At 62.1% G+C, this 57671-nt stretch carries 48 protein-coding genes and 1 tRNA gene (1 of these 49 running past the window's edge); 29 read left to right on the top strand and 20 right to left on the bottom strand.

The genetic code is table 11. The features are described from left to right. From PVZ78_RS08300 to PVZ78_RS08285, 4 genes are all read left to right on the top strand, one after another. Positions 1–335, top strand: partial view of a PrkA family serine protein kinase gene (locus tag PVZ78_RS08300; protein WP_007926124.1) — the 3' portion only. The gene continues 1588 nt to the left of window position 1, outside the view; 335 of the gene's 1923 nt are visible here — the last part of the coding sequence; its start codon lies beyond the left edge, outside the window; its stop codon occupies positions 333–335. Positions 336–523: 188 nt separating this feature from the next. Beyond that, a complete protein-coding gene (locus PVZ78_RS08295; RefSeq protein ID WP_009051164.1) occupies positions 524–1795 on the top strand; it encodes a YeaH/YhbH family protein in 1272 nt (423 codons plus the stop codon). Next, complete coding sequence (locus tag PVZ78_RS08290; RefSeq protein ID WP_009051165.1) at positions 1792–3354, top strand: SpoVR family protein; 1563 nt, start codon at positions 1792–1794, stop codon at positions 3352–3354. The genes PVZ78_RS08295 and PVZ78_RS08290 overlap by 4 nt, the downstream gene beginning before the upstream one ends. Positions 3355–3418: 64 nt before the next feature. Beyond that, positions 3419–4648 carry a multifunctional CCA addition/repair protein gene (locus PVZ78_RS08285; RefSeq protein WP_009051166.1) on the top strand — a complete coding sequence of 410 codons (1230 nt, stop codon included), beginning with the start codon at positions 3419–3421 and terminating at the stop codon, positions 4646–4648. 82 nt (positions 4649–4730) lie between these two features. On the opposite strand, the gene folK is transcribed toward PVZ78_RS08285, so the two are convergent. Continuing rightward, positions 4731–5249 carry a 2-amino-4-hydroxy-6-hydroxymethyldihydropteridine diphosphokinase gene (gene folK, locus PVZ78_RS08280; RefSeq protein ID WP_009051167.1) on the bottom strand — a complete coding sequence of 173 codons (519 nt, stop codon included), beginning with the start codon at positions 5247–5249 and terminating at the stop codon, positions 4731–4733. Next, positions 5240–5593, bottom strand: a complete 354-nt coding sequence (folB, locus tag PVZ78_RS08275; protein ID WP_007926118.1) for a dihydroneopterin aldolase — start codon at positions 5591–5593, stop codon at positions 5240–5242. The genes folK and folB overlap by 10 nt, the downstream gene beginning before the upstream one ends. A gap of 74 nt (positions 5594–5667) precedes the next feature. On the opposite strand from folB, the gene plsY reads away from it, so the two are divergent. Continuing rightward, positions 5668–6237 (top strand): glycerol-3-phosphate 1-O-acyltransferase PlsY, encoded by a 570-nt coding sequence (gene plsY / locus PVZ78_RS08270; RefSeq protein WP_009051169.1) that lies wholly within the window; start codon positions 5668–5670, stop codon positions 6235–6237. Between the two features lie 41 nt (positions 6238–6278). Here the strand turns inward: plsY and tsaD are convergent, their stop codons facing one another. Next, entirely contained in the window at positions 6279–7304 is a 1026-nt protein-coding gene (gene tsaD / locus PVZ78_RS08265) for a tRNA (adenosine(37)-N6)-threonylcarbamoyltransferase complex transferase subunit TsaD (protein ID WP_124315442.1), read from the bottom strand. A 200-nt stretch (positions 7305–7504) separates the two neighbouring features. On the opposite strand from tsaD, the gene rpsU reads away from it, so the two are divergent. From rpsU to PVZ78_RS08235, 6 genes are all read left to right on the top strand, one after another. Continuing rightward, positions 7505–7720 (top strand): 30S ribosomal protein S21, encoded by a 216-nt coding sequence (gene rpsU / locus PVZ78_RS08260; protein WP_002551877.1) that lies wholly within the window; start codon positions 7505–7507, stop codon positions 7718–7720. A gap of 469 nt (positions 7721–8189) precedes the next feature. Then, entirely contained in the window at positions 8190–10154 is a 1965-nt protein-coding gene (gene dnaG / locus PVZ78_RS08255) for a DNA primase (protein WP_009051170.1), read from the top strand. Positions 10155–10221: 67 nt separating this feature from the next. Further along, a complete protein-coding gene (gene rpoD / locus PVZ78_RS08250) occupies positions 10222–12069 on the top strand; it encodes an RNA polymerase sigma factor RpoD (RefSeq protein ID WP_007926106.1) in 1848 nt (615 codons plus the stop codon). A 122-nt stretch (positions 12070–12191) separates the two neighbouring features. Then, positions 12192–15935: a bifunctional diguanylate cyclase/phosphodiesterase gene (locus PVZ78_RS08245; RefSeq protein WP_016704065.1), complete on the top strand. Its 3744-nt coding sequence runs from the start codon at positions 12192–12194 to the stop codon at positions 15933–15935. A gap of 15 nt (positions 15936–15950) precedes the next feature. After that, positions 15951–16027: transfer RNA gene (locus PVZ78_RS08240), tRNA-Ile, on the top strand. Between the two features lie 291 nt (positions 16028–16318). Further along, positions 16319–17104 (top strand): lipopolysaccharide biosynthesis protein, encoded by a 786-nt coding sequence (locus PVZ78_RS08235; RefSeq protein ID WP_273828550.1) that lies wholly within the window; start codon positions 16319–16321, stop codon positions 17102–17104. Between the two features lie 85 nt (positions 17105–17189). On the opposite strand, the gene PVZ78_RS08230 is transcribed toward PVZ78_RS08235, so the two are convergent. Then, positions 17190–19556 (bottom strand): glucose/quinate/shikimate family membrane-bound PQQ-dependent dehydrogenase, encoded by a 2367-nt coding sequence (locus PVZ78_RS08230; RefSeq protein WP_053270079.1) that lies wholly within the window; start codon positions 19554–19556, stop codon positions 17190–17192. A 214-nt stretch (positions 19557–19770) separates the two neighbouring features. Here PVZ78_RS08230 and PVZ78_RS08225 point away from each other — a divergent pair, with 214 nt between their 5' ends. The 10 genes from PVZ78_RS08225 to PVZ78_RS08180 all read left to right on the top strand — a co-directional run bounded on the left by PVZ78_RS08225 (position 19771) and on the right by PVZ78_RS08180 (position 30851). Beyond that, the gene (locus PVZ78_RS08225; RefSeq protein WP_009051175.1) at positions 19771–20232 is read left to right on the top strand and encodes an Lrp/AsnC family transcriptional regulator; all 462 of its coding nucleotides are present in this window, start codon (positions 19771–19773) and stop codon (positions 20230–20232) included. Between the two features lie 182 nt (positions 20233–20414). Further along, entirely contained in the window at positions 20415–22112 is a 1698-nt protein-coding gene (locus PVZ78_RS08220) for a flavin monoamine oxidase family protein (protein ID WP_009051176.1), read from the top strand. Positions 22113–22216: 104 nt separating this feature from the next. Next, positions 22217–23011 (top strand): carbon-nitrogen hydrolase family protein, encoded by a 795-nt coding sequence (locus PVZ78_RS08215; RefSeq protein ID WP_009051177.1) that lies wholly within the window; start codon positions 22217–22219, stop codon positions 23009–23011. 48 nt (positions 23012–23059) lie between these two features. Then, the gene (pqqF, locus tag PVZ78_RS08210; RefSeq protein WP_273828549.1) at positions 23060–25525 is read left to right on the top strand and encodes a pyrroloquinoline quinone biosynthesis protein PqqF; all 2466 of its coding nucleotides are present in this window, start codon (positions 23060–23062) and stop codon (positions 25523–25525) included. Between the two features lie 156 nt (positions 25526–25681). After that, on the top strand, positions 25682–25756 hold the full coding sequence (pqqA, locus tag PVZ78_RS08205; RefSeq protein ID WP_009045898.1) for a pyrroloquinoline quinone precursor peptide PqqA: 75 nt from the start codon (positions 25682–25684) through the stop codon (positions 25754–25756). Between the two features lie 71 nt (positions 25757–25827). Then, on the top strand, positions 25828–26739 hold the full coding sequence (gene pqqB, locus PVZ78_RS08200) for a pyrroloquinoline quinone biosynthesis protein PqqB (protein WP_009051179.1): 912 nt from the start codon (positions 25828–25830) through the stop codon (positions 26737–26739). Positions 26740–26875: 136 nt separating this feature from the next. Continuing rightward, positions 26876–27628, top strand: coding sequence for a pyrroloquinoline-quinone synthase PqqC (pqqC, locus tag PVZ78_RS08195; protein WP_016704071.1), 753 nt, complete (start codon positions 26876–26878; stop codon positions 27626–27628). Next, positions 27625–27900 (top strand): pyrroloquinoline quinone biosynthesis peptide chaperone PqqD, encoded by a 276-nt coding sequence (gene pqqD, locus PVZ78_RS08190; protein ID WP_028684206.1) that lies wholly within the window; start codon positions 27625–27627, stop codon positions 27898–27900. Before pqqC ends, pqqD begins: the two co-directional genes overlap by 4 nt. After that, positions 27872–29044, top strand: coding sequence for a pyrroloquinoline quinone biosynthesis protein PqqE (gene pqqE / locus PVZ78_RS08185; protein WP_009051182.1), 1173 nt, complete (start codon positions 27872–27874; stop codon positions 29042–29044). Before pqqD ends, pqqE begins: the two co-directional genes overlap by 29 nt. Then, positions 29010–30851 (top strand): S9 family peptidase, encoded by a 1842-nt coding sequence (locus tag PVZ78_RS08180; RefSeq protein ID WP_009051183.1) that lies wholly within the window; start codon positions 29010–29012, stop codon positions 30849–30851. The genes pqqE and PVZ78_RS08180 overlap by 35 nt, the downstream gene beginning before the upstream one ends. Before the next feature lie 50 nt (positions 30852–30901). Here PVZ78_RS08180 and PVZ78_RS08175 read toward each other — a convergent pair whose 3' ends face one another. The 5 genes from PVZ78_RS08175 to PVZ78_RS08155 all read right to left on the bottom strand — a co-directional run bounded on the left by PVZ78_RS08175 (position 30902) and on the right by PVZ78_RS08155 (position 34116). Continuing rightward, the gene (locus PVZ78_RS08175; RefSeq protein WP_003228885.1) at positions 30902–31060 is read right to left on the bottom strand and encodes a YqaE/Pmp3 family membrane protein; all 159 of its coding nucleotides are present in this window, start codon (positions 31058–31060) and stop codon (positions 30902–30904) included. Positions 31061–31190: 130 nt separating this feature from the next. Then, entirely contained in the window at positions 31191–31511 is a 321-nt protein-coding gene (locus PVZ78_RS08170; RefSeq protein WP_009051184.1) for a helix-turn-helix domain-containing protein, read from the bottom strand. After that, positions 31489–31860, bottom strand: coding sequence for a type II toxin-antitoxin system RelE/ParE family toxin (locus PVZ78_RS08165; protein WP_009051185.1), 372 nt, complete (start codon positions 31858–31860; stop codon positions 31489–31491). The genes PVZ78_RS08170 and PVZ78_RS08165 overlap by 23 nt, the downstream gene beginning before the upstream one ends. Positions 31861–32137: 277 nt before the next feature. Next, positions 32138–33421, bottom strand: coding sequence for an aspartate aminotransferase family protein (locus tag PVZ78_RS08160; RefSeq protein ID WP_009051186.1), 1284 nt, complete (start codon positions 33419–33421; stop codon positions 32138–32140). Beyond that, positions 33418–34116 (bottom strand): MOSC domain-containing protein, encoded by a 699-nt coding sequence (locus PVZ78_RS08155; protein ID WP_041984805.1) that lies wholly within the window; start codon positions 34114–34116, stop codon positions 33418–33420. Before PVZ78_RS08155 ends, PVZ78_RS08160 begins: the two co-directional genes overlap by 4 nt. A gap of 102 nt (positions 34117–34218) precedes the next feature. Here PVZ78_RS08155 and PVZ78_RS08150 point away from each other — a divergent pair, with 102 nt between their 5' ends. Next, a complete protein-coding gene (locus PVZ78_RS08150) occupies positions 34219–35127 on the top strand; it encodes a LysR family transcriptional regulator (RefSeq protein ID WP_038636329.1) in 909 nt (302 codons plus the stop codon). Between the two features lie 237 nt (positions 35128–35364). Here the strand turns inward: PVZ78_RS08150 and PVZ78_RS08145 are convergent, their stop codons facing one another. The 10 genes from PVZ78_RS08145 to bioB all read right to left on the bottom strand — a co-directional run bounded on the left by PVZ78_RS08145 (position 35365) and on the right by bioB (position 47829). Then, positions 35365–37143: an acyl-CoA dehydrogenase C-terminal domain-containing protein gene (locus PVZ78_RS08145; protein ID WP_023969156.1), complete on the bottom strand. Its 1779-nt coding sequence runs from the start codon at positions 37141–37143 to the stop codon at positions 35365–35367. A 201-nt stretch (positions 37144–37344) separates the two neighbouring features. Further along, complete coding sequence (locus PVZ78_RS08140) at positions 37345–39141, bottom strand: acyl-CoA dehydrogenase C-terminal domain-containing protein (protein WP_273828548.1); 1797 nt, start codon at positions 39139–39141, stop codon at positions 37345–37347. Positions 39142–39231: 90 nt separating this feature from the next. Beyond that, entirely contained in the window at positions 39232–40524 is a 1293-nt protein-coding gene (locus tag PVZ78_RS08135; protein ID WP_009051191.1) for a GGDEF domain-containing protein, read from the bottom strand. Between the two features lie 218 nt (positions 40525–40742). Then, positions 40743–42548: a phenylacyl-CoA dehydrogenase gene (locus tag PVZ78_RS08130; RefSeq protein WP_009051192.1), complete on the bottom strand. Its 1806-nt coding sequence runs from the start codon at positions 42546–42548 to the stop codon at positions 40743–40745. A gap of 302 nt (positions 42549–42850) precedes the next feature. After that, positions 42851–43147 carry a hypothetical protein gene (locus tag PVZ78_RS08125; RefSeq protein ID WP_009051193.1) on the bottom strand — a complete coding sequence of 99 codons (297 nt, stop codon included), beginning with the start codon at positions 43145–43147 and terminating at the stop codon, positions 42851–42853. A 107-nt stretch (positions 43148–43254) separates the two neighbouring features. Beyond that, positions 43255–43935 carry a dethiobiotin synthase gene (bioD, locus tag PVZ78_RS08120; protein ID WP_124302209.1) on the bottom strand — a complete coding sequence of 227 codons (681 nt, stop codon included), beginning with the start codon at positions 43933–43935 and terminating at the stop codon, positions 43255–43257. Beyond that, on the bottom strand, positions 43932–44744 hold the full coding sequence (gene bioC, locus PVZ78_RS08115; RefSeq protein ID WP_273828547.1) for a malonyl-ACP O-methyltransferase BioC: 813 nt from the start codon (positions 44742–44744) through the stop codon (positions 43932–43934). Before bioC ends, bioD begins: the two co-directional genes overlap by 4 nt. Beyond that, the gene (locus tag PVZ78_RS08110; protein ID WP_009051196.1) at positions 44737–45468 is read right to left on the bottom strand and encodes an alpha/beta fold hydrolase; all 732 of its coding nucleotides are present in this window, start codon (positions 45466–45468) and stop codon (positions 44737–44739) included. Before PVZ78_RS08110 ends, bioC begins: the two co-directional genes overlap by 8 nt. After that, positions 45461–46639 (bottom strand): 8-amino-7-oxononanoate synthase, encoded by a 1179-nt coding sequence (bioF, locus tag PVZ78_RS08105; protein WP_038636315.1) that lies wholly within the window; start codon positions 46637–46639, stop codon positions 45461–45463. Before bioF ends, PVZ78_RS08110 begins: the two co-directional genes overlap by 8 nt. 134 nt (positions 46640–46773) lie before the next feature. After that, on the bottom strand, positions 46774–47829 hold the full coding sequence (bioB, locus tag PVZ78_RS08100; protein ID WP_007926062.1) for a biotin synthase BioB: 1056 nt from the start codon (positions 47827–47829) through the stop codon (positions 46774–46776). Positions 47830–47920: 91 nt separating this feature from the next. Here bioB and PVZ78_RS08095 point away from each other — a divergent pair, with 91 nt between their 5' ends. The 5 genes from PVZ78_RS08095 (at position 47921) to rarD (ending at position 53827) form a co-directional block, all read left to right on the top strand. Further along, positions 47921–48661, top strand: coding sequence for a ComF family protein (locus tag PVZ78_RS08095; protein WP_273828546.1), 741 nt, complete (start codon positions 47921–47923; stop codon positions 48659–48661). A 64-nt stretch (positions 48662–48725) separates the two neighbouring features. After that, positions 48726–49490, top strand: a complete 765-nt coding sequence (locus PVZ78_RS08090; protein WP_041984825.1) for a TOBE domain-containing protein — start codon at positions 48726–48728, stop codon at positions 49488–49490. A gap of 204 nt (positions 49491–49694) precedes the next feature. Further along, a complete protein-coding gene (locus tag PVZ78_RS08085; RefSeq protein ID WP_273828545.1) occupies positions 49695–51596 on the top strand; it encodes a PhoX family protein in 1902 nt (633 codons plus the stop codon). Positions 51597–51744: 148 nt separating this feature from the next. Continuing rightward, positions 51745–52719, top strand: a complete 975-nt coding sequence (locus PVZ78_RS08080; protein ID WP_009051201.1) for a serine/threonine protein kinase — start codon at positions 51745–51747, stop codon at positions 52717–52719. 220 nt (positions 52720–52939) lie between these two features. Next, positions 52940–53827 (top strand): EamA family transporter RarD, encoded by an 888-nt coding sequence (rarD, locus tag PVZ78_RS08075; protein WP_009051202.1) that lies wholly within the window; start codon positions 52940–52942, stop codon positions 53825–53827. Positions 53828–54051: 224 nt separating this feature from the next. On the opposite strand, the gene PVZ78_RS08070 is transcribed toward rarD, so the two are convergent. Continuing rightward, positions 54052–54570: a glycine cleavage system protein R gene (locus tag PVZ78_RS08070; RefSeq protein WP_009051203.1), complete on the bottom strand. Its 519-nt coding sequence runs from the start codon at positions 54568–54570 to the stop codon at positions 54052–54054. Positions 54571–55065: 495 nt separating this feature from the next. Between PVZ78_RS08070 and PVZ78_RS08065 the strand changes: the two genes are divergently transcribed. Further along, complete coding sequence (locus PVZ78_RS08065; RefSeq protein ID WP_009051204.1) at positions 55066–57255, top strand: malate synthase G; 2190 nt, start codon at positions 55066–55068, stop codon at positions 57253–57255. A 153-nt stretch (positions 57256–57408) separates the two neighbouring features. Further along, the coding region (locus tag PVZ78_RS08060) for a transposase family protein (protein WP_273828319.1) at positions 57409–57671 on the top strand (263 nt) is incomplete at its 3' end.

The raw sequence follows: 57671 nt of genomic DNA, 5'->3' as shown, positions 1-57671 counted from the left end.
ACGAAGAACTGGAGAAAATCGAGAAACCGGCCGGCATCAGCAATCCGAAGGACTTCCGCAACGAGATCGTCAATTTCGTACTGCGAGCCCGAGCCAACAACAACGGCAAGAACCCAACCTGGCTCAGCTACGAAAAACTGCGTGTGGTCATCGAGAAGAAAATGTTCTCCAACACCGAGGATCTGCTCCCGGTCATCAGCTTCAATGCCAAGGCCAGCAAAGAGGATCAACAGAAACACAACGACTTCGTTACTCGAATGGTCGAGCGCGGCTACACCGACAAACAGGTACGACTGCTGTCCGAGTGGTATCTGCGGGTCAGAAAATCGCAGTAACCCGCCGGTTGCACCGGTTGTCGTTAGCCAGGAGCCTGTCTTAGCGATTTCTGCTACACAGGCTTCAGGAAGCGCGTTTGAACGTTCGCAGCGAGGCTCGGGCAGAGTACCGGCGGCAAGGCACCTTACCCGCCCCTCTCCCCGTCCGGGCCGCTTGCGAGCTTCAAGACCGCTTCTAAGGAGCAGTCATGAGTTATGTGATCGACCGACGTCTCAATGGCAAGAACAAGAGCACGGTAAACCGCCAGCGGTTTCTGCGGCGTTATCGTGATCACATCAAGAAGGCCGTCGAAGAGGCGGTCAGCCGCCGTTCCATCACAGACATGGAGCATGGCGAACAAATCAGCATCCCAGGCCGGGATATCGATGAACCCGTGCTCCATCATGGGCGCGGCGGCAAACAGACCGTGGTGCACCCGGGAAACAAGGAGTTCACGGCCGGAGAGCACATCGCACGCCCTCAAGGCGGGGGTGGCGGAGGCGGCCGGGGCAAGGCGGGCAATTCCGGCGAAGGCATGGACGAGTTCGTTTTCCAGATTACCCAGGAGGAGTTTCTCGAGTTCATGTTCGAGGATCTGGAACTGCCGAACCTAGTCAAGCGCAACCTGACCGGGACCGACACCTTCAAGACTGTCCGGGCCGGGATCAGCAACGAGGGCAATCCCTCGCGCATCAACATCATTCGGACGCTGCGCTCGGCCCATGCCCGGCGCATCGCCCTGTCCGGCAGCAGCCGGGCAAAACTGCGCGAAGTCAAAGAAGAGCTTGAACGCCTGAAACGCGAAGAACCGGACAACTTCGGCGATATTCAGGAAATGGAAGCGGAAATCGAGCGTCTCAGCGCCCGCATTCATCGGGTGCCATTCCTCGACACCTTCGACCTCAAGTACAACCTGCTGGTCAAACAGCCTAACCCCAGCTCCAAGGCCGTGATGTTTTGCCTGATGGACGTTTCCGGCTCCATGACCCAGGCCACCAAGGACATCGCCAAGCGTTTCTTCATCCTTCTATACCTGTTTCTCAAGCGTAACTACGACAAGATCGACGTAGTGTTCATCCGCCACCACACCAGCGCACGCGAGGTGGACGAGGAGGAGTTCTTCTACTCCCGGGAAACCGGCGGCACCATCGTCTCCAGCGCCTTGAAACTGATGCAGGAGATCATGGCCGAGCGTTATCCGAGCAACGAGTGGAACATCTACGCCGCCCAGGCTTCCGACGGCGATAACTGGAACGACGACTCGCCGATCTGCCGCGACATCCTGATCAACCAGATCATGCCCTTCGTGCAGTACTACACTTACGTGGAGATTACCCCGCGCGAACATCAGGCCCTGTGGTTCGAATACGAGCGCATTGCCGAAGCCTTTTCCGATACTTTCGCCCAGCAGCAACTGGTCTCGGCCGGAGATATCTATCCGGTCTTCCGTGAACTCTTCCAGCGCAGGTTAGTGACATGACCGCCAGAGAGCAGAAACGCCAGCCTATCTCCACCGGTTCGGAATGGACGTTCGAGCTGATCCAGGCCTACGACCGCGAAATCAGCCGTATCGCGGCGCGCTACGCCTTGGATACCTATCCCAACCAGATCGAAGTGATCACCGCCGAACAGATGATGGATGCCTATGCCTCTGTCGGCATGCCCCTGGGTTATCACCATTGGTCTTACGGCAAGCATTTCCTTAGTACCGAAAAGTCCTACAGCCGTGGCCAGATGGGGCTGGCCTACGAGATCGTGATCAACTCTGACCCCTGCATCGCCTACCTGATGGAAGAAAACACCATCTGCATGCAGGCACTGGTGGTGGCCCACGCCTGCTACGGCCATAACAGCTTCTTCAAGGGCAACTACCTGTTCCGTACCTGGACGGATGCCAGCTCGATCATCGATTACCTGGTGTTCGCCAAGCAGTACATCATGCAGTGCGAAGAGCGCCATGGCATCGATGCCGTGGAAGACCTGCTGGACTCCTGCCATGCCCTGATGAACTACGGAGTGGACCGCTACAAACGTCCTTATCCGATTTCCGCGGAAGAAGAACGGCGCCGGCAAAAGGATCGGGAAGAACACCTGCAGAAACAGATCAACGACCTGTGGCGCACCATTCCCAAAGGCACGGACAAGTTCAGCGACAAGGACAACGCGCGCTTCCCCGCCGAACCGCAGGAAAACATCCTGTATTTCATCGAGAAACACGCGCCGCTGCTGGAACCGTGGCAACGGGAAATCGTGCGGATCGTGCGCAAGATCGCCCAATACTTCTACCCGCAACGCCAGACCCAGGTGATGAACGAAGGCTGGGCAACGTTCTGGCACTACACCCTGATGAACGACCTGTATGACGAAGGCCTGGTGACCGATGGCTTCATGATGGAGTTCCTCGCCTCCCACACCAGCGTGGTCTTCCAGCCCGGCTTCGACAGCCCTTACTACAACGGTATCAACCCCTACACCCTGGGTTTCGCCATGTACCGCGATATCCGGCGCATCTGCGAAGAACCAACCGAGGAGGACCGCCGCTGGTTCCCGGAACTGGCCGGGACCGACTGGCTTTCCAGCATCAAGTTCGCCATGAGCAGCTTCAAGGACGAGAGCTTCATCCTGCAGTACCTGTCACCCAAGGTCATCCGCGACCTCAAGCTGTTCAGCATCCTGGATGACGACCAGAAAGACGACCTGCTGGTACCGGCCATTCATGACGAAAGCGGCTATCGGATCATCCGCGAAACCCTTGCCGCCCAGTACAACCTGGGCAACCGCGAGCCTAACGTGCAGATCTGGAGCATCGACAGGCGAGGCGACCGTTCGCTGACCCTGCGCCATCAACAGCACGACCGCAAACCCTTGGGCGACTCTACCGACGAGGTCCTCAAGCACCTGCACCGGCTGTGGGGGTTCGACATCCATCTGGAAACCCTGCAGGGCGACCAGGTGATGAAAACCCATCACGTACCGCCAAGAAGCGATCACAACGAAGGGGACTATGGCCGCCTGGACCTGGCGGTCATCCACCTCTGAGCGCATGACAAACCTCCGAAAGCTCGGCGCAAGGGTTATTCTGTCGGGCTAACGGAGGTTTTTTATGCAGATTTACAAGGTCGGCGGTGCGGTACGCGATCGCCTGCTGGGCAAACCGGTAACCGACATCGATTGGGTGGTAGTCGGCGCCACGGCCGAAGAAATGCTCGCCAAGGGTTTTCGCCCGGTGGGTTCGGACTTTCCGGTCTTTCTTCACCCCAAGAGCGGCGAGGAATACGCCCTGGCCCGCACCGAACGCAAGAGCGGTCGTGGCTATGGTGGCTTTACCTTTCACGCCAGCCCCGAGGTCACTCTCGAAGAAGACCTGATCCGCCGTGACCTGACGATCAATGCCATGGCGGAAGACGACCAGGGTGTTCTGACGGATCCGTATCACGGCCAGCAGGACCTGAAAAACCGCCTGCTGCGCCATGTTTCCCCGGCATTCGCCGAAGATCCCCTGCGCGTCCTGCGCGTTGCCCGCTTTGCTGCCCGCTACGCAGGACTCGGCTTCCGAGTAGCGCCTGACACCCTCGAGCTGATGCGCCAGCTCAGCGGATCAGGCGAGCTGGAAGCTCTGACGCCGGAACGCAGCTGGAAGGAAATCTCCCGCGCACTGATGGAAGATCACCCTCAAGTGTTCATCCAGGTACTGCGTGATTGTGACGCGCTCAAAGTCCTGCTGCCTGAAGTGGAGGCGCTGTTCGGTGTTCCGCAACCCGCCGTCCATCACCCGGAGATCGATAGCGGTGTGCATACACTGAGCGTTCTCGAGCAGGCGGCACTGCACAAGCAGCCATTGAGCGTGCGCTGGGCGTGCCTGTTGCACGACCTGGGCAAGGGCCTGACACCGCAAAGTGAATGGCCGCAACACATCGCGCACGAGCACAAGGGCCTGAAGCTGATCAAGCAGGTCAATGAACGCTTCAAGGCGCCACGCGACTGTCAGGAACTGGCGCTGCTGGTGGGTCAGTACCACACCCACGGCCATCGCGCCCTCGAACTGAAACCTTCGACATTGGCAGAACTGCTGCAGAGCTTTGACGTGTACCGGCGGCCGCAACGCTTCGAGGAGTTTATCGCCGCCTGTGAAATGGATGCTCGTGGCCGTCTCGGCCTGGAGGAGCGAGCCTATCCCCAGGCGGACTATCTGCGCGGCGCGGCCACGGCGGCGCGAACAGTCGCGGTACAACCGCTGCTGGAGCAGGGATTCAAGGGGCCGGAGCTGGGGGAGGCGCTGAAACGGGAACGACTGAAGGCGCTGAAGGCCTACAAGGAGCAGTACTCACAGTAAGAAACATCACGAGCAAGCGCCGTCATAGGAGCCAGCTTGCTCGCCAGCCGATCGCTGTCAGCCAGAACTGCGCCAGCCAGGGCTATCCCAGCTCCGGCGGCGTCAGCTGCCTGCCCCGCCACTCGAATGCCACGGGCGCCAGCACCTGGTCGATCCGGGCCTCGTGCCAGAGGGTAGCGAAGTCCTGCCCCGCCAGCGGATGAACCCGCCCCGGCGCCATCAGCGACAAGGGCCAAAGCACAAAGGCGTTCTTCAGAATTTCTGCACGCGGCAGGATCAAACCGTCGAAATTGCCCACCAGATCGCCGTACAACAGCACATCGATATCCAGCGGCAAGCCTTTGCGGTCCGGGGCATAACGACCGTTGTCCGCTTCAATGAACTTCAATCGACGGTCCAGCTCCATCAGCGGCAAATCGGTAAAGCCCGAAACCACCAGATTGAAGAACGGCCCGCTCTTGATCCCCACCGGCTGGCTTTCGAACACCGCCGAGCAGCGCATATCCAGCAGGAAGCCCGCCAGGGCATCGAGCCCGGCCAGCAGATGGGTTTCACGCTCGATATTGCTGCCGAGCCCAAGAAATACCTGAGTTAGCGACATCCGCGCTCGATCTCCACGCCAACACCTTTGGCGGCCGCGACAGCACCGGGTTTGGTCAGCTTGAGGTGCAACCAGGGAATATGGAACTCGCTCATCAGGACCTCCGCCAGACGCTCGGCAAAGGTTTCCACCAGTTGGAATTGCGCCTGCTCGGCAAACGCCTGGATCCGCGAAGACACGCTGGCATAGTCGAGCGCCAGGGTCAGGTCGTCACCGGCGGCGGCCGGGCGGTTGTCCCAGGCGAAGCTCAGGTCAAGGCGCAGGCACTGCCGGATGCCTCGCTCCCAGTCGTAGGCACCGATCACCGTGTCGACTTCCAGGCCCTCGATAAACACTCTGTCCAAGCACTCTTCTCCGCAGCACGACAAGGGCGCAATGCGCCGTTAGAATCAGGGCGTCCTCGCCCGGAATAGTTAGCATGTTTTGGTTACTGGCGATCTTCGCCTACCTGCTCGGCTCGCTGTCCTTCGCCATCTTGCTCAGCCGCCTGACCGGTACACCCGATCCGCGAATGAGTGGCTCGGGCAATGCCGGCGCCACCAACATGCTGCGCCTGGCCGGCAAGAAACTGGCGGTACTGACCTTGCTCGGCGATCTGCTCAAAGGGCTGTTGCCCGTGCTGATCGCCAGTCTCGCAGGCCTTTCGCTCCAACAACAGGCCTGGATCGGGCTCTACGCCGTACTGGGCCATCTGTTCCCGGTGTACTTCCGCTTTCGCGGCGGCAAGGGTGTCGCCACCGCCGCCGGGATGCTGCTGGGGCTTTACCCACCAGCGGCGCTCCTGGCCATTGCCGCCTGGCTCCTGACCTTCTACCTGACCCGCACCAGCTCGCTGGCGGCCCTGATCGCCACGCCCCTGACCTTGCCATTGCTGGCCTGGCAGGCACCAGCAGCGCTGCTGCCGATGAGCGTCCTCACACTGCTCATCGTCTGGCGCCACCGCGGCAATCTACGCGACCTGTTTGCCGGGCGCGAACGGCATTTCTGAATCCTGAAGATGAACCGGGCTCAGGTCAGTTTGATACCGACTCACAACGGCGACAGCTGCTCCATCGGCCAACGCGCCTGCACACTGATCGCCAGGCTTTCCTGCTGACCTGCCTGCAAACGCTGGCAACCAGCAAACGCGATCATCGCGCCGTTGTCGGTGCAGAACTCAGGACGGGCGTAAAACACATTCCCTTTCATCTCGCCGAGCATTTTTTCCAGCGACGCACGCAGCGCCTTGTTGGCGCTCACGCCGCCAGCGATTACCAGCCGCTTGAGTCCCGCCTGCTTCAAGGCTCGCTTGCATTTGATGGTCAGAGTTTCCACCACCGCCTGCTGGAAGGCGAGCGAGATGTCGCAACGGGTTTGCTCGCCGTCGTCCCCAGCGCTGATGCATTGTTGCCAGGTGTTCAGGGCGAAGGTTTTCAAGCCGCTGAAGCTGAAATCCAGCCCCGGACGATCGGTCATCGGCCGCGGGAAGACAAAGCGCCCGGCCACGCCTTGTGCGGCCAGGCGAGCGATTTCCGGACCACCCGGATAATTCAGGCCGATCATCTTCGCCGTCTTGTCGAAGGCTTCACCGGCAGCATCATCCAGGGTTTCGCCCATCAGCTCGTACTGGCCGATGCCATCGACCCGCACCAGCTGCGTGTGGCCACCGGAAACCAGCAAAGCGACGAACGGAAATTCCGGCGGTTGTTCTTCCAGCATCGGGGCCAGCAGGTGGCCTTCCATATGGTGCACACCCAGCGCCGGGATACCCCAGGCGAAGGCCAGCGCCTGGGCGCAGGAGGCACCCACCAGAAGGGCTCCGACCAGGCCGGGGCCCGCGGTATAGGCAATGGCGTCGATTTCAGTCGGTACGCAGTCCGCCTCGGCCAGGACCTGACGAATCAGGGGCAGCATGCGCTTGACGTGATCGCGAGAGGCCAGCTCCGGCACCACGCCACCATAGGCCCGATGCAGGTCGATCTGACTGAACAGCGCGTCGGCCAGCAGGCCCCGCTCGCTGTCGTAAAGCGCGACGCCGGTTTCGTCGCAGGAAGTTTCTAATCCCAGTACTAGCATGGGTTTGCGCCTTGTAGAGGCTAAATTCGAAGGCGCGCATAATAGTCGCCACTCCCTCAGCCGACCAGCGGTTTTCGATCAGAGGCTTTGCATTCCGAGCGATGAGGGGTTAACATCCGCAACCCTTAAAAACCGACGACCTCAGCCGCGATTTTTGCGACGAGAACGTTGACCCCGGTAATGAATGAAGGTAGCTCTGGATGCCAGCCGTCAAAGTTAAAGAGAACGAACCCTTCGACGTAGCTCTGCGTCGTTTCAAGCGCTCCTGCGAAAAAGCCGGTGTTCTGGCTGAAGTTCGTAGCCGCGAATTTTACGAGAAGCCGACTTCCGAGCGTAAGCGCAAAGCAGCTGCTGCTGTTAAGCGTCACGCCAAGAAAGTTCAGCGCGAACAGCGCCGCGCCGTACGTCTGTACTAATACACAGACGTTCGCTGCAAGCTTCTGCCAAGCCCGGCCCTCAGCCGGGCTAATGGCATTTGCGGACAACGCTTGATGCTTCACCGTCAACGCCGCGCATGCGACCGAGACAATCCGCTTCACCACGTCAGACCTGGCTTCCTGCCAGCGGTGCACGTCTCTTCTGACGAGCCTTCCAAGGCTACTGACGAGCACACTTTTATTCTGATTCCTCAACAGACTCAGCCCAAGGCGCCCTTCTCCAGCGTCCGCTTATGAGCCATCCGAGACCTGTCGGACTCAGAGCAATATCTTCAAATAGTCGAAGACTGATTGAAACTAACGTCAGTGGACTTTCGGCAGATACACTTCCCGATAGCGATCAAGCCGACGACAGATGGTCGAACGCGCAGCCGTTGCGTCTCGAACAGCCCATTTTCGAAGCCTTCGCATTGGTCCAATTCTTTCGCGCAGTGATGACGAGAACGCCATGGCCGGGCTGATTCCCCAGAGCTTTATTGACGACCTTCTGAACCGCACCGACATCGTCGATGTTGTCAGCTCGCGCCTGCAGATGAAAAAGGCCGGCAAGAACTACACCGCCTGCTGCCCGTTCCACAAGGAAAAAACCCCCTCCTTCAGCGTCAGCCCCGACAAGCAGTTCTATTACTGTTTCGGCTGTGGCGCGGGCGGGAACGCCCTCGGCTTCATCATGGACCACGACAACCTGGATTTCCCCCAGGCGGTCGAAGAACTGGCCAAAGCCGCCGGCATGGAAATCCCGCGGGAGGAAAGCGGTCGCTCGCACAAACCGCGGCAGCCGACCGATTCGCCGCTCTACCCGCTGCTGACCGCCGCCGCCGATTACTATCGACAGGCTCTGAAAAGCCACCCAGCCCGCAAGGCAGCAGTCGATTACCTCAAGGGCCGCGGCCTGACCGGCGAGATCGCCCGCGATTTCGGCCTCGGCTTCGCACCCCCCGGCTGGGACAATCTGTTCAAGCACCTGAGCAGCGACACCCTGCAGCAGAAAGCCATGATCGACGCCGGCCTGCTGATCGAAAACGCCGAAACCGGTAAACGCTACGATCGCTTTCGCGACCGAGTGATGTTTCCGATCCGCGACAGCCGCGGCCGGATCATCGCCTTTGGGGGCCGGGTACTGGGCGACGACAAACCGAAATACCTGAACTCGCCGGAAACTCCGGTGTTTCATAAGGGCCAGGAGCTTTACGGCCTGTTCGAGGCTCGCAAGAACAACCGCAACCTCGACGAAATCATCGTCGTCGAAGGCTACATGGACGTGATTGCCCTCGCCCAACAGGGCCTGCGTAACGCCGTTGCGACCCTGGGCACCGCCACCAGCGAAGAACACCTCAAGCGCCTGTTCCGCATCGTGCCCAGCGTGCTGTTCTGCTTCGACGGCGACCAGGCCGGACGCAAGGCCGCCTGGCGCGCACTGGAGGCGACCCTGTCCAGCCTGCAGGACGGTCGCCGGGCACGCTTCCTGTTCCTTCCCGAAGGGGAAGACCCGGATACCCTGGTGCGTTCCGAGGGCACAGATGCCTTTCGCGCACGCATCAATCAACACGCTCAACCGCTGGCCGATTATTTCTTCCAGCAACTGACCGACGAAGCGGATCCACGCTCGCTCGAGGGCAAGGCTCACCTGGCCACTCTCGCCGCACCGTTGATCGACAAGGTCCCCGGAGCCAACCTGCGGACCCTGATGCGCCAGCGCCTCAGTGAAATTACCGGGCTCAACAACGAGACCGTCAACCAGTTGGTGCACAGCGCCCCACAAGAAGCACCTCCGGTGTATGACGCTGGCATCGATTACGACGGCATACCGGACTATGTCGACTACCACGAGCCGCAAGAAGCCTATGTGCCGCAGCAGGAATGGACGCCGAAGAAAAGCGGCGCGGGCGGCAAGAAGTGGGAGAACAAGCCCTGGGACAAAAAGGGCAAGCGCAATGGCGATCGTGATCAGCCACGTGCCCCGCGCGTCCCGGCCGCCGTCGAACCCCCAACACTGTCAGCCCTTCGAACATTGCTGCATCACCCGCAACTGGCCGAGAAAGTTGAAGACGCCGGGCATTTCGCTGCCGACGACAACACCAATACCCAGTTGCTGGTCGCCTTGATCGAAGCCGTGCAGAAAAATCCTAAGCTACGCTCTATTCATCAACTGATGGCGCGCTGGCACGGCACTGAACAGGGCCGCCTGATCAAGGCGCTGGCAGAAAAGGAGTGGTTGATTGAGGGCGACAACCTTGAACAACAGTTTTTCGACACCATTAAAAGCTTGTCCGCTCGTCAACGTGAGCGTGTTTTGGAACAACTTCTCAGGAAATCGCGTCAAAGCGAATTGAGTGGCGAAGAAAAAATTCAGCTACTCGAGCTTTTAAAACGCAATGTTCCCGCATCAAACCCGACCTCAACTGGCGCGTGAGGTCATAGCTCGGGTATAATCCTCGGCTTGTTTTTTGCCCGCCAAGACCTTCAGTGGATAGGGTGTTATGTCCGGAAAAGCGCAACAGCAGTCTCGCCTCAAAGAGTTGATCAGCCGTGGTCGTGAGCAGGGTTACCTGACTTACGCGGAGGTCAACGACCACCTGCCGGAGGATATTTCAGATCCGGAACAGGTGGAAGACATCATCCGCATGATCAACGACATGGGGATCAACGTATTCGAGAGTGCTCCGGATGCGGATGCCCTTTTGTTGGCCGAAGCCGATACCGACGAAGCAGCAGCTGAAGAAGCCGCCGCAGCGTTGGCGGCTGTGGAAACCGACATTGGTCGCACTACCGACCCCGTGCGTATGTACATGCGCGAAATGGGAACGGTAGAGCTGCTCACACGTGAAGGCGAAATCGAAATCGCCAAGCGTATCGAAGAGGGCATCCGTGAAGTGATGGGCGCGATCGCGCACTTCCCTGGCACGGTTGAGCACATCCTCTCCGAATACACTCGCGTCACCACCGAAGGTGGCCGCCTGTCCGACGTCCTGAGCGGTTACATCGACCCGGACGACGGCATCGCGCCGCCTGCCGCCGAAGTACCACCGCCTGTCGATGCCAAGGCCGCAAAAGCGGACGACGACACCGACGACGATGACGCCGAAGCCAGTGACGACGAAGAAGAAGCCGAAAGCGGTCCGGATCCGGTCATCGCAGCCCAGCGCTTTGGCGCCGTTGCCGACCAGATGGAAATCACCCGCAAGGCGCTGAAGAAGCACGGTCGCGAACACAAGCAAGCCCTGGCTGAAATGCTGGCCCTGGCTGAACTGTTCATGCCGATCAAACTGGTTCCGAAGCAATTCGAAGGCCTGGTTGAACGTGTTCGTAGCGCCCTGGATCGCCTGCGTCAGCAAGAGCGCGCGATCATGCAGCTCTGTGTTCGTGATGCCCGCATGCCACGCGCCGACTTCCTGCGCCAGTTCCCTGGCAATGAAGTGGACGAAAGCTGGTCCGACGCGCTGGCCAAAGGCAAGGCCAAGTACGCCGAAGCCATCGGCCGCCTGCAGCCGGACATCATCCGTTGCCAGCAGAAGCTGACCGCGCTCGAGACCGAGACCGGCCTGACGATCGCCGAGATCAAGGACATCAACCGTCGCATGTCGATCGGCGAGGCCAAGGCCCGTCGCGCGAAGAAAGAGATGGTCGAAGCCAACCTGCGTCTGGTGATCTCCATCGCCAAGAAGTACACCAACCGTGGCTTGCAATTCCTCGACCTGATCCAGGAAGGCAACATCGGTTTGATGAAAGCGGTAGACAAGTTCGAATACCGTCGCGGCTACAAATTCTCGACTTATGCCACCTGGTGGATCCGTCAGGCGATCACTCGCTCGATCGCCGACCAGGCCCGCACCATCCGTATTCCGGTGCACATGATCGAGACGATCAACAAGCTCAACCGTATTTCCCGGCAGATGTTGCAGGAAATGGGTCGCGAACCGACTCCGGAAGAGCTGGGCGAACGCATGGAAATGCCTGAGGACAAGATCCGCAAGGTATTGAAGATCGCTAAAGAGCCGATCTCCATGGAAACCCCGATCGGTGATGACGAAGACTCCCATCTGGGTGACTTCATCGAAGACTCGACCATGCAGTCGCCAATCGATGTCGCCACCGTCGAGAGTCTTAAAGAAGCGACTCGCGAAGTACTCTCCGGCCTCACTGCCCGTGAAGCCAAGGTACTGCGCATGCGCTTCGGCATCGACATGAATACCGACCACACCCTCGAGGAAGTCGGTAAGCAGTTCGACGTTACCCGTGAGCGGATTCGTCAGATCGAAGCCAAGGCGCTGCGCAAGCTGCGCCACCCGACGCGAAGCGAGCACCTGCGCTCCTTCCTCGACGAGTAATACCAAGACCCCCAGCCCTGCTGGGGGTTTTGTTTTGTGCAGTTTAAAACTCCCCGCGCCTCACTCCCTCCGAATTGCCCGTCTACACTCGAAACATTCCCCCGTGCCATAACGAGACCGTTATGCCCAGACTGCCGACCGTGCTGATGCTGTCGCTGCTCGCCTGGACCGCAACGGCTGGCGCACTGACGCTCACCGATGAAGAACGAGGCTGGCTTTCCGCTCATCCGGAGTTGCGCCTGGGCGTCGATGCATCATGGCCGCCCTTCGAATATCGCGATGAGGAAGGGCGCTACCAGGGCCTTGCGGCGGACTATATCCACCTGATCCAGGATCGCCTGGCGATCACGCTCAAGCCGATAGAACCCGCCAGCTGGAGCGAAGTGCTCGAAACCGCGAAAAAGGGCAATCTGGACCTGCTGCCAGGCATCATGTCGACCCCGGAACGGCAAAACTACCTGGCGTTCACCCGCCCGTACCTCGATTTCCCCATTGTGATCCTGGCCCATAAAGGCGGCGCGCAACCTCGCAAGCTCCCGGACCTGTACGGCCTGAAGATCGCCGTCGTGGAGAATTACGCCCCCCACGAACTGCTGCGCACCCACCATCCAGACCTGAATCTGGTCGCCCTGCCCAATGTGAGCTCGGCCTTGCAGGCGCTGGCCCTCAATCAGGTCGATGCCGTGGTCGGCGACCTGGCTTCCAGTGTCTGGAGCCTGCGGCAACTGAAACTGGATGGGCTCTACGTCAGCGGCGAGACGCCCTACCGCTATCAGCTGGCCATGGGCGTCCCCCGCGACAGCAAGATACTGGTAAGCATTCTCGACAAGGTGCTGGCCGACATAAGCCCGGCGGAGGTCAACGAGATCCAGCAGCGCTGGGTGGGCAATGTACTCGACCATCGTTCGTTCTGGTCGGACCTGCTGTTCTATGGCCTGCCAGGGCTGCTCCTGCTGTTTGCCGTGCTGGCGGCGGTGATCCGCATCAACCGCCGGCTGAGCTCCGAGATCGCCCGCCGCGTGGCCCTGGAACAGGAACTGCGCAGCAGCGAATACCATTACCGCGGCCTGGTCGAAAGCCTTTCGGCGATCGCCTGGGAAGCGCGCATCAGCGACTTCACCTACAGCTACGTGTCGCCCCATGCCGAGCAACTGTTGGGCTACCCCCTTTCGCACTGGCTGATTCCCGGGTTCTGGAGAAACATCATCCACCCCGCCGACCTGACGCGCGCCCAGCACTTCTGCGACCACGAAGTCCTGGCCGGGCGCGATCACAGCCTGGATTACCGGGTAATCACTGCCGATGGCCGCTGCCTGTGGGTACGCGACATCGTCAGCCTGATCGAGCACGGACATGAACCGATCATGCGCGGCCTGATGATCGACATCAGCGAAACCAAACGCACCGAAGAGGCCCTGCAACTCTCGGAACAGAAATTCGCTTCGGTTTTCCAGCAATGCCCGGACATCCTGGTCATTGCCCGCCTGTCGGATGGCTGCCTGCTGGAGGTCAACGAGGCGTTCGAGGAACAGATCGGCCTGAGTGCCGAGCAAGTCATCGGCCAAACGGCTACCGAGCTGAACATCTGGGGTATCCAGGGCGTCGGCCCCGGGCTGCTGCAGCGCTTGCAGGCCGGCAGTATCCGTAACCTGGAGATGCCCTTTCGGCGCAGCAATGGCCAGCTGTTCACCGGACTGATCTCCGCCGAACCCTTCGACCTCGACACCACGCCCGCCCTGGTCGTGGTGGTCCGCGACATCACTCAGTTGAAGGAAACCCAGCAGCAGTTGCAAACCTCCGAAGAGAAGTTCGCCAAGGCATTTCACGCCTCGCCCGACGGCCTGCTGCTAAGCCGTCAGCGCGACGGTTTGCTGATAGAGGTCAACGAAGGTTTCAGCCGTATCACCGGCTTCAATAGCGCCATGTCCGTCGACCGTTCCACGCTGGAGCTGGGCATCTGGGTCAACCTCAACGAACGCCGGCAGATGCTCGACCTGCTGCAGCGGGATGGCTTCGTGCGCGACTTCAGCTGCCACATTCGCCGCAATGACGGCCAGATCCGCCTCTGTGAGCTCTCCAGCCGACCACTGCCGATCGGCGACGAGGATTGCATGCTGACCATCGCCCGCGACATTACCGAGCGCCACCTGATGCAGGAGAAGCTGCAACAGGCCGCCACCGTGTTCGAGAGCACCGCCGAAGGCGTATTGATCACCGATACCCAGCAGCACATCAGCGCGGTCAACCGGGCGTTCACCGAAATCACCGGCTACAGCGAAACCGAAGCCCTGGGCCACACCCCGCGCCTGCTGGCTTCCGGCCTGCATGACAGCGCCTTCTATGCAGCCATGTGGCACCAACTGACCGCCGAAGGTCATTGGCAGGGGGAAATCTGCAATCGACGCAAAAACGGCGAGCTGTACCCCAGTTGGCTGACCATCAGCGCGGTGCGTAACAAAGACCGCTTTATCACCCACTTCGTCGCGGTATTCGCCGATATCTCCAGCCTCAAGCACGCCCAGGCCAAGCTCGACTACCAGGCACACCACGATCCGCTGACCGGCCTGCCGAACCGCACCCTGTTCGAAAGCCGCCTGCTGACCGCACTCAACAGCCAGCAGGAGAACGGCGGCCAGGGCGCCGTGCTGTTTCTCGATCTGGATCGCTTCAAGCACATCAATGACAGCCTCGGCCACCCGGTCGGCGACCTGCTGCTCAGGGGCATTGCCGTGCGCCTGAAAGAACAGCTGCGGGACATCGACACCGTGGCCCGCCTGGGCGGGGACGAGTTCATCATCCTGCTGCCCGGGCTGCAGCAGCCCAGCGATGCCGACCACATCGCCAACAAGCTGCTGAACTGCTTCACTGCCCCGTTCCAGGCGGGTGAGCATGAGTTCTTCATCAGCGCCAGCATCGGTACCAGCCTCTACCCCAAGGACGGCTGCGACGTGGCCACGCTGGTCAAGAATGCCGACGCCGCCATGTACCGCTCCAAGGCCAAGGGGCGCAACCGGGTCGAAAGCTATACCCGCGACCTGACCGCCCAGGCCAGCGAACGCGTGGCCCTGGAACATGAACTGCGGCGAGCCATCGAGCGTAACGAGCTGTACCTCTACTACCAGCCCAAGATCAGGCTGGGCGACCAGGCGCTGGTGGGTGCCGAGGCGCTGATTCGCTGGCATCACCCGACCTTCGGCGATGTCCCGCCCGAGCACTTCATCCCCCTGGCCGAAGAGAACGGCATGATCCTGCAGATCGGTGACTGGGTGCTGGAACACGCCTGCCAGCAGTTGCGCAAGTGGAATGAGAACTATGAGAGCTTCGGCCCGCTCTCGGTCAACCTCGCCGGCGCCCAGCTGCGCCAGCCGAACCTGCTGGGGCGGATTGAACAACTGCTGAAAGACAACCGCCTCAAACCCGGCTTCCTGCAGCTGGAAATCACCGAAAACTTCATCATGAGCCAGGCCGAGGAGGCCCTGGAGGTGCTGCACCAGCTCAAGCGCCTGGGCGTTCAGCTGGCCATCGACGACTTCGGTACCGGCTACTCGTCCCTGAGCTACCTCAAGCGCCTGCCGCTGGATTTCCTCAAGATCGATCAATCTTTCGTCCGCGGCCTGCCCGATGACCCGCACGATGTGGCGATCGTGCGGGCCATCATCGCCCTGGGCCGCAGCATGCAATTCACCGTGATCGCCGAAGGCGTGGAAACCCATGACCAGCAGGTATTTCTCGGGAACGAAGGCTGCGAACAGATCCAGGGCTACATCATCAGCCTGCCGCTGAGCGCCGACGAATTCGCCGCGACCTTTCTGCGCCTTCCCGTTTCGGATTTTTCGGATAGCACAGCCGAGAAACCGTCGCTATAATCCGCGGCCTACTGAGGGCCTATAGCTCAGTCGGTTAGAGCAGAGGACTCATAATCCTTTGGTCCACGGTTCGAGTCCGTGTGGGCCCACCATCCCTTGAAAGCCGCGCATTGCGCGGCTTTTGCGTATCTAAAGCGCTGCAAATCCCTCGATCAGGCCGCCAGGCCGGCAAAGCAGCCGATCATTTCTTCCAAGAAATCGGCCCTAGCGCACAACTATTAAAAACCGCCACGGTCATAACCGCGCGGAAGTCGCGCATGACCTCCGTTTGACCCTAGACTGCATTTCTATCAATGGGGGAGAGCCTGTCCTTTCCCCGGCGTGATGCACCACCTAAGCCACCCCCTAATAATCAGAGTGGCCTGATGATTCGGACACAGCACATGGAAGTAGTATCTACGGCGCCTTCGCCTGGCCCGGTAACGGGGTTCGCACGTTGCCGGAATATTCAGCAAGGCCCTGTTTTCATCATTGCATCCGGTAGTTCGGCAAAGGACTTCCCCATCGAAGCCTTTGCGAACATCCCGATGATCACCATGAACGGGGCCATCTCGATGTTCCGCGGGACCGGCATACGGCCTTTTTTTTATGCCTGCACCGACACCAGCTTTTCCCTCCAGCAACCCGAACTCTTCGCCCAGGCGATGGCTATCAGTCAGCGCGTGGCGCTCTGGGAAGAACATGCCCGGACGATTCAGACCCAGCCTCATGGCGAGCTGTTTCTGCTGAAGAAGGCGCCACGACAAACCTGGAAGGAGCGGTTGCTCAGGAGCAACCGCGACCTGGTTCGCCCTCCCCTCCTCTCGGGCAACAGGAGCCGGACCATCGGCTTCAGCAAGAATCTCGAGCTGGGTTTCTTCGACGCCCGTACTGTGGCCTATCTGGCGCTGCAACTCGCCTATCATGCCGGCTTCGATACGGCGATCCTGGTGGGCGTCGACCTGAGTCCTGCCCAGGGGCGTTTTTATGAAACGCCAGACACCTTCAAGTCGCCCTGCGGCCTGGACCAGCACCTGCAATCGCGGATCCTGCCGTCCTTGAAGCTGATGTCGGACAAGATCATGGGCAAGGACTTCTCGGTGTACAACCTGTCCCCCACGTCGCGTATTCCCACGTCGATCATTCCCAACATCAGCCTCGACGAACTCGGCAAACTGATTAACCGCTGAGTTGTTGCAGGTGAACAGACGGGCTATATCCGCCCACAAAAAAAACCGCGCTAGGCGCGGTTTTTTTGTAAGCCAAGATCAGCCGTTATTCGGGCAATGCATAAGCGATCACGTAGTCCCCACGGTCCGGCGACTGACGCGCTCCACCCGCGGTCAGCAGGATGTACTGCCGGCCGGTCTTCGGCGAAACGTAGGTCATGGGCCCCGACTGGCTACCCACCGGCAGGCGGGCTTTCCAGATTTCGTTACCGTTGCCGGTATCGAAGGCACGCAGGTAGAAGTCCTGGGTGCCCGCGAAGAACAGCAGGCCGGACTGGGTCGCCAGGGATGCGCCCAGGGTCGGCATGCCGATCGGGATTGGCATGTGCATGCGAATGCCCAGGGGACCGGTGTCCTGCACGGTACCGACCGGCACCTGCCACACCAGCTTCTTGGTTTTCAGGTCGATGGCCGACATGGTGCCGAACGGCGGCTTCTGGCACGGAATACCGGCAGGCGAGAGGAAACGCTGACGCATCGCCCCGAACGGCGTGCCGTCCTGGGGCACTACGCCCATTTCGATGCCGCTGGCCCCGGCCGCGATCTTCGCGCGCGGGATCATGTAGTTGGCCAGGCCCAGGCGCATGTCGTTGACGAACATATAGTTGCTGTTCGGGTCCACCGACACGCTGCCCCAGTTCATGCCACCCAGGGAGCCCGGGAACTGCAAGGCGTGATCCATGCCCGGCGGGGTGTAGACGCCTTCATGACGCATGCCCTTGAACTGGATACGGCACATCAACTGGTCGAACGGCGTGGCACCCCACATGTCCGATTCGGTGAGGGTCTGGTTGCCGATCGACGGCATCTCCACCGAGAACGGCTGGGTCGGCGAATAGCGTTCGCCCGGCATATTGCCCTGCGGCACCGGACGTTCTTCCACCCGGGCGATAGGCACGCCGGTTTCGCGGTTGAGCAGGAAGATCTCACCCTGCTTGGTGACCTGCGCCAGCGCCGGCTGTACCCCGCCCTTGTCGTCCGGCACGTCGTACAGCAGCGGCTGCGCCGGCAGGTCGAAGTCCCACAGGTCGTGGTGGGTGGTCTGGAAGTGCCAGCGCACCTGACCGCTCTTCACGTCCAGGGCGACGATCGACGAACTCCACTTGTCGTCGAATTCCGTGCGCTGGCCAGCGAAGAAGTCTGGCGTGGCGTTACCGGTCGGCAGATAGACCAGACCGAGCTTGGCGTCATAGGACATGGCCGACCAGACGTTCGGTGTACCGCGGGTGTAGGTCTCGCCCGCCGGTGGACGCTTGGTGGTATTCGGATTGCCCGGATCCCAGGCCCACACCAGTTCGCCGCTGCGCACGTCGAAGGCGCGGACCACGCCCGGTGGCTCGCCGATGGAATAGTTGTCCGCTACCCGGCCACCGACGATGACTACGTTGCCGGCCACCAGCGGAGTCGAGGTCTGCTGGTAGTAGCCAGGCTTCACTTCGCCCATGTCGGTTTTCAGGTCGACCGTGCCTTTGTCGCCGAAGTCTTCGCACGGCTTGCCGGTTTCTGCGTTGATCGCGATCAGACGCGCATCGCCAGTCGGCAGGAACAAACGCTTGGTGCAGGCGGCTGGAGCGACCGCTGCCTCGGCAGCAGGCTCGGCGGAGGCATCGAAGTAACCCAGGCCGCGGCAACGCTGCCAGTTAGGCGCCGAACCTTGCGGATCGAACTTCCAGCGTTCGGCGCCAGTGTCGGCGTCCAGGGCGAACACCTTGCCGTAGGCGGTGCAGGTATAGACCGTGTCACCGATCTGCAGCGGTGTGTTCTGGTCCTCGGCGCCCGCGCCGGTGCTTTGCGGAATATCGCCGGTGCGGAAAGTCCAGGCCACCTGCAACTGGTCGATGTTGCCCTTGTTGATCTGGTCCAGCGCGGCAAAACGATTGCCGGCGGTGGTGTTGCCCCAATGGGCCCAGTCCTTCTGCTCGGTACCTGGAGCCACAGGCTTGATCGCCGGCTCGCTGCTGGCCTTGACCACATGGGTCGGCACGAACATGTAGGCCAGGGTCGCCACGACGCCAATGCCCAGCACACCCGCCAGGCCATAAGCGCCACGGCCGGCAGTCGCGCCCGAAGCCCGCACCAGGGTTGGATAGATCAGCGCCACCACCAGGCCGATAACGGCGAAGGTCAGCACCCGCGAAACCAGCGGCCAATATTCCAGCCCGGCATCCCAGACCGCCCAGATCGCGGTCAGGACCAACGCCACCCCGTACAGCCAGGCACCACGTGGGTTACGCCGGGCGATCAGCAGCCCGGAAACGATCATCGCCAGGCCCATCAGCAGGAAGAACCAGCTGCCGCCCAGATTGACCAGGTACCCGCCCCCGCCGGCCAGTCCCAGGCCGATCAATGCGATCAGCACACCCAGCGCCCCCAGTAGCCATTTGCTGCCGGTGGCAGCCCCAGAATTATTCATGTCGGAAATTTCTCCCATTCTTTACGTGGCGAGAGAATGTACTAACCAGTTACTTATGACAACTTGTCGCAGGCAATTCGTGGCAAAAAATCTCAGGCGCGCCATTGAGCCTAGCCGTCACAGCACAGCCCGCAGCCAATACGCCATGCCACGAGCATCGCCCCCAGCGAGCCTGTAACATGCTCGGCCACCGTTGCCCGCGCCGGAGTTCACCTTGTCTGACAGCCGCCCTCCCGTCCTCGACGAAATCGACCGCCAACTGATCGCGGCCCTGCAGATCAATGCCCGCGAAAGCGTGGCCATGCTCGCCAGGCAGCTGGGGATCGCCCGTACCACTGTGACCTCGCGCCTGGCGCGGCTGGAAAAGGCGCGGGTGATTACCGGTTATGGCGTGCGCCTGGGTCAGCGGGTCATTGATGGCGGCTTGCAGGCTTACGTGGGGATCAAGGTCCAGCCGCGCTCCGGCAAGGAAGTACTGCGGCGCCTGAGCGCCATGGCCCAGGTCCAGCAGCTCTGCGCGGTAAGTGGGGAATTCGACTATGTCGCCTGGCTGCGCACCGACTCGCCGGAACAGCTCGACCAGTTGCTCGACCAGATCGGCAGCGTCGACGGCGTGGAAAAGACCACCACCTCGATCATCCTCAGCAGCAAGATCGACCGTGGGCACCCCGTCTGAAGGGTCTGTCCTCGCTGCGACATGCGCAGCTCGTCAATCTGCAAAAATAAATCGTCATATTGATTGCTCATCATTCAAAACGACGACACTTTGCGTCTTATTAACGTACGCAACGCTCCCTAGAATGGCTGCCATCTTTTCCTATACTCAGCGCTCTGCTCGAGTCGCCAGCAAGGTCAGCCATGAACAAGAACAATCGCCATCCTGCAGACGGTAAGAAACCCATCACCATTTTCGGCCCGGACTTCCCGTTCGCCTTCGACGACTGGATCGAACACCCGGCCGGCCTGGGCAGCATTCCCGAGGTCAACCATGGCGCCGAAGTGGCGATTGTCGGGGCCGGTATCGCCGGGCTGGTGGCGGCCTACGAGCTGATGAAACTGGGCCTCAAGCCGGTGGTGTACGAAGCGTCGAAAATGGGTGGCCGGCTGCGCTCCCAGGCATTCGAAGGCGCCGAAGGGATCATCGCCGAGCTGGGCGGCATGCGCTTTCCGGTGTCCTCTACGGCCTTCTATCACTACGTCGACAAGCTGGGTCTGGAGACCAAACCCTTTCCCAACCCGCTGACGCCGGCTTCCGGCAGTACCGTGATCGACCTCGAAGGCCAGACTCACTACGCACAGAAGCTCGCCGACCTGCCGGCGCTGTTCCAGGAAGTGGCCGACGCCTGGGCCGATGCCCTGGAAGACGGTTCGCGCTTCAGCGAAATCCAGCAGGCCATTCGCGAGCGCGACGTGCCGCGCCTCAAGGAACTGTGGAACACCCTGGTACCGCTGTGGGACGACCGCACCTTCTATGACTTCGTCGCCACCTCGAAAGCCTTCGCCAAGCTGTCGTTCCATCACCGCGAAGTGTTCGGCCAGGTCGGCTTCGGCACCGGCGGCTGGGATTCGGACTTCCCCAACTCGATGCTGGAAATCTTCCGCGTGGTGATGACCAACTGCGACGATCACCAGCACCTGGTGGTCGGCGGCGTCGAGCAGGTGCCGCTGGGCATCTGGCGCCATGTGCCGGAACGCTGCGCCCACTGGCCGCAAGGCACCAGCCTCAGTTCGCTGCACCATGGCGCGCCGCGTCCCGGGGTGAAACGTATCGCCCGGGCCGCCGATGGCCGCTTCAGTGTCACCGACAACTGGGGCGATACCCGCGAATACGCGGCGGTGCTGACCACCTGCCAGAGCTGGTTGCTGACCACCCAGATCGAATGCGAAGAATCGCTGTTCTCGCAGAAGATGTGGATGGCCCTGGACCGTACCCGCTACATGCAGTCGTCGAAGACCTTCGTCATGGTCGACCGGCCGTTCTGGAAGGACAAGGATCCGGAAACCGGTCGCGACCTGATGAGCATGACCCTCACCGACCGCCTGACCCGCGGCACGTACCTTTTTGATAACGGCAAGTTCGACAACGGCGACGACAAGCCGGGGGTCATCTGCCTGTCCTATTCGTGGATGAGCGACGCCCTGAAGATGCTGCCGCACCCGGTGGAAAAACGGGTCAAGCTGGCCCTCGACGCCCTTAAGAAGATCTACCCGAAAGTCGATATCGCCGGGCGCATCATCGGCGACCCGATCACCGTGTCCTGGGAAGCTGATCCGCACTTCCTCGGCGCATTCAAGGGTGCTCTGCCCGGCCACTACCGCTACAACCAGCGCATGTACGCGCACTTCATGCAGGACGACTTGCCCGCCGAACAGCGCGGCATCTTCATCGCTGGCGACGATGTGTCCTGGACTCCGGCCTGGGTCGAAGGCGCGGTCCAGACCTCGCTCAACGCGGTCTGGGGCATCATGAAGCACTTCGGCGGGCAGACCCACGCCGAGAACCCGGGACCGGGCGACGTGTTCCACGAAATCGGCCCCATCGCCCTGGCCGACTGAACCTGTAGCCGCCGCGGGCTGCGATCGAGCGCAACACTCATGGCTTTTGAACAGCCCGCGGCAACGGCTACAGTGACAGTCCAGCGCACAGAGGAGTCATCACCATGCGTGTCGCGCTTTATCAATGTGCCCCACAACCGCTGGATGTCGCCGGCAACCTGCAACGCCTGCAGAAAATCGCCGTGGAAGCTTCCGGCGCCGACCTGCTGGTGCTGCCGGAGATGTTCCTCAGCGGCTACAACATCGGCGTAGAGGCCGTGGGCGCCCTGGCCGAGGCCCAGGATGGCCCGTCGGCGCAATACATCGCCAACGTCGCCCAGTCGGCGCGCATCGCGATCCTGTATGGCTACCCGGAGCGCGCCGACGACGGCCAGATCTACAACGCCGTGCAACTGATCGACAGCAACGGCCAGCGCCTGTGCAACTACCGCAAGACTCACCTGTTCGGCGATCTCGACCGCTCGATGTTCAGCGCCGGCCCGGACGATTTCCCCCTGGTGGAACTCAATGGCTGGAAGCTCGGTTTCCTGATCTGCTACGACATCGAGTTCCCGGAGAATGCCAGGCGCCTGGCGCTGGCCGGGGCCGAGCTGATTCTGGTGCCCACCGCCAACATGCTGCCCTACGACTTCATCGCCGATGTCACCGTGCGTTCGCGTGCCTTCGAAAACCAATGTTATGTGGCCTACGCCAACTACTGCGGCCACGAAGACGAGATCCACTACTGCGGCCAGAGCAGCATCGCCGCCCCCGACGGCCAGCGGATTGCCCTCGCCGGGCTGGATGAAGCCCTGATAACCGGCACGCTGGACCGCCAGTTGATGCTCGACTCGCGCGCCGCCAATCGCTACTTCCATGACCGGCGCCCGGAGCTTTACGACGACCTGAACAAGCGCTGATCCGGGGTTATCCGCTAGCATGGGCGCTTCACTGTTCTGGAAGTGCTCATGTCCGCGCTGAACCACCCTCTGCCTCATCAGGAAACCCTGGCCAACGGCCTGCGGGTTTCACTGCACCACGTCCCTCGATTGAAGCGCTGCGCGGCGGCCCTGCGGGTCTCGGCCGGCAGTCACGACGTACCGCTGGCCTGGCCCGGGCTGGCGCACTTTCTTGAACACTTGCTGTTTCTCGGCACCGAGCGTTTTCCCGCGGAACAGGGCCTGATGGCCTATGTGCAACGCCACGGCGGCCAAGTGAACGCCAGCACCGGCGAACGCCACACCGACTTCTTCTTCGAACTGCCCGCCGCGGATTTCGCCGCCGGGCTGGAGCGCCTGGCCGACATGCTCGCCCACCCGCGCATGAGCCAGGAAGACCAGATACGCGAGCGCGAGGTGCTGCATGCGGAGTTCATCGCCTGGTCACGGGATGCCGCGGCGCAACGGCAGTTCGCCTTGCTCGACGGCCTGTCGGCGGAACACCCGCTGCGGGCGTTCCATGCTGGCAATCGCTACAGCCTCAACGTGCCGCGCCCGGCGTTTCAGCAGGCGCTGCAGGCCTTCTATCAGGCTCACTACCACAGTGGGCAAATGTCCCTGAGCCTGGCTGGCCCACAGTCGCTGGAAGAGCTGAAGGCCCTGGCAGAGCGTTTTGGCGCGGCCCTCGCCGTCGCTGAGGCGCAGCCGCAAGACGCCCCAGTACCCTTGCTGACATCTGCGCAGCAGCATTATCAGCAGCTCGAAGGGAACCACCTGAATCTGCTGTTCGCCTGCGAGCAACTGCCCACGGCCGCCCGCGAAGCGCTGGATTTTCTCTGCACCTGGCTGGCCTCCGGCAAACCCGGCGGGCTGCTGGCCACGCTCAAGGAACGCAAGCTGGCCGAGGGGTTGAAGGCCGCGCCGCTGTATCACTTCGCCAGTCAGGCGCTGCTGCATATCCAGTTCGACTTGACCGAGCAAAGCGCCCAACAGCCGGAGCAGGTGAGTGAGTTGTTCTTCGATTGGCTGGCCTTTTTCAGCAGCCAGGACGACTGGCCAGCATTGCGCGACGAGTACGCCCTGCTGCAACAACGCAAGCGCCAGGTGGCCAGCGCACTGGCGCTGGCAAGACTGAACAACGAGCAGCTGGAACCACAACTGTCCGACCTCGGCGTCACGGCCCTCAAGGCCTTGCTGTCGCAACTTCAAACCCCGCAGGCCGCCAGCAGCGGTATCCACTGGCAACTGCCTGCACCCAATCCGTTCCTGCGCAGCTCGGCGCCAGCCGCCCGGGCCGGCCTGATTCGCGGGCAAACCAGCGCCCACCGTGGCTTGCGGACCTTCGCCCAGGACCGCTTGCGGCAGCGTCGCGAATCCTCGGCGATGACCTTCAGCCAAGCCATCGCCGACGATACCGGCGAAGCCGCCCTGTACTTGCGCTGGCGCCTGCAAAGCCGGTTGCCGCAGGAGCTGCGCAGCCGCTTGCAAAGCCACCTGCACAACCTGCGGGACGACGGACTACAAGCAGGCGTCGAGTTGTCCTTCGGCGTCTCGGGCAACCAGTGTCTGTTGACGCTGAAAGGGCTTCCCGAGCCGATGCCGGCCATGCTCCAACAGGCTCTGCTGGAACTGAGCCAACCCGGCGCGGCGTTCTGGCAAATGTCCCCGGCGGCTCCCACGCCGCTGTTGCCGATCCGCCAATTGCTCCAGGAGCTGCCCGAGCGCTGCCTGGACATACCCGCCTCCCAGGCGCCGCATCCACTGGATGAACAAGGCTGGCAAACGCTGTGGGAGGACGCCCGCTGGGACGGCCTTGCCATCGGCCTGGGCCATGCTCAAGGTGCGATCGGTGCGGTATTGGGCAAAGCTCCCGGGACCGCCGACAGCCAGCTTTCAGCCCCGCCCTCGATAGCCGCGCAGCAGCACTGGCATGAGCTCGCAACCGGCTCCGGCGAGCAGGCCCTGCTGCTGTTCTGCCCGGCACCGGGCAGCACCCTTCAGCAGGAAGCCCGCTGGCGGCTGCTGGGGCAACTTGGCCAGATGCCGTTCTATCAGCGCCTGCGGGTCGAGTTGCAACTGGGTTATGCGGTGTTCAGCGGCGTGCGACAGATCAACGGCCAGACCGGGCTGCTGTTCGGCGTGCAATCGCCCAGCGCTTCGCTGAGCGAAATCATCGAGCATATCCGGACGTTCCTGGCGCGGTTGCCCGAGTTGATCGAAGCACTGGATGACAGCTCACTGGACGATCTGAAAGCTAACCTCGCCGCCCAGTTCGATGCCCGTGCATTGCCCGTGGCGCAACTGGCCGAGCTGCTCTGGCAGGGGCGACTGGCCGGCCATCCGTCGGATTACCTGGAGCAATTGCAACAGGAGATGATGGCGGCGACCCGGCCACAGCTGTTGCTCGCAGCCGAACAGTTGCAGCAGGCGCAAGGCGGCTGGCGCTGCCTGGCAAGCGGTGCCTGTCCGGGCGAACCCTGGCAAGCGGGAAAATGATCGTTACCCTGGCTGCAACGAGCTTTCTTCAACAAATACGGTCATTCCCCAGGGGGAATTTAGTAAGATAGCCCCCTAAGCATCTGAACATCTCCGGTTGGAGGTGGACTATATGTATAGATCTCAACCGTCCCACCCACCTGAAGGAGCACCTCTATGTCCTGGTCCAAACCTGCTTACACCGACCTGCGTATCGGCTTTGAAGTCACCATGTACTTCGCCAGCCGTTGATTGCTTGCGCAGTGCAACGCCTCGGCTCGCCGGGGCGTTTTTATTTTCAGCTTTAACCTGATGGAGCGGCCATGTTTGTCCAGATTCTAGGTTCCGCCGCCGGTGGCGGTTTTCCGCAGTGGAACTGCAACTGCGCGAACTGCGCGGGCTTTCGCGACGGCAGCCTGCGGGCAAAGGCTCGCACCCAATCGTCCATCGCCATTTCCGATGACGGCGTGAACTGGGTCCTGTGCAACGCTTCGCCGGACATCCGCGCCCAGCTCCAGAGCTTCGCCCCGATGCAACCGGGCCGCGCCCTGCGCGACACCGGGATCAGCGCGATCATCCTGATGGACAGCCAGATCGACCACACCACCGGCCTGCTCAGCCTGCGCGAAGGCTGCCCGCATCAAGTCTGGTGCACCGACATGGTCCATGAAGACCTCAGCAGCGGTTTCCCGCTGTTCACCATGCTCACCCACTGGAACGGCGGGCTGAACTGGAACCGCATCGAACTCGACCAGAGCTTCACCATCCCGGCCTGCCCGAACCTGCGCTTCAGCCCGCTGCCATTGCGCAGCGCCGCGCCGCCCTATTCGCCCCATCGCTTCGACCCGCACCCGGGCGATAACATCGGCCTGATCGTCGAAGACCTGCGCACCGGCGGCAAGCTGTTCTACGCCCCGGGGCTGGGCAAGGTCGACGCAGCGCTGCTGGAAATCATGAACAGCAGCGACTGCCTGCTGGTGGACGGCACCCTGTGGGAAGACGACGAGATGCAGCGCCGCGGCGTCGGCACCCGGACCGGGCGGGAAATGGGCCACCTGGCGCAGAACGGCCCCGGCGGCATGCTGGAAGTGCTGGAGCAACTGCCGGAGCAGCGCAAGATTCTTATCCACATCAACAACACCAACCCGATCCTCGACGAGGACTCCGCCGAACGTGCGGAGCTGGCGCGGCGTAACGTTGAAGTGGCTTACGACGGCATGAGTATCGAGCTGTAACCACAGGAGCTATTACGGGCAAGTCGGATCGCCGCCCGCTCGCTCCTACAGGTAGCGCTGTCCGTAGGAGCGAGGCTTGCCCGCGATGAGGCCCGATCAGGCAACACTATCCACGGTTGTTCCCCGGAGAACCGCAATGACTGACACAGCAATGTCCCCCGCCGAATTCGAGCAGGCCCTGCGGGCCAAGGGCGCCTACTACCACATCCACCATCCGTACCATGTGGCGATGTACGAAGGCCGGGCGACCCGCGAGCAGATCCAGGGCTGGGTCGCCAACCGCTTCTACTACCAGGTGAACATCCCGCTCAAGGACGCGGCGATCCTCGCCAACTGCCCGGACCGGGAAATTCGTCGCGAGTGGATTCAGCGCCTGCTGGACCACGACGGCGCCCCCGGCGAAGACGGTGGCATCGAGGCCTGGTTGCGCCTGGGGCAAGCGGTCGGTCTCGATCCGGACCAACTGCGCTCGCAAGAACTGGTGCTGCCGGGCGTGCGTTTCGCCGTCGACGCCTACGTCAACTTCGCCCGCCGCGCCAGCTGGCAGGAAGCCGCCAGCAGCTCGCTGACCGAGCTGTTCGCACCGCAGATCCATCAGTCGCGTCTCGACAGCTGGCCCCAGCATTACCCGTGGATCGACCCGGCCGGCTATGAATACTTCCGCACGCGCCTGGGCCAGGCGCGGCGCGATGTCGAACACGGCCTGGCGATCACCCTGCAGCACTACACCACCCGCGCCGGCCAGGAGCGCATGCTGGAAATTCTCCAGTTCAAACTGGACATCCTTTGGAGCATGCTCGACGCCATGAGCATGGCCTATGAACTCAATCGCCCGCCGTACCACAGCGTCACCGCACAACGGGTCTGGCATAAAGGAATCACCCTATGAGCTTCGATCGCAGCAAGACCCCGACCTGGCGCCCCGGCTACCGCTTCCAGTACGAACCGGCGCAGAAGGGCCATGTACTGCTCTACCCTGAAGGCATGATCAAGCTCAACGAGAGCGCCGCGCTGATCGGCGGGTTGATCGACGGCGAACGGGATGTCGCGGCGATCATCCAGGCACTGGAAGTCCAGTTCCCCGACGTGCCCGAACTCGGTGACGACATCGAGCAATTCATGGAGGTCGCCCGTGCACAGCACTGGATCGAACTTGGCTGATTCGCCAGCGCCGATACCGCCCAAGCCGGAAGTCGGCCTGCCGCTGTGGCTGCTGGCCGAACTGACGTACCGCTGCCCGCTGCAATGCCCGTATTGCTCCAACCCGCTGGATTTCGCCGAGCAGGGCAAGGAGCTGAGCACCGAGCAGTGGCTCAAGGTGTTTCGCGAAGCCCGGGAAATGGGCGCCGCGCAGTTGGGCTTTTCCGGTGGCGAGCCACTGGTGCGCCAGGACCTCGCCGAACTGATCGGCGAGGCGCGCAAGCTGGGGTTCTATACCAACCTGATCACCTCGGGCATCGGCCTGACCGAGCAGAAGATCAGCGACTTCAAGAAGGCCGGGCTCGATCATATCCAGATCAGTTTCCAGGCCAGCGACGAGCAGGTGAACAACCTGCTGGCCGGCTCGAAAAAAGCCTTCGCCCAGAAGCTGGAAATGGCCCGGGCGGTGAAGGCCCACGGCTACCCGATGGTGCTGAACTTCGTCACTCATCGGCACAACATCGACCGGATCGACCGCATCATCGAGCTGTGCATCGCCCTGGAAGCCGACTTCGTCGAGCTCGCCACCTGCCAGTTCTACGGCTGGGCCCAGCTCAACCGCGTCGGCCTGTTGCCGACCAAGGAACAACTGGTGCGTGCCGAACGCATCACCAACGAATACCGCGCCAGGCTGGAAGCCGAAGGGCATCCGTGCAAACTGATTTTCGTCACCCCGGATTACTACGAGGAACGCCCGAAAGCCTGCATGAACGGCTGGGGCAGCATCTTCCTCACGGTCACCCCGGACGGCACCGCCCTGCCCTGCCACGGCGCCCGGCAGATGCCCGTGCAGTTCCCCAATGTGCGCGACCACAGCATGCAACACATCTGGTACGACTCCTTTGGCTTCAACCGCTTCCGCGGCTATGACTGGATGCCCGAACCGTGCCGCTCCTGCGATGAAAAGGAAAAGGACTTCGGCGGCTGCCGCTGCCAGGCCTTCATGCTCACGGGCGACGCCAGCAATGCCGACCCGGTGTGCAGCAAGTCGCCCCATCACGGCGTGATCCTCAAGGCCCGCGAAGAAGCCGAGCACGCCACCCAGACCATCGAGCAACTGGCCTTCCGTAATGAACGAAACTCGCGCCTCATCGCCAAAGGCTGAATCCTTCAGCGCCGCCCAAGCCGTCGCCGCCGGCATCGATTTCGCCGAACTGCGGCTCGGCGCCAACGGCCTGTTCTGGAACGAATACCGCCCCGAAGATGCCGCCTGTCGGATCTGGCACTGGCGCGACAACCAGGCCCGCTGCCTGACGCCGCAAGGTTTCAGCGTGCGCAGCCGGGTCTACGAATACGGTGGCGGCGCCTTTTGCCTGAGCGATGACGGGCTGGTGTTCGTCAACGAAGCGGATCAGCAGCTCTACCGACAGTCGCTGCAAGGCGAAACGCCGATAGCCCTGACCTCCGGCGAGTGCCGTTATGGCGACCTGCAGTTCGCCGCCGGCCAGGTGCTGGCAGTGGAAGAACACAACAACCAGCATCGCCTGGTAGCCATCGACTCCGATAACGGCAAACGCCAACTGCTGGCCGAAGGGGCGGATTTCTATGCCGCTCCCACCTTGAGCCCGGACGGTCAGCACCTGGCCTGGATCGAATGGGACCGACCGCATCAGCCCTGGACCTCGACCCGCCTGATGGTCGCCGCGCGCCTGGCCAATGGCCGTTGGGATGACCCACAGTGCCTGACTGGCGACGGTGCAGAGGAGTCGCTGCAACAACCACGCTTCGATGAAGCTGGCCGCCTGTATTGCCTGACCGACCGCGCCGGGTTCTGGCAACCCTGGGGCGAAACGCCCAACGGTCTGCAGGCGCTGCCCTGCGCCGCCGCCGATCACGCCCCGGCCCCCTGGCAATTGGGCGGCTGCACCTGGCTGCCGCTGGGTGGCGACAGCTGGCTGGGTACCTGGACGCAAGGCGGCTTCGGCCGCCTGGGGCTGCGCCTGGCCGAGGGTTCACTGCAGGACTTCAGCGGCGGCTACAGTCGCTTCCGTAACCTGGCGCTGGATGAGCGGTTTATCTATTGCGTCGCGGCTTCACCTGTCAGCCCGTCTGCGGTGGTCGCCATCGATCGTCAGTCGCAGCGGGTCTCAGTCCTGGCAGGCGGCGTGGCGCCGCTGCCGCCCGAGCAGATCAGCCGTCCGCAAACCCTGCGCTATCCCAGCGGCCAGGGCGAGGCCCACGGCTTTTTCTACCCGGCCATGAGCGATGACGACCGGCCGCCGCTGGTGGTGTTCATCCACGGCGGCCCGACCTCGGCCTGTTACCCGATACTCGACCCGCGCATCCAGTACTGGGCGCAACGGGGCTTCGCCGTGGCCGACCTGAACTACCGCGGCAGCAGCGGTTATGGCCGCGAGTACCGGCAAGCCCTGCACCTGAGCTGGGGCGAGGTGGATGTGCAGGACGCTTGTGCGGTGGTCGCCTATCTGGCCCGACAAGGCCTGATTGATGGTGACCGGGCGTTCATCCGCGGTGGCAGTGCCGGCGGCTACACCACCCTTTGCGCGCTGGCCTTTGCCGATGTGTTCCGTGCCGGCGCCAGCCTGTATGGCGTCAGCGACCCGCTCGCCCTGGGGCGAGCCACCCACAAGTTCGAAGGCGACTACCTGGACTGGCTGATCGGCGACCCCGAACAGGATGCCGAACGCTACAAGGCCCGCACCCCGCTGTTGCATGCCGGCAATATCCGCGTACCGGTGGTTTTCTTCCAGGGCGAACTCGACGCCGTGGTGGTGCCCCAACAGACCCGGGACATGCTCAAGGCCTTGCAGGACAACGGCATTGCGGCCGAAGCGCACTATTACCCGGATGAACGCCATGGCTTTCGCAAGGCCGCCAATCAGGCCCACGCCCTGGAACAGGAATGGCTGTTTTATCGACGGGTAATGGAGTTGACGGGCACACCGCAGTAGTCGGCGCCCAAGGGGACAAGCCTGCTCCTGTGCAGGAGCAGGCGCCAGGCTCAGCGCTTGGCGATGATGTACACCGCATGCACGATGCCCGGGATGTAGCCGCACAGGGTCAGCAGGATATTCAGCCAGAACGCACCGCCGAACCCCACCTGCAGGAACACTCCCAATGGCGGCAACAGAATGGCGATGATGATGCGGATAAAGTCCATGGGGCAGCTCCTGATAGAAATCGACTCGTACGAGCCTCACAGCTAATCGACCCATGGCGTTTGGCAGGGTTCAGTCGATTCTGGCCAAGGGCCAGTTTTATCCTCAGGCAGCCGGTGTTTCAGTACCGGCTCACGCCAGTATCTCAAGGCCATGTTTCTGCACGATGCTCAGCAGCTTGAGCGCCATCCCGCTCGGGTGTTTCTCGCCGGACTCCCACTGTTTCACCGTGGACGCGCTGGTGTTCAGGTAACGGGCAAAGACCGGTTGGCTGACATTGCTCCGCTCGCGCAGCAGCTTGATCTGCTCCGCGGGAATGCTCGCCGGCACTGGCGCGATACAGGCCTCATCGAACTGGCGCATGGTGGTTTTGCCGATGGCGCCGATGGCGTGCAGGGCACTGGCCGACTCGTGTATCGATCCAAGGGCTTCAGTCTTGAATGGCTTGCTCATGTCTGATCTCCACAAACGCTTTCATCTCGAGTAGCTGCTGGATCTGCCAGCCATCCAGCCCTTCGTAAGCCTTGGCCAGCGCACGGAACGCCTGCAGCTCCTGGTGGCTGATATTGCTCTGGTCCTGCTTGGCGAACAGGAACTGGAACACCCAGTAGCGTCGGCCCCTGGCCAGGACGATCGAACGATGGCGGTTGGCGTTCAGGCGTTTTTTCCAGACCCCACCACCGAGGTCATCAGCCTGGCCACGGCATAACTCGCTGAATGCGGCCAACAGCTCATTGTCATGAATCAAGGCCTTTTTCGCCGCGACAGCAAAACCTTTGGTTTTGAACAACCGGATGGTCATGGCTTCCTTTCCCAAAAACATACCACTCAGTGGTATATAGGTTCAACCCAAGCTGCCCGGTGGTCTTTCATCCCATGCAGCCCCCACCGTCCTGGCGGATGAGCCTAAGGAACCCTCTCTGGATGATGGCCTTCAAGACTTGCTAGTGGTTTTGCAAAAGCCCGAGACAAAAAAACGCCCCGTGCGAAAAATCGGACACGGGGCGATGCGTTATACCGCGAGACGGTTCAGGAATTCTGTCAGGGCAAGATCGGGTATGGCGGGCCCAGGGCTGGCTTTAAACCACCAGCCCCTTGCGGCATTGCAACTGCGCTGTGCGTACTCGCGAAAAGGCCCGCGCCAGACGCAGCAGCATTTCGTCGATATTCGCCTTGCTCACCGTCAGCGCCGGGGTAAACCGCAGGCAGTCCGGCTGTGTCGTGGCCAGCAACAGACCTTCGTAGCGGGCCGCCTTGACCACGGCCTCGGCCGAGTCGTCGGCCAGGCTCAGCCCCCAGAACAAGCCCTGCCCGCGCAATTCTCCCTGGGCATAACGGTTAGCCAGGCGGGCCAGCCCTTCGCGCAAATACTGGCCGTTGTCCCGCACATGCTCGAGAAAGCTGTTGTCCAGTACGCTATCGAGCACCGCCATGCCCGCCGCGGTCATCAGGGCATTGCCGTGATGGGTGCCATTCAGCTCTCCCACCTCGAAGCAGCAGGCCTTGCCACGCGCCAGCAAGGCCGCCAAGGGCACGCCGCCGCCAAGGCCTTTGCCCAGGGCAACGATGTCGGCGCGCACGCCATAGACCTGTTCAGCCAGCAAGGTGCCGCAGCGGCCGATGCCGGTCTGCACTTCATCCAGGATCAGCAGGATGCCCAGCTCGCGACACAGCCGCTCGACACCCTTGAGGTAATGCTCGGTCGCCGGAATCACCCCGGCCTCGCCCTGGATCGGCTCAAGCATGATCGCCACGGTCTGCGCGTCCACCGCAGCATGCAACGCCGGCAGGTCGTTGAAGGGAACATGGCTGAAACCCGCCAGCTGTGGCTCGAAGCGATTGGCGATGTTGCTGCTGGCCGACGCCGACATTGCCGCAAAGCTACGACCGTGACAGCTACCGCTGGCGGTGATGATCTTAGAGGCGCCACCGCGATGCAGCTGGCCCCATTTGCGGGCCAGCTTGATCGCCGCCTCGCAGGCTTCGCTGCCACTGCTTAACAGATAGGCCTGGTCGCTACCGGTACTGCGGCACAAGCGTTCGCTGAGGTTGAGCATGCCACGGTTGTAAAAGCCCGAGCCGGGGTTGATCAGCGACTGGGCCTGAGCCGTCAACGCCTTGACCAGCACCGAGGGGCTATGGCCAAGGCTGTTGGCGGCGTTGCCCTGGACGAAGTCGAGATAGGCGCGATCATCGCTGTCCCACAGCCATGAGCCCTGGCCACGGACAAATACTGGATGGGGTCGCTGGACACTGGGCATCAGGCACTCACTGGAAAGGTTGTCGCTCATCGGCGACAGGTAGGGCTCGGCCGTCAGGTCATCGAGGCTTGGCTGAGGGCGACGCAGGCTGAACAGGTTCATGCGCTCAACCCTTCCAGCGGCAGGCCCAGCAGGCGCGAAGACCAATCCTCGACCAGGCCGGTGCGCATGCGCTTGATCGCGATGTCGCGCCAACGCGACGCCAGTGCCGGACAGTCCACCAGTTTCTTCAAGCCCGCATGCTCCAGAGGTTCTCGATAAAAACAGCGCAGGGCCCAGGCCACGGTCAGCCCCGGATAACTGCGCTGGATCAGCTCGAAAGGCTGATCGGCACTGACGAAGCCGGGTTTGAGCACCCGGTAGAACCAGCCGCAGCGACCATTGTTTTGCGCCAATTGTGGCAGCTCGGGGATGCCCCAGCGGTGGCTCAGGCGATAACAGGGCGAGCGTGGCTGGCTGACCTGCAGCAGCGCGCCGCCCCAGCGAAACATATCGCCCAGGCAGACCTGCTCTTCGCTCAGGCCGTGGGTGGACAGGTTTTCGCCAAAGGCCGGGGCGCACCAATCGATCTGTGGATAACGCTTGCGCCAGTAGCAGTAGTGCTCGGCGGGATAATGGTGCAGCGCCCGCTCCGGGCCGGTATGAAAGCGCGGGTCGCCGTGTTCGTCGCTGCCCAGGCCCTGCGGCCATAACCAGAGTCGGTTTGCAACCGGACGTTTGTCCGTATCACTGATCAAACCCTGTCCGAGGTTTTTTGCCTTGCCTATGTAAACACCATCCACGTAAACGGTATTCATCGCGCCTTCTGGCCCTGTAAGCCCTGTGAATAGGGGTTAGACTAGGCTTCTGTGGCCTATCGGGCCATTTCGATTTTCCAGCTTTTTCGATAAGCAGAACTTATGGATTTTAAACAACTGCGTTATTTCGTCGCGGTGTATGAAGAAGGTCACGTGGGACGCGCCGCCGAGCGCCTGTCGATCTCCCAACCCGCGCTCTCGCAACAGATCCGTCAGCTGGAACAGAACCTCGACGTCAGCCTGTTCGAACGCAGCAGCAAGCGCCTGTTACCGACCCTGGCGGCCCATACCCTGTACAACCATGCCCTGCCCTTGCTCGACGGCATGCAGCGAGCTCGCGAAGCCCTGGGCAACTTCAAGGGCCAAGCCCTGCGCACATTGGCAATCGGCGTACTGCAAACCGTGCACAGCAGCCTGGTGCCACAGATGCTCGAACGAGTGCGCAAGGCCCAGCCGCATCTGGTGGTGCAGATCTATGAACTGACCGGCCTGGAAATCGAACGGCGCCTGCTCAATGGCTCATTGGATATCGGTATCAGTTACCTGCCCCCGCGCCAACCGGGACTACACGGTGTGCAACTCTACGAAGATGAGTTGACCCTGGTGATTCCCGCCGAACATCCCCTGCGCGAATTCAAGAAAGTCTCCATGAGCCAGGCCGCGGAGCTGCCCATGCTGTTGCTGGGCGAGGAGTTCCAGATACGCCAGATCTGGCAGGCGCAACTGGCCAATCTCGGACGCCGGCCACAGGTACAGGCGGAACTGAACAATATGGCGGGGATTCTCGACAGCCTGCCCAACACCCGCCTGGCCACGGTCCTGCCGGGGCGCTCGCGTCAGACCCATAGCCATACGGACCTGCTATGGAAACCGCTGAGCGAACCGAGGGTGCCGTTGAAAGTGGGGCTGGTATGTCGTGATGTACAGCGTCAGCAGGCAACCCTGGCGTTGCTGCGAACCTTGCTGGAAGAAGAAATGAGCGGCCCGGCGACGCTGGAAGGACTTGGTTGAACAAGCGCAGATAAAAAACGCGGGCAAAAGAAAACCCCGCCGAAGCGGGGCTTTGCAGACTGTTTCCCTGACATCCTTTTCACTCCACCATCCTGGCGGAATCCTACGTGTCCGTGTTATTGCTTTGCGCTTCCTGCGCGACGTCCATGTGAAGTAGATTAGCTCTGGATCCAATCTGCCGATATGGGTGATTAGCAGCACGTCATGTAAGAGAAAGCTTACATGACGCGCACATACTCAGAACTGCGCCGCATCCAGCAGGAACAGTGATTCGCTACCCGCCTTCACCGATGCGCTCAGCGAGTGAATACGCGGCAGCAGCCGGGCGAAGTAGAAGCGCGCGGTACCCAGCTTGCTGGCGTAGAAATCGTCTTGCGACTCCTTGCCCAGGGCCGCTTTGGCCATCAATGCCCACATATAGGCGTACGCCGTGTATCCGAATGCTTGCAGGTATTCGACCGAGGCCGCGCCGATTTCGTTCGGATTGCTCTTGGCCCTATCCAGCAGCCAGGCAGTCAGCTCGTCCAGGTTATCCAACGCATCGTTCAATGGCTTGGTGAACTCGGCCAGATCGGCGCTGGCGGTTGCGGTGAAATGGCGAATCTCGTCCGCGAACAGCTTGTAGAACGCCCCGCCGCTACCGACGATCTTGCGCCCGACCAGGTCCAGCGCCTGGATGCCGTTGGTGCCTTCATAGATCTGGGTAATGCGCACATCGCGCACCAGCTGTTCCTGGCCCCATTCGCGGATGTAGCCGTGGCCGCCGAAAATCTGCTGGCCGTGAACCGTGGTTTCCAACCCCAGATCGGTGAGGAAAGCCTTGGCCACCGGCGTCAGCAGGGCCACCAGATCTTCCGCGCGCTTACGCACCACAGCGTCTTCGCTGAACTTGGCGGTATCCAGTTGCATCGCCACATAGGTGGAGAACGCGCGGCCGCCTTCGTTCGCGGCTTTCATGGTCAGCAGCATGCGCCGCACGTCGGGGTGCACGATGATCGGGTCGGCGACCTTGTCCTTGGCTTGCGGGCCGGTCGGCGAGCGGCTTTGCAGGCGATCACGGGCGTATTCCACGGCGTTCTGGTAGGAACGCTCGCCCGAGGCCAGGCCCTGGATACCGACACCCAGACGCTCGTAGTTCATCATGGTGAACATCGCCGCCAGGCCTTTGTTCGGCTCGCCGACAATGTAGCCGACGGCTTCGTCGAAGTTCATCACACAGGTGGCCGAAGCCTGGATGCCCATCTTGTGTTCGATCGAACCGCAGTTGGCCGGGTTGCGCGCACCCAGGCTGCCGTCGGCGTTGACCAGGAACTTCGGCACCAGGAACAGCGAAATGCCTTTCGGCCCCGCTGGCGCATCCGGCAGCTTGGCCAGCACCAGGTGAATGATGTTCTCGGTCAGGTCGTGCTCACCGCCGGTGATGAAGATCTTGGTGCCGCTGACCTTGTAGGAGCCGTCGGCCTGCGGTTCGGCCTTGGTGCGGATGATGCCCAGATCGGTGCCGGCATGGGGCTCGGTGAGGCACATGGAGCCGGCCCAAACGCCCGCATACATGTTCGGCAGATAGGCCGCCTTCAATTCTTCGCTGGCGTGGGCGTTGATCGACAGGCAGGCGCCCGCGGTCAGCATCGGGTAGAGGCCGAACGACAGGCTGGCCGAGTTGACCATTTCCTCGACCTGGGCCGATACCGCCTTGGGCATGCCCATGCCGCCGTAGGTCGGATCGCCGCCGACGCCAACCCAGCCGCCTTCGGCATAAGTCTGGTAGGCCTGTGGAAAACCTGCGGGCGTGGTGACCGCGCCGTCGCTCCAGTGGCAGCCCTCTTCATCCGCGCCGCGGCTCAGCGGGGCGATACTCTTGCCGGTGACTTTGCCGGCTTCCTCAAGAATCGCTTCGACGGTTTCGGCGTCGACGGTGTCGGCCAGAGCAGGCAGTTCGGCCCAGAGTTTGGCGACCTCGAAAACTTCATTGAGGACGAAGCGCATATCGCGCAGGGGCGCTTTGTAGTCAGCCATGGCAAACCTCGCAAGATCTAAACAAGTGGACCCGAACGGCCCCATTTACGAAAGCTCGAGTGTACCCGAACAACTTTTGCGACACATAGGGTCAACTAGTGACTTTTATGTAATTTTTAGTCACCAAAAATCGCAGGCAAACCCATCCCCGCAAAAGCCTGCAGGAGTGGGTTTGCCCGCGATGGACGATTACATGGAAACCTAGAGCGAAAACAGCTCCGCCGGCAGCTTCATCAGGCAATCACTGCCCGCCTCGATCGCTGCCTGATGGGACGCCGTGCGCGGCAGCAGGCGCTTGAAGTAGAACTCGCAGGTCGCCAGCTTGGCCTGGCAATAATCGGCATCCTCTTCACCAGCATCGAGCCGGGCCTGGGCCACCAGCGCCATGCGCAGCCACAGATAGGCGAGGATGATGTAACCGCTGTACATCAAGTAATCCAGCGCCGCGGCCCCGACCTCATCGGGGTTCTTCATCGCCGCCATCCCGATCTTGGTGGTCAGCGCGCCCCATTGTTGGTTGAGCCCATTGAGCTGCGCCACATGCCCCTTGAGCTGTAGATGCTCGGCATTGGCCGCACAGAACTTATGGACGATCTTGGTGAAGCCCATCAGCAGCTTGCCCTGGCTGCCGAGCACCTTGCGCCCCAGCAGATCCAGGGCCTGGATGCCGTTGGTGCCTTCATAGATCGGGGCGATGCGACAATCGCGCACCAGTTGCTCCATGCCCCACTCGCGGATGAAGCCATGCCCGCCAAACACCTGCATGCCGTGGTTGGTCACTTCCAGCCCGGTTTCAGTCATGAAGGCCTTGCAGATCGGCGTCAGGAAGGCCAACAGGTTCTCGGCATCCTGGCGCTGGGTCTCATCGGCGGCCAGGTGCGCCACATCCAGCAACTGCGCGGTGAAATAGGCCAGGGCACGATTGCCTTCGTTGAAGGCTTTCATGGTCAGCAGCATGCGCCGCACATCGGGGTGGACGATGATCGGGTCGGCGGCCTTGTCCGGCGCCTTCGGCCCGGTCAGGGAGCGCATCTGCAGACGGTCGTTGGCGTATTTGATTGCGCTCTGGAAGCTCGCCTCGCCCAGACACAGCCCCTGCATCCCGGTACCAAGGCGCGCGTGGTTCATCATGGTGAACATGCAGTTCAGGCCCTTGTTGGCCTCACCGATCAGGAATCCCTTGGCGCCATCGAAGTTCAGCACGCAGGTGGCCGAGGCCTTGATGCCCATCTTGTGCTCGATGGAGCCGCAGCTCACAGCATTGCGCTCGCCCGCCTCGCCGTCGGCGTTGGGCAGGAACTTGGGTACGATGAACAGCGAAATACCCTTGGTGCCCGCCGGCGCATCGGGCAGCTTGGCCAGCACCAGATGGATGATGTTTTCACTCATGTCGTGCTCGCCGGCCGAGATGAAAATCTTACTGCCGGAGACCGCATAGCTGCCGTCGGCCTGGGGCACGGCGCGGGTCTTGATGATGCCCAGGTCAGTGCCGCAGTGGGCTTCGGTCAGGCACATGGTGCCGGTCCATTGGCCGGCGGTGAGCTTACTCAGGTAGGTCTGCTTTTGTTCTTCACTGCCGTGGGCATGAATCGCCGACATGGCACCGTGAGTCAGGCCCGGGTACATGCCCCAGGAAGTGTTGCTGGAGCCGACCATCTCGCTGATCACCAACCCCAGTGAATGCGGCAGGCCCTGGCCACCGTAGCTCGGGTCCGCTGCCAGGCCGTGCCAGCCGCCTTCCACATACTGGGCGAAAGCCTGCTTGAAGCCTTTGGGCGTGGTGACCACGCCATTGTCGAAATGGCAGCCTTCTTCGTCGCCGGAGCGGTTCAGCGGCGCCAGTACGTTTTCACAGAACTTCGCCCCTTCTTCGAGGATCGCGGCCACCATGTCCGGGCTGGCATCGCTGGCCCCCAGAGCCGCATAGCTGGAGTGAAAGTCGAAGACGTGGTCGATCAAAAAGCGCATGTCGCGCAGGGGAGCTTTGTACTCGGGCATGGTGGTTTCTCCGGCAGCAGATCGATCCAACCTACTGCCGCTCATCCGACCTGCCAATCACAGTCCAGACGCTGAATGCGCCGCTATCACTCAACCCGCAGCGGTGTCCATGCGCACCGCGCCACGGCGGTTCTGACCGAAGGCCATGACGCAGTTACGCCCCGCGCCCTTGGCGCTGTACAACGCCTGGTCGGCGGACTTGAGCACCTCTTCCGGCGAGCGGTGCTCCATCTGCCGCTCGGCGACACCGATACTGACGGTCACCGACACGCTGGACGCCGCGGCCGCGCCACGGCGCTGACGACCCTGCTGGTCGTCCTGCGGGCGGTTCTCCTGATTGCGCAACTGGATGTTGTAGTTGGCGATGGTCTCGCGAATGACCTCCAGGTGCGGCATGCATTCCTCGAGGGTCTTGCCAGCGAACACCACCGCAAACTCCTCGCCGCCATAACGGTAGGCGCGACCGCCGCCACTGACTTTCGACAGCTTGCTGGCCACCAGGCGCAATACTTGGTCGCCCACGTCGTGGCCATGGGTGTCGTTGAATTTCTTGAAGTGATCGACATCGCTCATCGCCAGCACATAGTTGCGGCCCAGGCGCTGCATGCGCTCGTTCAAGGCGCGGCGGCCCGGCAAGCCGGTCAGCTCGTCGCGGAACGCCATCTGATACGCCTCGTGGGCAACGGCTGCGGCGATCATCAACATCACCTGGCTGCACATGATGTTCAGGGTAAAGGGCAGGATGAAGGTCTTGGGCAGCATCCAGAACAGGCCCAGCAGCCCCACCAACTGCGCCGCATGCAGCGGGCGCGGGTTGCGCCAGTACTGGATCGCCAGCAACAGGAAGGCGGCGAGAAACACCGGGTACGACAACTGGATCAGGCTCATCCAAGCGCCATGCAGGGCCGGCCAACGGATTTCCGCCAGCCAGGTCAGCAGCGCCTGGGGATAACTCTGCTCCAGGCCGAGCGCCACACTGCCAAAGGCAAGCAATACGGCAAAGCGCGCCACCATGTCCTGGAACAGGTGGGTGCGCTCCTGCCAGGCCGCGAACAGACCGAACAGCAGCGGCAGCAGCAGGCAGACCAAGTGGAACACCACGGCCGCATCCTCGCGCACCTTGCCGTTGTCGCGGTAATAGTCGGTCTGGGTATCGAGCAGGAAATAGGCGATGTACACCGTGACCATCAGGAACAGTTCACGCTGGCGTCGATACACCGCGCAGTAGGCGCCGCCGAGCAACAGCACCAGGGTCGGCAGGACGTTGAACAGCGAGGTGAAGAAGACGTTGAGATCCTTGACGTAGGCGGCCGCAAGCCCCGCAAGCAGGAGTAACAATGACGGAAGAAAATGGCTGAAACGTACAGCAGAAGAACGCGGCAAGGTAAAGCTCCGACGCGGCTAAACAGTTGATGGCACTATGCCTTCGCCTGGCATAGTTAAACAGCACAAATGTGACACATGTCACATTGCCACCTCTGTAACGGCAGGGATCGGCTTCTTCTTAACGTTTTAGTCGGATTATTTTCAGATTCATTCCGCGCACAAAAAAGCCGCTTCTCCCGAAGGAGAAGCGGCTTCTGAATGAACCTCGGTAAGGCTTAGTAAGCCAGGCCGAAATCTTCTTCTTTCATGTCCATCAGGTTGTTGGCACCCGACAGCATGGCCGCAACATGAGTGCGGGTACGTGGCAGGATGCGCTGGAAGTAGAAGCGCGCAGTCTGCAGCTTGGCGGTGTAGAACGCCTCTTCGGTGGTACCGGCAGCCAGCTTCTCGGCAGCCAGGCGCGCCATGTCGGCCCAGAAGTAAGCCAGGCAGGCATAACCGGAGTACATCAGGTAGTCCACGGACGCGGCACCAACTTCTTCACGGTCTTTCATGGCTGCCATACCGACCTTCATGGTCAGCTCGCCCCATTCCTTGTTCAGCGCAGCCAGCGGTGCGACGAACTCTTTGACCGACTCGTTGCCTTCGTTGCTCTGGCAGAACTTGTGGACGATCTTGGTGAAGCCTTTCAGGGCTTCGCCTTGGGTCATCAGCACCTTACGGCCCAGCAGGTCCAGCGCCTGGATACCGGTGGTGCCTTCGTACAGCATGGAAATGCGGCTGTCGCGAACGTTCTGCTCCATGCCCCACTCGGCGATGAAGCCGTGGCCACCGTAGATCTGCACACCGTGGTTGGCGGCTTCGAAGCCGACTTCGGTCATGAAGGCTTTGGCGATCGGCGTCATGAAGGCCAGCAGTGCATCGGCTTTCTTCTTCTCTTCTTCATCCACGCCGTATTTGACGATGTCGACCTGCTTGGCGGTGAAGTAGACCATGGCACGGTTGCCTTCGGCGAAAGCCTTCATGGTCAACAGCATGCGACGTACGTCAGGGTGCACGATGATCGGGTCGGCGGCCTTGTCCGGCGCTTTCGGGCCAGTCAGGGAACGCATTTGCAGACGATCGCGAGCGTATTTCAGGCCACCCTGGAAACCGATCTCGGCGTGGGCCAGGCCTTGCAGCGCGGTACCCAGGCGAGCGGTGTTCATGAAGGTGAACATGCAGTTCAGGCCTTTGTTCGCCGGGCCGATCAGGAAACCGGTGGCCGCGTCGAAGTTCATCACGCAGGTGGCGTTGCCGTGGATACCCATCTTGTGTTCCAGGGAACCACAGCTCACGGCGTTGCGCTGGCCGACGGAGCCATCGGCGTTCGGCAGGAACTTCGGCACGATGAACAGCGAAATGCCTTTGGTGCCAGCCGGCGCATCCGGCAGGCGGGCCAGAACGATATGGACGATGTTGTCGGCCATGTCGTGCTCACCGGCCGAGATGAATATCTTGGTGCCGGTGACTTTGTAGGAACCGTCGGCCTGAGGTTCGGCCTTGGTGCGCAGCATGCCCAGGTCGGTGCCGCAGTGCGGTTCGGTCAGGCACATGGTGCCGGTCCACTCGCCGGATACCAGCTTGGTCAGGTAAGCCTCTTGCTGCTCAGGCGTGCCGTGCTCGGAGATGGTGTTCATCGCGCCATGGGACAGGCCTGGGTACATGCCCCACGACCAGTTGGCTTCGCCGACCATTTCGCTGACAGCCAGGCCCAGGGACTCCGGCAGGCCTTGACCGCCATGCTCGACATCGTGAGCCAGGCTTGGCCAGCCGCCTTCGACGAATTGCTTGTAAGCCTCTTTGAAGCCCGTCGGGGTCTTAACGCCGGATTCGCTCCAGGTGCAGCCTTCCAGGTCACCCACACGGTTCAGAGGGGCCAGTACCTGCTCACAAAACTTCGCGCCTTCCTCGAGGATGGCGTCAACCATGTCTGGAGTAGCGTCCTGGCAAGCCGGCAGGCTCTGATAGTGCGCTTCATAGCCGAGCAGCTCGTCACGAACGAAGCGAATATCACGCAAGGGGGCCTTGTAGTCAGGCATAGCGATAAACCTCTGCTGATGTAACCGGGAATGAACAACCGCGTTGATTTATTGTGGCGGTCAAACAGTTGTTTGAAACATACGTTTACGCCCAAACCTTGTCAAGCACCACGCAAACACCGTTCGTCATCGATCCCCTGCAGGCCTTGCACGCCAAGGTCCACAGCGAATGCCGTGAAATATTCGGAAGCTAAATTGAGTGTAGGAGCTGGCAGGCCAGCAAGACGGCAGAAGGGGATGTGCAGGGTGTTCTTGCGCGGACCACCCTGCCCGCAAAAACGGCCAGGGCTACCGAGGGAGGGTCAAGCGTAGGTGTCGATCAGCGTACCGAGCACTTCATCGGCGGCCTTGGCGACTTTCACGCCCAGCTCCGCCTGGATCTTGCCCATGGACATCTCGACCATGTTGCTGGCCAGGTCCGATTGCTGGCTGCGGTCGACGGATCGTAAGCGCTCGACCTGGACTTCAGAAGACTGGCTGGTGACAGAACGTTCGATGGTCGTGCTGGCGATCTGGCTGGCCGCCTGATCGACACGGTTCTGCCCGGTCTGCACGGTACTCAGGCCGGCGTAGAAAGCGGTATTCCCGGAAATTTCCATGGGAGGACTCGACCCTGCAAGGAATGAACAGCGGCTATTGAACCAGACGCGCCAGAAAAAGACCCGTCAAAAACACTAATGGCATAGTGCCTTATCATAGGCAAAATCTAGTCAAGCAGGTCCAGTTGCAGATGCTCGGCCACCGCTTCGGCGCTGATCGCCTTCAATCTCGGGACCCGACCCAGACAAGGAGCAGGCAGGCGCTCTGCCAGCGTGGCGAGGTTCTCCTCGAGCCGCGAAGTCTTCGGCTCGATGATGTTGGCCACCCAACCCGCCAGTTGCAAACCGTCCTGGGCAATCGCCTCGGCCGTCAGCAGGGCATGGTTGATACAGCCCAGGCGCACGCCCACCACCAGGATCACCGGCAGACCCAGGGCCATGGCCAGGTCGGACAGGTTGTCCTGGTCCGCCAGCGGCACACGCCAGCCGCCGGCCCCTTCGATCAGGGTGAAGTCCGCGCCCTTGGCCAGCACCTGGCGCATCGGCGCCAGCAAGGCCTGCACAGTCAACGCCACGCCAGCCTCGCGGGCCGCCAGATGGGGAGCGATGGCCGGTTCGAAGGCCAGTGGATTGACTTCATCGTAGGTCAGCGGCAACGAGCACTCGGCCAGCAAGGCCAGCGCATCGGCGTTACGCAGCCCCTTGGGGGTCAGCTCGCAGCCTGAAGCCACCGGTTTCCCGGCCGCCGTGCTCAGCCCCGAAAGCCGCGCGGCATGCAGCAAGCCGGCGGCGACGGTGGTCTTGCCAACATCGGTGTCTGTTCCGGTAACGAAATAGGCTCGGCTCATAGCGGCTTCTCCAATACGGCGTAGACCACCTGGTAGGTCGCGGGCAATCCCTGCGCTTGACGGAACTGTTCGTAGGCGTCGATCAGGCCCTTGATCCGCGCCCGCCCTGTCAGCCCGCCGGGCCGTCCAGGGTTGAGGTTGTGCGCCCCCAGAGCCTTCAGCTCATGGGTCAGACTGCGCACATCCGGGTAGTGCAGCACATGCGGACGGGTTTCCAGGCTCAGCACCTGCAAGCCGCTCGCCGCGCACAGCTGTTGATACGTGCCGAACTCACGGAAGCGGTTGACATGCACCATGCCGTCGACCTGACGCCAACTGTCGCGCAATTCATACAGCGTACCGACGCACAAACTGGCAAAGGCCAGCACGCCGCCCGGCTTCAGCACTCGATGCGCCTCGCTGAGGACCGAACGGAAGTCCGCGCACCACTGCACTGCCAGGCTGGAGAAAATCAGCTCGCAACTCTGCCCCTGCAACGGCAAACGCTCGGCATCGCCGGCAATGAAATACTGCGCCCCGCCCAGCGGACGGGCGTGCTCGAGCATGCCTTCGGCGATGTCCAGCGCCAGCCCTTCGCTGGCCGGGAAGCGCTCGCCCAGCAGGCGGCTGAAATAACCGGTGCCGCAGCCCATGTCCAGCCAGCGGCCAGGCTCGCGACCTTGCGGCAGGCGGCTCAGCAACGCGTGACCGACATCGCGCTGCAGTTGCGCCACGCTGTCATAACTGGACGCCGCACGGGAAAAGGAAGCCGCCACCTGGCGCTTGTCGGGCAAGCTGCCGGGGGGCTTGTGAAGGGACAGATCAGTCATCGCCGGACTCATGCAAAAAAGCCTGGATCGCCCCCGCCACACCGTGGGGATCCTCCAGAAGAAACGCGTGGCTGGCCTGTTCAATCAGACCAACTTCGACATCGGGCAACAACGCCAGCAATTCGCCCGCGGCTTCGGCCGGCACCAGCCCGTCAAGCCCTGCAAACAGATGCAACTGCGGCCCACGAAACGCCTGCAGAGCATGGCGAGTGTCCAACTGCGCCAACAATTCCAGGCCGGCCATCAACACCGCGCCCGAGGTATGCGGCGCGCCACCCGACAGCAGGCGCGACAGGCCGCGTGGATCTTCGGCGCCCTGGGCGCAGAGCAAACTGAAGCGCTTGAGGGTGGTGCGCGGGTCGGCGTTGCAGCCGGCCAGAAACCCGTCGAAGGTCTCCCCCGGCATCGCACTCGCCCACTCAGCGTGAGCCACAAAACTGGGGTTGCTGGCCAGGGTCAACAAACCGCAGCAGCGCTCGCCACGACGCGCCGCCAGCTCGGAAGCCAGCATGCCACCCAGCGACCAGCCACCGAGCCAGGCGTTGTCCGGCACGCTGGCGTCCAGTTCGTCGAGCCACTCATTCAGGTCGCTGGACTCCAGCTCCGGCAACGGTTCGATCTCGACCCGCAGGTGTTCGTCCAGCCCCTGCAGAGCCGCCGCCAAGGGCTCCAGCGGCGATACGCCGAGGCCCCAACCGGGCAGCAGAATCAGTCGATCACGCATGGCTTGGCTCCGGTCCTGGTTCGCTAAAACAATCCGCCAGTGCATTCAACAATAGCTGGACCTGAGCCTCACTGTGGGCGGCGGACAGGGTCACCCGCAGGCGGGCGCTCCCCGCGGGCACGGTCGGTGGACGAATCGCGGTGACCATCAGGCCGCGCTCGCGCAGCATTTGTGACAGGCGAATCGCCCGCGCGCTGTCGCCGATCAGGATCGGCTGGATCGGCGTGAAGCTGTCCATCAGGGTCAGCCCGATCTGCTCGGCGCCCTGGCGGAACTGGCGGATCAGCGTGTTCAGGTGCTCACGCCGCCAGTGCTCGCTGCGCAGCAACTCCAGGCTTTTCAGGGTGGCGCAGGCCAGGGCCGGCGGCTGGCTGGTGGTGTAGATATAAGGACGGGCGAACTGGATCAGGCTTTCGATCAGCTCCTCGCTGCCGGCGACAAAGGCGCCGGCGGTGCCGAACGCCTTGCCGAGAGTACCCACCAGGACCGGCACATCTTCCTGGCTCAAACCGAAGTGCTCGACGATTCCTCCGCCGTTGGCCCCCAGCGGCCCGAACCCATGGGCGTCGTCGACCATCAGCCAGGCACCCTTGGCCCGGGTTTCGCGAGCCAGGGCCGGCAGGTCGGCCAGGTCGCCGTCCATGCTGAACACGCCATCGGTGACCACCAGGGTATTGCCGGTGGCTTTCTCCAGGCGCTTGGCCAGGCTCTCGGCATCATTGTGCAAATAACGGTTGAAGCGCGCGCCGGAGAGCAGGCCGGCGTCCAGCAACGAAGCGTGGTTGAGGCGGTCTTCCAGCACCGTGTCGCCCTGCCCCACCAGCGCGGTGACTGCGCCGAGATTGGCCATGTAACCGGTGGTGAACAGCAGTGCTCGCGGGCGGCCGGTGAACTCGGCCAGGGCTTCTTCCAACTGGTGGTGGGGCGTGCTGTGGCCGATCACCAGGTGCGAGGCGCCACCGCCCACGCCCCAGCGGGACGCACCGGCGCGCCAGGCTTCGATCACTTGCGGATGATTGGCCAGCCCCAGGTAATCGTTGTTGCAGAACGCCAGCAATGGCTGGCCGTCGACCACCACTTGCGGCCCTTGCGGGCTTTCCAGCAGTGGGCGCTGACGGTAGAGGTTTTCGGCACGACGGGCAGCGAGACGCGCGCGGAGATCGAAAGACATGCTGGCCTCGCAGGCAAGAAAAGAAACATCATCCTTGTAGGAGCGAGGCTTGCCCGCGATCCAGACACCTCTGTGTCCCTGGCTCACGCGGTGAACCATTCGCGGGCAAGCCTCGCTCCTACAGAGGCAGCAGATCAGACGGCAGCGTTGTAGAACTGCTCGCTGCTCTTCTGTTCCACCAGCGCCTGCTCGATGGCGGCCTGGTGCACCTCGTCGGCGTGTTCTTCGCGGGCTTCCGGCTGGATGCCCAGGCGCGCGAACAGTTGCATGTCCTTGTCGGCCTGCGGGTTGGCGGTGGTCAGCAGTTTCTCGCCGTAGAAGATCGAGTTGGCGCCGGCGAAGAATGCCAAGGCCTGCATCTGCTCGTTCATCGCTTCGCGGCCGGCGGACAGGCGCACATGGGATTTCGGCATCAGGATGCGAGCCACGGCAAGCATGCGGATGAAGTCGAACGGGTCGACATCTTCGGAGTTTTCCAGCGGCGTGCCGGCCACTTTCACCAGCATGTTGATCGGCACCGATTCCGGATGCTCCGGCAGGTTGGCCAGCTGGATCAGCAGGCCGGCGCGGTCATCGAGGGACTCGCCCATGCCGAGGATGCCGCCGGAGCAGATCTTCATCCCGGCATCGCGCACGTAGGCCAGGGTCTGCAGGCGCTCGCTGTAGGTGCGGGTGGTGATGATGCTGCCGTAGAACTCCGGCGAGGTATCGAGGTTGTGGTTGTAGTAGTCCAGGCCGGCCTTGGCCAGGGCTTCGGTCTGGTCCTGGTCCAGGCGACCGAGGGTCATGCAGGTTTCCAGGCCCATGGCTTTCACGCCCTTGACCATTTCCAGCACGTACGGCATGTCTTTGGCCGACGGGTGTTTCCAGGCCGCGCCCATGCAGAAACGGGTCGAACCTATGGCCTTGGCGCGCGCAGCCTCTTCGAGGACCTTCTGCACTTCCATCAGCTTTTCTTTTTCCAGGCCGGTGTTGTAGTGACCGGACTGCGGACAATATTTGCAATCTTCCGGGCAGGCGCCGGTCTTGATCGACAACAGGGTGGAAACCTGGACGCGGTTGGCGTCGAAATGCGCGCGGTGCACCGTCTGCGCCTGGAACAGCAAGTCATTGAACGGCTGAACGAAGAGGGCTTTGACTTCAGCCAAAGTCCAGTCATGACGCAGATTGGCGGTGGTGCTGGCGCTCATGGGCGATTCCTTGATTATGCTTGGCAAGCGGCGACGGGAAGGGAATACCCACAGCCGCGACACGGATGTTGGGCATATTTAAGGAAGCGTCATGCAGTGTCAACCACATTACCAAGGACCGGTTTACATCTGGTTAAAAAACAAACAACCCTGTTTACTCTGCGACGAGCCGACCGACACGCCCCAAGCCATTTGCACCGCCTGTGAAACCGAACTGCCGTGGCTCGGCGATCATTGCCAGGTCTGCGCCCTGCCCTTGCCCGCGGCCGGCCTGACCTGCGGCCAGTGCCTCAAGCGACCGCCGGCCTTTGCCCAGGTGGTGGCGCCCTGGCGTTATGGCTTTCCGGTCGACAGCCTGATCAGCCGTTTCAAGCACAACGGCAAATGGCCCTTTGGCCGACTTTTGGCCGAACTTCTCGCGCAATCGCTGCAACATCGTTTCAGTGAGGACCTGCCACAGCCCGACGCCCTGCTGCCAGTGCCCCTGGCCCGCAAGCGCCTGCGGCAACGCGGCTATAACCAGGCGGCGATGCTCGCGCGCTGGCTGGGCGAGATCCTGCAGATCCCCTGTGACGAAACCTCGTTGCTGCGCACCCAGGACACGCCATCGCAACAAGGCCTGGATGCCAGGGCGCGGCAACGCAACCTGCGTCACGCCTTCGCCCTGATGCCCGAGGCGGCGGTCCATGGCCGGCACCTGGCGCTGGTGGACGACGTACTCACCACCGGCGCGACCGCCCACGCCCTGGCGCGGCTGTTGCTCACGGCCGGGGCGCGGCGGGTCGATGTCTACTGCCTGGCACGCACGCCAAAACCTGGCGAGCCCGACTGAACTTGACTCTCGGCCCTCAAGCCGCAAACTCCCTTTCCATTCCCAGCGTTCAAAGCGTTCCGCCATGCCCTTGCCCACCTTGTTGACCCAGCACATCGCCCGTCGCCCGCAGCGCATCGCCCTGCTGCAGCACATCGCCGAACAGGGCTCGATCACCCGTGCCGCGAAAAGCGCCGGCCTGAGTTACAAGGCAGCCTGGGATGCCATCGATGAGTTGAACAACCTGGCGCAAAAACCCCTGGTCGAACGCAGTGTCGGCGGCAAAGGCGGCGGTGGCGCCAGGCTCTCCGCAGAGGGCGAGCGGGTGCTGCGTCTCTACCAGCGTTTGCAGGCCTTGCAGGCCCAGGTGCTGGAAGCCGCCGAAGACGCCGCCGACCTCGATCTGCTGGGGCGCCTGATGCTCCGGACCAGCGCCCGCAACCAGCTGCACGGCACGGTGCAGGCCGTCGAAGCGCAAGGGCGCAACGACCTGGTGCGCCTGGCGCTCGCGGAAGACCTGGTGATCCAGGCGCAAATCACCCATGACAGCACCCTGCATCTGGAACTGGAACCCGGCACCGGAGTAGTGGCCTTGATCAAGGCTGGTTGGCTGGAACTGCTGGCCATCGATCAGCCTGCAACACCCGGACACAATTGCCTGCAAGGCACCCTGGAAGCGATCCTCGACGCCGACGACGGCCCCAGCGAAATCCGCATCGCCCTGCCCAGCGGCCAGACCCTCTGCGCCCTGGCCGAACCGCTGCACCTGCGAAACCTTGGCTTGAGCGCCGGCAAGCCGGTGCGGGTGCAGTTCTCGCCATCCAATGTGCTGCTCGGCACGCCGCTGTAACCAGACTGATCACCGCTCTGTAGCCGCTGCCGCAGGCTGCGATAAGGTCCGCAGGACCTTGACTGACTCAAGCTCCCTGCGAGCCTTCGGCTCGATCGCAGCCTTCGGCAACGGCTACACAAGCGGCGAAATGCTTTCGTCGCTGCAATATGTTCGTCATCGACGCTGATTAAGGTGGCTGCAAAATCCTGCAGGAAGCCTGTGATGAGCCTACTAGAAGAAGACCAACCTACCGACCTCGAAAAGATGGTCGGCCTCAGCCGCCGTGGTTTCATCAGCGCCGGTGCCCTGTGCGGCGCGGCCATGTTTCTCGGTGGCAACCTGCTGAGCCGCAGCGTGCTGGCCGCCAGCGTCAGCGCCGGTTCCAGCAAGCTGCTGGGCTTTGAAGGCATTGCCGCCGCCACCAGCGACACCATCACCCTGCCGCCGGGCTACAAGTCCTCGGTGCTGATCAGCTGGGGCCAGCCCCTGCAGAAGAACGGCCCGGCCTTCGACCCGAGCGGCAATGGCACCGCCGCGGCCCAGGAAGTGCAGTTCGGTGACAACAACGACGGCATGAGCCTGTTCGCCTTCCCGGACGACAAAAATCGCGCGCTGATGGCGATCAACAACGAATACACCAACTATCGCTACCTCTACCCCCACGGCGGCATGCCGCAGTCGGCGGAAGACGTGCGCAAGGCCCTGGCCAGCGAAGGCGTGTCGGTGATCGAAGTGCAGCGCCGCAGCGGCCAATGGCAGTTCGTCCAGGGTTCACGCTACAACCGGCGCATCCACGGCAACGCGCCAATTCGCCTGAGCGGCCCGGCCGCCGGCCACGCGCTGATGAAAACCAGCGCCGACAAGAGCGGCAGGAAAGTCCTCGGCACCTTCCAGAACTGCGCCAACGGCAAGACGCCATGGGGCACCTACCTGACCTGTGAAGAGAACTTCACCGACTGCTTCGGCAGCAGCAACGCCCAGCAGACCTTCGATGCCGCACAGAAACGTTATGGCGCCTCGGCGAGCAGCCGCGACATCAACTGGCATCAGTTCGACCCGCGCTTCGACCTGGCGAAAAACCCCAACGAGCTCAACCGTCACGGCTGGGTCGTGGAGATCGACCCGTTCGACCCGCAATCCAAACCGATCAAGCGCACCGCCCTGGGCCGCTTCAAGCATGAAAACGCCGCCCTGGCCGAAACCCGCGACGGACGCGCCGTGGTCTACATGGGCGACGACGAGCGTGGCGAGTTCATCTACAAGTTCGTCAGCCGCGACCGCATCAACCACCGCAACCCCAAGGCCAACCGCGACCTGTTGGATCACGGCACCCTGTACGTGGCGATCTTCGACAATGGCGACGGCAACCCGGACCACCCGAAAGGCAAGGGCAGATGGGTCGAGCTGAGCCATGGCAAGAACGGCATCGACGCTAGCAGCGGTTTTGCCGACCAGGCCGAAGTGCTGATCCATGCCCGCCTGGCGGCCAGCGTGGTCAAGGCCACGCGCATGGACCGTCCGGAATGGATCGTGGTCAGCCCGAAAGACGGCCAGGTCTACTGCACCCTGACCAACAACTCCAAACGCGGTGAAGACGGCCAGCCAGTGGGCGGCCCGAACCCGCGGGAGAAAAACGTCTACGGGCAGATCCTGCGCTGGCAGACCGGCCGTGGCGACCACGGTTCGATGGACTTCACCTGGGACCTGTTCGTGGTCGCCGGCAACCCGGCCGTGCATGCCGACCAGCCGAAAGGCGGTTCGTCGAACATCACCCCGCAGAACATGTTCAACAGCCCCGACGGCCTGGGTTTCGACAAGGCCGGCCGGTTGTGGATCCTCACCGACGGCGACTCCAGCAACGCCGGCGACTTCGCCGGCATGGGCAACAATCAGATGCTCTGCGCCGACCCGGACACCGGTGAGATCCGCCGCTTCATGGTCGGGCCGGTGGGCTGCGAAGTCACCGGCATCACCTTCTCGCCGGATCAGCGCAGCCTGTTCGTGGGCATCCAGCATCCGGGCGAGAACGGCGGTTCGACCTTCCCCGAGCACCTGCCCAACGGCAAGCCGCGTTCCTCGGTGATGGTGATCACCCGGGAAGACGGCGGCATCGTCGGCGCCTGATCCACCGCTTTGCGAGCAAGCTCGCTCCTGCACCGACCTGCAGGAGCGAGGCTTGCCCGCGATAGCGACCTCACAGTCACCACCTGTCATCCTTCGTGCGCTACCATGCTTGGCCGGACGCAGCAGCCTGCTGCGCGCAGGAGTCAGCATGTCTCACCCGTTCGAAACCCTTACCCCTGATCTAGTCCTCGATGCCGTCGAAAGCATCGGTTTTCTCAGCGACGCCCGTGTCCTGGCACTCAACAGTTACGAAAACCGTGTCTACCAGGTCGGCATCGAAGACGGCGAGCCGCTGATCGCCAAGTTCTACCGTCCGCAGCGCTGGACCAACGAGGCAATTCTCGAAGAGCACCGCTTCACCTTCGAACTCGCCGAATGCGAAGTACCGGTGGTGGCGCCGCTGATTCACCAGGGCGAAAGCCTGTTCGAGCATCAAGGCTTCCGCTTCACCCTGTTCCCGCGCCGTGGCGGCCGGGCGCCGGAACCCGGCAACCTCGACCAGTTGTATCGCCTGGGGCAATTGCTCGGCCGCCTGCATGCGGTCGGCGCCACCCGCCCGTTCGAGCATCGCGAAGCGCTGGGGGTGAAGAATTTCGGCCACGACTCGCTGACCACCCTGCTGGAAGGCGACTTCGTACCCAAGAGCCTGCTGCCGGCCTATGAGTCGGTGGCCCGCGACCTGCTCAAGCGGGTGGAAGAGGTCTACCAGGCCACGCCGCACCAGAACATCCGCATGCATGGCGACTGCCATCCCGGCAACATGATGTGCCGCGACGAGGTGTTCCATATCGTCGACCTCGACGACTGCCGCATGGGCCCGGCGGTACAGGACCTGTGGATGATGCTCGCCGGCGATCGCCAGGAATGCCTGGGACAGTTGTCGGAGCTGATGGATGGCTACAGCGAGTTCCACGACTTCGACCCGCGCGAACTGGCGCTGATCGAACCGCTGCGCGCCCTGCGCCTGATGCACTACAGCGCCTGGCTGGCGCGGCGCTGGGACGACCCAGCGTTCCCGCGCAGCTTCCCCTGGTTCGGCAGCGAGCGTTACTGGGGCGACCAGGTGCTGGCGTTGCGCGAACAACTTTCGGCGCTCAACGAAGAACCCTTGAAGCTGTTCTGACCCCAGCCTTTATCGGATCTGTAGGAGCGAGGCTTGCCCGCGATAGCCTCGCCGCGATGAGTCTGATGCACCGCGGTGTCTTGATCGCGGGCAAGCCTCGCTCCTACAGAAGCCGGATCGATCACCAAAGCAGGTCTCCGCGATTACGCCGACAAAGACACAGCCTGATAAACCTCCTTACAATCACTGCCTTTGTTAGCTGCCTAAGCAAGGATTCTGCATGCAAGCCGCCAACCCGCGTCGCGGGTACATCCTGGGCCTGAGTGCCTACATCATCTGGGGCCTGTTCCCGATCTACTTCAAAGCCATCGCCAACGTGCCCGCCGTGGAAATCATCATCCACCGGGTGCTCTGGTCCGCGCTGTTCGGCGCGTTGCTGCTGATGGTCTGGAAGCATCCCGGCTGGTGGCGCGAGTTGCGGGACAACCCCAAGCGCCTGGCGATCCTGGCCCTGAGCGGCACCCTGATCGCGGCCAACTGGCTGACCTATGTCTGGTCGGTGAATAACGGGCGCATGCTCGAGGCCAGCCTGGGTTACTACATCAACCCGCTGGTGAACGTGCTGCTGGGCATGCTGATCCTCGGTGAGCGGCTGCGGCGCCTGCAGTGGCTGGCGGTGGGCCTGGCGGCGGTCGGCGTGGCGCAGCAGGTGTGGCAGGTCGGCAGCCTGCCCTGGGTCTCGCTGGTACTGGCGCTGACCTTCGGTTTCTACGGGCTGATCCGCAAGCAGGCGCCGGTCAAGGCGCTACCGGGGCTGGTGGTGGAAACCTGGATGCTGGTGCCGATCGCCTTCGCCTGGCTCTTGTTCAACCCCACCGCCACCAGTGCCCAGGCGGCCTTCTGGACCAGCTCCGAAGCCTGGTGGCTGGTGGCGGCCGGCCCCGTCACCCTGGTGCCGCTGGTGTGCTTCAACGCCGCCGCCCGTCACCTGCCCTACACCACCCTGGGCTTCTTGCAGTACCTGGCGCCGACCCTGGTGCTGCTGCAGGCGGTACTGCTGTTCGGCGAACACCTGTCGTCGAGCACCCTGGTGGCGTTCATGTTTATCTGGGCCGGCCTGGCGGTGTACAGCGTGGATGCCTGGTTGAGCCTGCGCAAACGCAGCTGATCAATAAACGTACAAACCTCTACAGGCCACGGTTGGCGTGGCCTGCAGCTATCCTTCCCAAGGTTATCCACAGCGTGACCCCCGCCGTTTGTGCACAAGCCCTTGAAACTGCTGGTTTTTTGATCAGATTCCGCAAAGCCTTGGCTGGCTTGGGCTGGCGGTAGGTCTCTACAGGTTATCCACAGGCGCATGCACGCTAAAACTGGATAACCTGCCCTTTCGGTTCACACCTCGCTGCGCAGCACCAACTCCACCATCAAATCATCCGCCAGGGTTTCCAGGCGCGACTGCAGGACATCGAGGGACAAGGTCAGCGGCACCGCCAGGATCGCTTCGGCGTGGAACAGCGGCTCGCTGCTCATGGGCGCCGGGCGCACTTCGGTCACCAGTCGCTCCAGGTTCACTCCCTGCTCGCTCAACAGGCGGGTGATGTCGCGCACGATGCCCGGCCGGTCGTTGCCCACCAACTCCATGGAGATCGGCTTCCAGGTGCAGGATTGTTCGATACCGCTTTCGGCGATCAGCACCCGAATGCCCTGGGCCGCCAAGCCCTGCAAGGCGTCCACCAGCTCGTCGTAGGCCTCCGCCGGCACACCGACCCGCAGGATGCCGGCGAACTGCCCCGCCATGCGCGACATGCGGCTCTCCAGCCAGTTACCGCCGTGCGCGGCGATGCATTGGGCGATGCGCTCGACCTGTCCGGGCTTGTCCGGGGCGAATACGGTGAGTACGAGGTGGTCCATGGCGCAACCCTCTGTCAGGACTTTTGTTATAGAAAATCAAGTATAGGCAAGGCTCGTCCTGCCGCTTCCCTTGCGCCTACAGGCAAGGCGCAAAGCATGAAAACAGCGCGCTGCCGCTGCCGGAATATAAATCGTGTACAACTCCTTGGATTTATATGGAACAATTCAATAGTTTTTTGAGAACATTCTGTTCCCCAGCGTGACCGCTCCGCGAACTTGGGTCGCGGAACGACGTATTTAGTCTAATTTTCACAACCGCAATTCATCATGTAGTATGCCGAAGCGCGCACTACATAACGTTGGATCGATGTCTGCCAAGGCGCAGTCGCAACCCTGAAAGCCCTGTCAGCAAGGCTTCAAGCCGTTGATTGGAACCATCCCAGCCGCCCGCGATGGCATGTACTGGTAGAGGGGTTTGTGGTTTAAATGGCCAGAGGCTTCATTGTTAATTTGAAGAGCTGAAAAGCGAAATAGCTGAGCAGAGTGAGGCAAGCAATGACTGAACACGTTCAAGTCGGTGGCCTGCAGGTCGCCAAAGTCCTGTTCGACTTCGTGAACAACGAAGCCATTCCCGGTACCGGCCTCACCGCCGACAAGTTCTGGGCCGGCGCCGACAAGGTCATCCACGACCTGGCGCCGAAGAACAAAGCCCTACTCGCCAAACGCGACGATTTCCAGGCGCGTATCGATGCCTGGCACCAATCCCGTAGAGCTCCTGAGAAAGCCCAGGCCCACGACCCGATCGCCTACAAAGCCTTCCTGCAAGACATCGGTTATCTGCTGCCAGAAGCGGCGGACTTCCAGGCCACGACGCAAAACGTCGATGACGAGATCGCCCGCACGGCCGGCCCGCAGCTGGTGGTCCCGGTGATGAATGCCCGTTTTGCCCTCAACGCCTCCAACGCCCGCTGGGGCTCGCTGTACGACGCGCTTTATGGCACCGACGCCATCAGCGAAGCCGACGGCGCGGAAAAAGGCAAAGGCTACAACAAGGTGCGCGGCGACAAGGTCATCGCCTTCGCCCGCGCCTTCCTCGACGAGGCCGCGCCATTGGCTGCCGGCTCCCATGTCGACTCCACCGGCTACAAAATCGTCGACGGCAAGCTGGTGGTCGCCCTCAAGGGTGGCAGCAACAGCGGCCTGCGCGACGACGCCCAGCTGATCGGCTACCACGGCGATGCCGCGGCCCCGACCGCGGTCCTGCTGAAACACAACGGCCTGCATTTCGAGATCCAGATCGACGCCAGCAGCCCGGTCGGCCAGACCGACGCCGCCGGCGTAAAAGACGTGCTGATGGAAGCGGCCCTGACCACCATCATGGACTGCGAAGACTCGGTCGCCGCCGTCGACGCCGATGACAAGGTGGTGATCTACCGCAACTGGCTCGGCCTGATGAAGGGCGACCTGGCCGAAGAAGTGGCCAAGGGCGGCCAGACCTTCACCCGCACCATGAACGCCGACCGCGAATACACCGCGCCCAACGGCGGCAGTGTGAAGCTGCACGGTCGTTCGCTGCTGTTCGTGCGTAACGTCGGCCACCTGATGACTATCGACGCGATCCTCGACAGCCAAGGCAACGAAGTGCCGGAAGGCATCCTCGACGGCCTGGTCACCAGCCTCGCAGCGATCCACAACCTCAACGGCAACACCTCGCGCACCAACAGCCGCACCGGCTCGGTGTACATCGTGAAGCCGAAGATGCACGGTCCGGAAGAAGCCGCGTTCACCAACGAGCTGTTCGGGCGCATCGAAGACGTGCTGGAACTGCCGCGCAACACCCTGAAAGTCGGGATCATGGATGAGGAGCGCCGCACCACGGTCAACCTCAAGGCCTGCATCAAGGCCGCCAGCGAGCGCGTGGTGTTCATCAATACCGGCTTCCTCGACCGCACCGGCGACGAAATCCACACCTCCATGGAAGCCGGCGCCGTGGTGCGCAAGGCCGAGATGAAGGCCGCCAAGTGGATCGGCGCCTACGAGAACTGGAACGTCGATATCGGCCTGAGCACCGGCCTGCAAGGCCGTGCGCAGATCGGTAAAGGCATGTGGGCCATGCCGGACCTGATGGCCGCCATGCTCGAACAGAAAATCGCTCACCCGCTGGCCGGCGCCAACACCGCCTGGGTACCCTCGCCCACCGCCGCGGCCCTGCACGCCCTGCACTACCACAAGGTCGACGTGTTCGCCCGCCAGGCCGAGCTGGCCAAGCGCGCCCGCGCTTCGGTGGACGACATCCTGACCATTCCGCTGGCCAGCAACACCAACTGGTCGGCCGAAGAGATCAAGAACGAACTGGACAACAACGCCCAGGGCATTCTCGGCTACGTGGTGCGCTGGATCGACCAGGGCGTCGGCTGCTCCAAGGTGCCGGACATCAACGATGTCGGCCTGATGGAAGACCGCGCCACCCTGCGCATCTCCAGCCAGCACATCGCCAACTGGCTGCGCCATGGCGTCGTCACCGAAGCCCAGGTCATGGAAAGCCTCAAGCGCATGGCGCCCGTGGTGGACCGGCAGAACGCCGGCGACACCCTGTACCGTCCGCTGGCCCCGAACTTCGACAGCAACATCGCCTTCCAGGCGGCGGTCGAACTAGTGATCGAAGGCACCAAGCAGCCGAACGGCTACACCGAGCCGGTACTGCACCGTCGTCGTCGCGAGTTCAAGGCCCGCAACGGCCTGTGATCCTGCGTTAACGCGGTAAAAGAAAAAGCCTTGGTCGCACGATCAGGGCTTTTTTTTGGTTCTTCACGGAATTCCGGGAAACACAGAAACAAGAACGCCGATTTGATTGATGATGTTCGTGCGAGCAAACACATCTAAAAAACCGGCGTTCTTATGCACGATATTAATACTTTCCTTCCTTTTTGGGAGGGCTTTTCTGTCGTCACGATCAAGCCTGATGGCGATGCCCTACAGATCGATCTGACGCCCCACACCACCCGATTCCCTTCCTGTGGTGGATGCCAAAAGCCCTGTTCAACCACTCACGAGTATTGCGAGCGAGTCGTTCGTGATTTGCCCATTCTCGGCCGTGCAGTGCGCCTCAGCGTTTTGCTCAGACGTGTTGGCTGTCGTGACTGCGGCAAACGCATGGAGAC

It is taken from the genome of Pseudomonas sp. SBT1-2, from assembly GCF_028640875.1.
GTDB lineage: Bacteria > Pseudomonadota > Gammaproteobacteria > Pseudomonadales > Pseudomonadaceae > Aquipseudomonas > Aquipseudomonas chlororaphis_I.
The sequence above is the reverse complement of the archived record's forward strand: the minus strand, read 5'-3'. Positions and strand labels throughout refer to the sequence as shown.

Coding starts and splice junctions, on each gene's coding strand:
- PVZ78_RS08095 (WP_273828546.1), top strand. CDS start 47,921: ATGCAGTGTCAACCACATTACCAAGGACCGGTTTACATCTGGTTAAAA.
- rpsU (WP_002551877.1), top strand. CDS start 7,505: ATGCCAGCCGTCAAAGTTAAAGAGAACGAACCCTTCGACGTAGCTCTG.
- PVZ78_RS08130 (WP_009051192.1), bottom strand. CDS start 42,548: ATGCCTGACTACAAGGCCCCCTTGCGTGATATTCGCTTCGTTCGTGAC.
- pqqB (WP_009051179.1), top strand. CDS start 25,828: ATGTTTGTCCAGATTCTAGGTTCCGCCGCCGGTGGCGGTTTTCCGCAG.
- PVZ78_RS08140 (WP_273828548.1), bottom strand. CDS start 39,141: ATGCCCGAGTACAAAGCTCCCCTGCGCGACATGCGCTTTTTGATCGAC.
- bioD (WP_124302209.1), bottom strand. CDS start 43,935: ATGAGCCGAGCCTATTTCGTTACCGGAACAGACACCGATGTTGGCAAG.
- pqqD (WP_028684206.1), top strand. CDS start 27,625: ATGAGCTTCGATCGCAGCAAGACCCCGACCTGGCGCCCCGGCTACCGC.
- PVZ78_RS08155 (WP_041984805.1), bottom strand. CDS start 34,116: ATGAATACCGTTTACGTGGATGGTGTTTACATAGGCAAGGCAAAAAAC.
- plsY (WP_009051169.1), top strand. CDS start 5,668: ATGTTTTGGTTACTGGCGATCTTCGCCTACCTGCTCGGCTCGCTGTCC.
- pqqF (WP_273828549.1), top strand. CDS start 23,060: ATGTCCGCGCTGAACCACCCTCTGCCTCATCAGGAAACCCTGGCCAAC.
- PVZ78_RS08150 (WP_038636329.1), top strand. CDS start 34,219: ATGGATTTTAAACAACTGCGTTATTTCGTCGCGGTGTATGAAGAAGGT.
- rarD (WP_009051202.1), top strand. CDS start 52,940: ATGCAAGCCGCCAACCCGCGTCGCGGGTACATCCTGGGCCTGAGTGCC.
- PVZ78_RS08165 (WP_009051185.1), bottom strand. CDS start 31,860: ATGACCATCCGGTTGTTCAAAACCAAAGGTTTTGCTGTCGCGGCGAAA.
- PVZ78_RS08070 (WP_009051203.1), bottom strand. CDS start 54,570: ATGGACCACCTCGTACTCACCGTATTCGCCCCGGACAAGCCCGGACAG.
- PVZ78_RS08160 (WP_009051186.1), bottom strand. CDS start 33,421: ATGAACCTGTTCAGCCTGCGTCGCCCTCAGCCAAGCCTCGATGACCTG.
- bioF (WP_038636315.1), bottom strand. CDS start 46,639: ATGTCTTTCGATCTCCGCGCGCGTCTCGCTGCCCGTCGTGCCGAAAAC.
- PVZ78_RS08285 (WP_009051166.1), top strand. CDS start 3,419: ATGCAGATTTACAAGGTCGGCGGTGCGGTACGCGATCGCCTGCTGGGC.
- PVZ78_RS08180 (WP_009051183.1), top strand. CDS start 29,010: ATGAACGAAACTCGCGCCTCATCGCCAAAGGCTGAATCCTTCAGCGCC.
- PVZ78_RS08065 (WP_009051204.1), top strand. CDS start 55,066: ATGACTGAACACGTTCAAGTCGGTGGCCTGCAGGTCGCCAAAGTCCTG.
- bioB (WP_007926062.1), bottom strand. CDS start 47,829: ATGAGCGCCAGCACCACCGCCAATCTGCGTCATGACTGGACTTTGGCT.
- PVZ78_RS08230 (WP_053270079.1), bottom strand. CDS start 19,556: ATGAATAATTCTGGGGCTGCCACCGGCAGCAAATGGCTACTGGGGGCG.
- dnaG (WP_009051170.1), top strand. CDS start 8,190: ATGGCCGGGCTGATTCCCCAGAGCTTTATTGACGACCTTCTGAACCGC.
- PVZ78_RS08090 (WP_041984825.1), top strand. CDS start 48,726: ATGCCCTTGCCCACCTTGTTGACCCAGCACATCGCCCGTCGCCCGCAG.
- PVZ78_RS08220 (WP_009051176.1), top strand. CDS start 20,415: ATGAACAAGAACAATCGCCATCCTGCAGACGGTAAGAAACCCATCACC.
- PVZ78_RS08235 (WP_273828550.1), top strand. CDS start 16,319: ATGGAAGTAGTATCTACGGCGCCTTCGCCTGGCCCGGTAACGGGGTTC.
- folK (WP_009051167.1), bottom strand. CDS start 5,249: ATGTCGCTAACTCAGGTATTTCTTGGGCTCGGCAGCAATATCGAGCGT.
- PVZ78_RS08145 (WP_023969156.1), bottom strand. CDS start 37,143: ATGGCTGACTACAAAGCGCCCCTGCGCGATATGCGCTTCGTCCTCAAT.
- PVZ78_RS08215 (WP_009051177.1), top strand. CDS start 22,217: ATGCGTGTCGCGCTTTATCAATGTGCCCCACAACCGCTGGATGTCGCC.
- PVZ78_RS08110 (WP_009051196.1), bottom strand. CDS start 45,468: ATGCGTGATCGACTGATTCTGCTGCCCGGTTGGGGCCTCGGCGTATCG.
- rpoD (WP_007926106.1), top strand. CDS start 10,222: ATGTCCGGAAAAGCGCAACAGCAGTCTCGCCTCAAAGAGTTGATCAGC.
- PVZ78_RS08170 (WP_009051184.1), bottom strand. CDS start 31,511: ATGAGCAAGCCATTCAAGACTGAAGCCCTTGGATCGATACACGAGTCG.
- PVZ78_RS08080 (WP_009051201.1), top strand. CDS start 51,745: ATGTCTCACCCGTTCGAAACCCTTACCCCTGATCTAGTCCTCGATGCC.
- tsaD (WP_124315442.1), bottom strand. CDS start 7,304: ATGCTAGTACTGGGATTAGAAACTTCCTGCGACGAAACCGGCGTCGCG.
- PVZ78_RS08175 (WP_003228885.1), bottom strand. CDS start 31,060: ATGGACTTTATCCGCATCATCATCGCCATTCTGTTGCCGCCATTGGGA.
- PVZ78_RS08295 (WP_009051164.1), top strand. CDS start 524: ATGAGTTATGTGATCGACCGACGTCTCAATGGCAAGAACAAGAGCACG.
- PVZ78_RS08085 (WP_273828545.1), top strand. CDS start 49,695: ATGAGCCTACTAGAAGAAGACCAACCTACCGACCTCGAAAAGATGGTC.
- PVZ78_RS08290 (WP_009051165.1), top strand. CDS start 1,792: ATGACCGCCAGAGAGCAGAAACGCCAGCCTATCTCCACCGGTTCGGAA.
- bioC (WP_273828547.1), bottom strand. CDS start 44,744: ATGACTGATCTGTCCCTTCACAAGCCCCCCGGCAGCTTGCCCGACAAG.
- PVZ78_RS08125 (WP_009051193.1), bottom strand. CDS start 43,147: ATGGAAATTTCCGGGAATACCGCTTTCTACGCCGGCCTGAGTACCGTG.
- pqqC (WP_016704071.1), top strand. CDS start 26,876: ATGACTGACACAGCAATGTCCCCCGCCGAATTCGAGCAGGCCCTGCGG.
- PVZ78_RS08245 (WP_016704065.1), top strand. CDS start 12,192: ATGCCCAGACTGCCGACCGTGCTGATGCTGTCGCTGCTCGCCTGGACC.